The sequence below is a fragment of the Amycolatopsis sp. NPDC001319 genome (assembly GCF_042896185.1).
Classification (GTDB): Bacteria; Actinomycetota; Actinomycetes; order Mycobacteriales; family Pseudonocardiaceae; genus Amycolatopsis.
Genome location: NZ_JBIAWY010000011.1, coordinates 166,884 through 224,554 on the forward strand (window position 1 = coordinate 166,884; position 57,671 = coordinate 224,554).

The window sequence follows — 57,671 nt, forward strand, 5'->3', positions numbered from 1 at the left end:
ATCTGCGACTTGAACGAGCCCACGCCCGTGCCGTTGGCCTCCCACAGCTGGTTGCAGCCGGAGGAGGGCGTGAGGAACGCCAGGGTGTAGAACTTCGTGCCGGTCGCGTTCATGTCGGCGGCCATCTGACCGATGTCGCCGTCGCTGACCTGCAGGTACGGGGCCGAGTAGTGGGCGGGGAAAGCCGCGCCGGCCGCCGGGGCGGCCTCGCTCACGGCCGGACTGACGGTGGCCATGGCGACGCCGGCCAGCACGGGCAGAGCCGCGGCAACAAGCGTTCTGAGTTTCGAAATGCGCATTCCGTGAACTCCAGGGGGACGGGGAGGGAGAATTGCGCGCACGATTACCCGCGTCCGGCCGAATTCTGCGAAAACGGCAGGACCGAGCACGGGCGGGCAATTCCGGAGAAACGGTGGGGGACCGAATTGCCAACCACTTCGTGCGTGTTGTGAAGAAAGTTATACCGGTCGTCCCAGCCCTTGGCAACGGGTTGCGAAGCGATCACAGCAGGTCATGGCCGCATCCTGTCCGACAGGTTCAGACCAGACCGGGCCAGTGGTGCGCCCGGTGTCCACAAGGGTGAACACCGGGCGTCCTGTTTGTCGCATTGGTCTCTTTGGTTGTTCCGGTGAATGAGGCTTTGCGCTTTCCGGGTGAAACGCATTCCCGCCGGGTCAATTCAGTGCAGCGCGCCGCGCGCGATCACTTCCGAGTACCACTGCGCGCTGCGCTTCGGCGTCCGCCGCTGCGTCGCGTAATCCACGTGCACCAGCCCGAAGCGCTTGGCGTACCCCTCGGCCCACTCGAAGTTGTCCAGCAGGGACCAGTAGAAGTAGCCGCGCAGGTCCACGCCCTGGGCCAGCGCGTCGTGCGCCGCGCGCAGGTGCGCGTCGAGGAACGCGACGCGATCGGTGTCGGCGATCTCGCCGTTGTGCAGCTCGTCGGGGTAGGAGGCGCCGTTCTCCGTCACGTACAGCGGCACCGGCCGGTAGTCGCGGTGCACCTGCAGCAGCGACGCGGTGAGCCCGGCCGGTTGCACCTCCCAGCCCGAGTCCGTGAGCGGCGCCGCCGGGTCGGGGACGAAGTGCACGTCGGCCGCACCGAGCCATTCCGAGCCGGCCGGTGAGCTGCCGGGCCGAGGAGCGCCGGCGATGCGGTAGCCGCGGTAGTAGTTCACGCCGAGCCAGTCGACCGGCGCGGCGATCACGGCCTCGTCGCCCTCGCGCACCACGTCGGCGAACCCGAACGGCGCGAGGTCCGCCACCACGTCGGCCGGATAGCCCCCGCGCAGCACGGGGTCGAGGAACAGCCGGTTCTGCTGCCCGTCGATCCGCCGCGCCGCTTCAGCGTCTTCGGGTGCGGCCGAGTCCGCCGTGACCGGGTACAGGTTGAGCGTGATCCCGGCCGGCACGCGCGGGGCATCGCGGCGCAGCACGTCCATCGCGAGCCCGTGGCCGAGCAGCAGGTGGTGGGTCGCGGCGGCCGCGGCAGTGGCCGAAACCCGGCCCGGCGCGTGAATGCCCTTCGCGTACCCGAGCATCGCCGCGCACCACGGTTCGTTGAGCGTGGACCAGCTCGCCACCCGGTCGCCGAGCACGCTCACGATCGTCTCCGCGTACTCGGCGAAGCGGTACGCCGTGTCGCGGGAGGTCCAGCCGCCGAGGTCTTCCAGCCGTTGCGGCAGATCCCAGTGGTACAGCGTCGCCCACGGCTCGATCCCCGCCGCCAGCAGCGAGTCGACCAGCCGGTCGTAGAAGGCGATCCCCCGCACGTTCGGCACGCCGCCGGGCCGGATCCGGGGCCACGCCAGGGAGAACCGGTACGCGCCGAGGCCCAGCGAGCGCATCAGCTCCACGTCCTCGCCGGCGCGCCGGTAGTGGTCGGCCGCCGGCTCGCCCGTGTCGCCGCCGCGGATCGCGCCGGGCCGGGTGGCGAAGGTGTCCCACACGGACGGCTCGCGCCCGTCCACAGTGGTCGAACCTTCGATCTGGAACGCCGCCGTGGCGGCGCCCCAGACGAACCCGGGCGGGAACGTGAGCCCGGTTCCGGTGGCCTGTGAATCGACGGACATGGTCACCCTTTCACGGCACCTTGCATGATCCCGGCCACGATCTGGCGGCCGAGCAGGAGGAAGACGATGAGGATCGGGATCGTCGCGAGCGTGGTGCCGGCGAGCACGAGCGAGTAGTCGACGTAGTAGCCGCTCTGCAGCTTCTCCAGTGCCACCTGCACGGTCGGGTTGCCCACGTCGAGCACCACGAGCGGCCACAGGAAGTCGTTCCAGGACATCATGAACGTGAACATCGCGAGGATCGCCGCCGCCGGGCGCACGGCCGGCAGGCACACGTTCCAGAAGATCCGGATCATGCTGCAGCCGTCCACGCGCGCGGCCTCGATCAGCTCGTACGGCACGGCGTCCACTGTGTACTGACGCATCCAGAAGACGCCGAACGCGGTCACCAGGTTCGGCACGATCACCGCCTGCAGCCCGCCGGCCCAGCCGAGCTTCGACATCGCGATGAACAGCGGGATGATGCCCAGCTGCGTCGGCACCGCGAGCGTCACCACGATGAACACGAACAGCGCGTTGCGGCCGCGGAAGCGCAGCTTGGCGAAGGCGAACCCGGCCAGCGACGAGAACAGCACCGTGGTGAGCGTGACCGTGCCCGACACGATCACGCTGTTGGCCAGTGCCTTCCAGAACGGCACGGTGTCGAACACCCGCGCCGCGTTGGCGAAGAAGTTCCCGCCCGGCAGCAGCGGCGGCACGCGTTCGGTGAGCATGCCGTTGCCGCGGCTGGCGACGAGGAACGACCAGTAGAACGGGAACAGCGAGCCGAGCACGAACACGGCCAGCACCCAGTAGGTGGCCTTGCGCGGTTTGCCCAGCCGGCTCACCCGGGTGGTCAGCGTGGTCATCCCTTCCGCCCTGCCTTTCTCGGAGTGCGGGCGATCCGGCCGGTGAGCAGGTAGTTCAGCCCGGCGATGACGACGATGATGAGGAACAGCACCCACGCGATCGCCGACGCGTAACCGAGGTCGAAGTTCTCGAACGCCGTCTGGTACAGGTACAGCGTCACGGTCTGGAACTGGTGGGTCGAGCCGCCGTTGTTCGAGCCGGGCATGGCGTCGAACAGCTTGGGCTCGGTGAAGATCTGCAGCCCGCCGATCGTCGAGGTGATGGTGACGAAGATCAGCGTCGGCTTCAGCAGCGGCAGCGTCACGTGCCGGAACCGCCGCACGGTGCCCGCGCCGTCGATCAGCGCCGCCTCGTGCAGCTCCTTGGGGATGGCCTGCATCGCGGCCAGCACGATCAGCGCGTTGTAGCCGGTCCAGCGCCAGTTGACCATGATGGCGATGGCCACGTGGCTCGCGAACCGGTTGGCCTGCCAGTCCACAGGGGACAGACCGATCGTCTGCAGGAGACCGTTGACGAGGCCGTACTTGGGGCCGAACAGGTTCGCGAAGATGATCCCGAGCGCCACCAGGCTCGCCGCGTACGGCAGCAGGATCCCGACGCGCCAGCCGGTCGCGCCGCGCACCCGTGTCGAGAGCAACGCGGCCAGGAGCACGGCGATGATCAGCTGCGGCACGCTGGAGAGCAGGAAGATGCTCACCGTGTTCTCCAACGAGTGCCAGAACTGGGCGTCGGCGAAGAGCTCCTTGAAGTTGTCGAGGCCGATGAAATCGGGGTTGTCGTCGCCGGCGTCCCAGTGGAACAGCGACACGTACGCGGTGTAGAGCAGGGGGAACAGCCCCACGATGCCGAAGACGATGAAGAACGGCGCCACGTAAAGGTAAGGCGACGCCTTCACGTCCCAGCGGGACAGCCGGTCGCGCAGCCCCGGCCGGGGTGCGGGACGCCGCACCCCGGCCTGCGAGCCCTCGCGCGTGACGGTGGTCGTCACCGCGCGAGCTTCTTCGCGCCGTCCACGAGCTGCTGCCAGCCGTCGGCCGGCGACTTGCCCTGTTCCACGGCCTGTAGCGCGGGCGCCGTCACGTTCTCCTGGATCTGGCCGTCGTTCGGGCCCTTGTACTGCGCCTGCTTGACCTTCTTGGCCTGCGCCACGAACAGCTCGCCGATCTTCGCGCCGCCGAAGTAGGCGTCGGTCTGGTTCAGCAGCTCGGGGCTCTCCAGTGCCTTGACCTGGCTCGGGAAGGTGCCCTTCGCCTGGAACGCCTTGAGCTGCTGCTCCGGGGCCGTCAGCCACGCGGCCAGCGCCGCGGCCTCACGCGGGTGCTTGCTCTGCGTCGGCACGGTCAGGTACGAACCGCCCCAGTTGCCGCCGCCACCGGGGAACGCGTCGGTGACCGCCCACTTGCCCGCGTTCTCCGGCCCGGCCTGCTCCTTGACCACGCCGAGCATCCACGCGGGACAGACCTTCGTCGCGAACGCGCTCTGCCGGAAACCCGAGTTCCACTCGTTGCTGAACGCGGTGAGCTTGGCCGACTCGCCCTTGCCGACGGCGTCGGTCACCTTCGCCCACGCGTCCTTGATGCCCTGGTTGGACTCGACGGTGAGCTTGTCGCTCTTGTCGAGGTAGCCGACGGGCAGCTGGTTGACCATGGCGTTGAAGTTCTGCGCGGCCGAGTCGAACCACGCCTTGCCGGTCTTCTGCGCGTACTGCGCGCCGGCCGCGAAGTAGCTGTCCCAGCTGGCGAACATGGCCTTCACCGACGCGTCGTCCGTCGGCAGCCCGGCCTGCTGGAGCAGGTCCTTGCGGTAGCACATCGCGTCGGGCCCGATGTCCGTGCCGTAGCCGATGAGCTTGCCGTTCTTGTCCTTGCCGGCTTCGTACTTCCACGACAGCCAGCGGTCCGGGCTCGCGTCGGCCGGGCCGATCTGGGTGAGGTCGTAGAACTTCGACGACTTGCTGAGAATGTCGGAGAGGTGGCCCTCCTCGACGGCCTGCACGTCGGCGAGACCGGAGCCCGCCGCGAGCTTGGTCATCATGTCCTGCGCGTACGGGCCGCCCTGGCCCGTCTTGCGGTGAGTGATCTTGATGTTCGGGTGCAGCCGCTCGTACTCCGGGATCAGCGCTTCGTAGCCGAACTCCGTGAACGTGGCCAGCGTGAGCTCGATGTGCTCGTTGGGCCCGGCCGCCGCCGGGATGTCGCCGCTGCTGTCGCCACCGCCGCCACCGCACGCCGCCACGGCGAGCGCCGTCATCGTGATGCCCAGCGCCGTCGCCAGGCCCTTCCGGAACGTTGTCACCGTCGTCAACCCCTTGAAGGTTCAGTTTCTGGGAGCGCTCCCAGACGGTTGACGAGTCTGGGTCGGCTGGAGTTCCATGTCAAGGGTGGTTATCGGAGCGTGCCCTTCCGGGAGCGCTCCCTGAATCGTGCAGCTAAGCTGTCCGACGATCACGAGTGGAGGGGTGGTGCAGTGGCGCCTCGGTCCGAGGACGAGCGCCCGACGCTGGAAGACGTCGCGGCGTTCGCCGGTGTGTCGCGCTCCACCGCTTCGCGGGCGTTGAACGACGACACCTACGTCAGCGCGCGGTCACGAGAGAAGGTCTTGGCCGCGGCCCGCGATCTCGGTTACTCGCCGAACCAGGCCGCGCGGTCGCTGGTCACGCGGCGAACGGGTGCGATCGCCGTGGTGCTGTCGGAGCCCGAGGCGCGGCTGCTCGACGACCCGTACCGCACGGCCGTGATGCGCGCGGGCTACCGCGAGCTGGCCGACGTCGGCTGCCAGATGGTCCTGATCTTCAGCGACACGCGCGAAGACCTCACGCGCACGGTGCGTTTCCTCGAAGGCGGGCACGTCGACGGGGTGCTCGTGTTCGCGCCGCACCGCGCCGATCCGCTGCCCCGGGCGTTGCGGCTGCTGCGCGTGCCCGTCGTTTTCGGTGGCCAGGCCGCCGACCTGCGCCGCGGTGTGCACGTGGTCGACTTCGACAACGAAGGCGGCGCGCGGCTCGCCGTGCAGCACCTCGTGTCGGCCGGGCGCCGCCGCATCGCGACCATCGCCGGGCCGCAGGACCAGGGCGCGCCCATCGACCGGCTCGCGGGCTGGCGCAAAACCCTCGTCGACGCCGGCCTCGACCCGGCCGACCTCGCGGAGGAAGCCGACTTCACCCTCGCCGGCGGCGCCCGCGCGATGGCCGCCCTGCTCGACCGCGTCCCCGACCTCGACGCCGTGTTCGTGGCCAGCGACATGATGGCCGTCGGTGCCCTGCGCACCCTTTCGTCGGCCGGACGAGCCATCCCGGACGACGTCGCCGTGGTCAGCTTCGACGACAACGCCACGCTGGCGCCCGAGATGACGCCGCCGCTGACGTCCGTGCACCAGGATCCGCGCGAACAGGTGCACGCGATGGTGCAGACGCTGATGAATCTGCTCGACGGGCAGGAACCCAAGCCGCGTCGGCAGATCCTGCCGGTGTCGCTCACCGTCCGCGAGTCGAGCTGAGGTCCGTCAGGGGAACAGTCGGCGGAGCCGAGCCAGGCGCCAGAGTCGGTTCGGGGGCGGCCGACGCCGGAGTCTCCGCGACCCCGGCCACGACGACCGCCGCCAGGACCAGCGGCCACCCCGAGCGGCCACCTCCGGCGGCGACCGGCCAGGCTCTTTCCGGTGCTCACGCCGGGTAATGCGCGTTGACGGTCGGGGGATTCCACCGACTTTCGGTGACCTGGGTCACGTCCGCGGCCGTGGCAGCACCAGGACGATCGGGACCCCTCCCGGCGGTCCCGGCCTAACTTCTGCGCCATGGGTGCGAACGAGAGCCGCGGGCGGGCCGCGGCCGGGCGGTTGCGGGCGATCGCGACGCCGCAGTTGTACCGGCGCAACCCGTTCCGGGTCACGGGACTCAACGCGACGGTGTCCCGGCGGGCCGTGCGCGAGCAGCGGCTGCGGGTGCTCGGCGTGCTCGAAGTCGGCGGCGCGCGCCCGCCCGGGGTGCCCGCCGACGCGACGCCGGAGGAGATCCGCGCGGCGTTCGACGCGCTCGGCAACATCGAGCACCGGTTCGTCGACGAGCTGTTCTGGACCTGGGGCACGCCCGAGGACTGCGGGTGCCCGCCGCAGCTGCACCACAAGCACGACCTCGCCGTCGCGGCCCACTCGGCCGCGCTCGAGGCCGAGACCGAGCACACCGAGGACCACCCGGCGCCGCTGTGGGACGAGGCCGCGCGCAGCTGGGCCGTCACGCTCAGCAGCGAGGCGTTCTGGAGTCACCTCACCCACCGCGTGGAGAGCCTGGGCGATCCGCGGCTCGACGAGTCCACTGTGGACGGTGTACGCAGCGCCCTTCCCGGCGCGCTCGTCGCCCCGCTCGTGGTCCTCACGGCCGAGTCGAGCGAGCCGCACCGGCTCGTGCGGTACCTGCCGCTCTTCGGCGGCGACAAGCACACCGTGGCCGACGCCCGCAGCGAAGCCGCCGAACCCACGTACGCGCGGCTGGAGAGCCTGCTGAAGGAGCTGCGCAAGCTCCTCGACGAGGGCAAGGCGCGCACTGCGGCCGAACGCGCGCTCGCGGAGCTCCCCGCGTCCCTCGACCGGCTCGAAGACCTGGTGCCGCGCAAGGACTTCCGCCGTACGGCGAGTGTCACCGAACTCGCGGCGGTCTCGCTGAACAACATCGGCGTCGCGCTCGCCGATTCCGTCGGAGCACCCCACGGGCTGGTGAAGGACGTCTTCGCCCTGGCGACGCGATACACCACGGACCAGGACACGCTCGCCACCGTCAAGCGCAACCAGCAGGGCGCGCTCGGCGCCGGCCGGGGCAACGCCCCCGTCGACATCGGGCAGCTCTGGAACACCGTGACCGGCCACATCAAGCGCGGCCGGTACAGCGACGCGACCCGCGTGCTGACCACGATCATCGAGATCGCGCCCCGCTCCGAAGATCGGGAACAGGCGCGCCGGATGATCGTCCAAATGCGACAGCTGGAGGACGGCGGACCACCACGGCGCCACGTCTCCGCGCCTCGGGTGTTCCTGGCGCTGCTGCACGTGGCCTTCGGTGTCACCCTGCTCGCCACGCTGCTGACCTCGCCGTTGCTGCCGGTGTTCCTCATCGGCGTGCCCGGCCTGGTCGGGGCGCTCGGCCTGGCTACCGACGCATCCGTCGCCCGCGGGCGGCTGCCCGCCCTGCTCGTGACCGATGCCGTGGCCGGGCTCGTGCTGTGGCTGGTGGATTCGACCGGCACGCCGATCCCCGCGTGGATCACCGTGGTGACCGCGGTGCTGCTGCTCGTGGTGGGGACCGTACGCATGCGCACGGAGAGGACAAGGGCGTGACGAACACCGAAGACCGGCGCCAGCGCCGGCACCACCGGGAGTTCCGCATCGAAGAACCGTTGTGGGGAGCGGAAGAACGAGCGCGGCTGCGGGAGCTCGCCGCCCAGGTCTCGGCCCTGCTCGCGGTCGCGGAAGGGCCCACGAAGAGCTCACCCGGAGAACCGGCGGGGCCCCGGCTGTCCGAATCGGACCTGGCTGTTGCGGCGACGGCGTTGTGGCGGGCCCGCAAGAAGCTCACCGGCGCGCAGGACCGGGTGGCGAAACAGGCCGGGCGGTACCTGTCGGCGAGCCAGGACGCGCTCGACGCGGCAGGGGTGCTGATCCAAGACCACGACGGGGACCCGTTCGACTCCGGGCTCGCGCTGGAACCGCTGGTGTTCCAGGACGAACCGGGCCTCACGTCGGAGCGCGTGGTGGAGACGGTGCGGCCTTCGGTCTACCTGGCGGGGCGGCGGATCCAGATGGGGCAGGTCATCGTGGGGTGCCCGGTCGCCCCCGGCACGACGGCGGAGGAAGCTGATGCGGGACACCATTGATTTCGGCATCGACCTCGGCACGACGAACAGCGCGCTCGCCGTGCTGGACGGCGGCCAGGTCTCGGTGGTCAAGAACAACGTGCAGGGCGACTACACGCCCTCGGCCGTGTGGATGCCCAAGCCCGGCCTGATCCAGGTCGGTGCGGCGGCGAAGAGCCGCCGGGAACGCGACTCGGACAACGTCCAGGTCGAGTTCAAGCAGGCGATGGGCTTCGCCGACGCCCGGCGCACCTTCGCGCGCGCCGGGGTGTCGATGACGCCGGTCGAGCTGTCGGCCGAGGTGCTCAAGTCGCTGCGCGGCGACGCCGCCCGCCGCTTCGGCGAACCGCCGGCGGCCGCGGTGATCACCGTGCCCGCGGCCTTCGCGCTCAACCAGACCGAAGCGACGAGTGAGGCGGCGAAGCTCGCCGGCTTCACGGCGCCGTGCCCGCTGGTGCAGGAGCCGACGGCGGCCGCGTTCGCCTACGGCTTCCAGAACGAGACCCGTGGTGCCCACTGGATGGTGTTCGACTTCGGCGGCGGCACGTTCGACTCGGCCGTGGTCAGCACGGTCGACGGCGAGCTGTCGGTGCTCCACCACGCGGGCGACCTCGGGCTCGGCGGCAAGAACATCGACGCCGCCATCGTGAGCAGCCTGCTCGCTCCGGCTGCCGCGAAGGCCTTCGGGCTGACCGGCTTCACCGTCGAGAACCCGCGCTGGATCAACAACTTCGCGATCCTCCGCGCGGCCGCGGAGTCGGCCAAGATCGCGTTGTCGTCGACCGACGAGGCGCAGATCATGACGGAGCTGGACCGCGGCGACGGGGTGTTCGACACGTTCGAGCACACCCTGCGGCGGGAGGACGTCGACCGGCTCGCGTCGCCGTTCTACCTGCGCGCGGTGCACCTGTGCCGCGAAGCGCTGGCGCAGGCGAACCTGCGGCCGTCGGACATCGACCGGCTGTTGCTCGTGGGTGGCCCGACGTTGGCGCCCGGCCTGCGCGAGCTGCTCGCCGATCCGGCCGACGGCCTCGGCATCGAGCTCGACCACAGCCAGGACCCGAGCACGGTCGTGGCTCGCGGGGCCGCGATCTACGCCGGCACGGTGGCGTTGCCGCGCGCCAAGGTCGTGCCGAAGCGCGGTGAGTTCTCCGCGACCTTGTCGTACCCGAAGACCACGAGCCTGCTGTCCGTCCCGGTCTCCGGCCGGTTCGAGACGCCGGGTGGCGCCGACTGGAGCAGCTTCCGCGTGGTCCTGAGCGATTCGCACCGGCAGCCGCAGTACCGCAGCGCGGAGGTCGCGCTGTCCCCGGACGGCACGTTCACCCTCGACGTGCTGCTCAAGGAGCTGGTCTCCAACCGGTTCGAGGTCGAGCTGATCGACTCCACGGGCGCGCGGGTGCCGGTGAACCCGCCGGGGTTCACGGTCACCCACTGGACGAACGAGATGCAGGGCCAGACCGTGGTCAACAGCGTCGGCCTGACCGAGGCCGACGGCACGTTCACCCCGATGCTGATGAAGAACCGCCCGCTGCCGGCGCAGATCACGCAGCGGTTCTACACCACCGCCGGCGTGCACCGCGCCGACACGGCCTCGGTCATCCGCATCCCCATCGCCGAAGGGGAGTTCCGTCGCGGAGAGCGCAACAAGCAGGTCGGGCTGATCGAGATCAAGGCCCAGGACGTCCGCCGCGACCTGCCGCGCGGCAGTGAGATCGAGATGACCTTCAAGATGGACGAGTCGCGCCTGGTCGAGGTCACCGCCTTCGTTCCGTTGCTCGACGCGGAGTTCGAGGCCGCTGTCGAACTGGGCAAAACCACGGTCCCCGAGGCGCCGGCACTGCGCCGTCAGCTCAACGAGCTCGAAGCCCGCCACGAGCAGTTGCGCTCCGAGGCCGAGAACGCACGGTCGGACCGCGCCCGCGGCCTGCTGATGCGGCTCGACGAGCGGGGCACGGTCGCGGCGGTCCGCGAGGAGGTCACGTCGAGCGCGACCGACGAGGGCGCGGCGGTCGCGGCCGAGCAGCGGATGCGGGAAGTCCAGGCGGAGCTCGACGACATCGAGGAAGAACTGCGCATCCCCGACGTGATGGCCCGGCTGCGCGACCAGATCGAGCACTGCCGGGAGCTCGTCGACCGCGTCGGCTCCGACGAGGACCGCACCGAGCTGGCGGAAATCGAACGCCGCTACGAGACCGCGCGCGACAGCCGCGACGCCGCGGCCGCCGAACGGGTCTCCGACCGCGCCACGGACCTCCAGGTGCTGCTGCTGCGCCGCGACGGCTCGCTCGACGAGGAGATCTTCCGCGCCCTGTGCGCGGCACAGGACCGGATGACCGATCCGGCCCGTGCCCGAGAGCTCATCCGCGAAGGCGAGCACGCCCTCGCCACGCGCAACTGGCCCGCCCTGACGGACGTGAACCGCCGGCTGCGAGCGCTGCTGCCGCCCGACCCCCGGGGTGAGCCCGGGCCCGGCATCCTGCGTCAGGAGCGTTCGTGATGACCGTGTTCAGCGGGCTTTCCGAGGAGCTGACGCTCGCGGAGGCGGCCGACCTGGCCCGCCTCGGCGACTACGCGGCCGCCGCGGAGCTGTTGCAGCGCGAAGCCACCGACGACGTGACGCGGCTGGACCTGCTGGCCCGCGTCCACGCGCAGGCCGGTGATCTGGAGCAGGCCGACGCGGCGTGGGCCCGGGTGCTGGAGCTGGTGCCGGAGTCGGCGTCCGCGCTGGCCGGACGGCGGCTGATCGCGAAGATCCGTTCGGGGCGGCTGCGCAAGCGCCCGATCGGCCGGCGGCTCGCGGCCGCCGGTGCGGCGGTGGTGGTCGTGGCCGGGGTGGCGGTGATCGTGGCGACGCTGCCGTGGTCCGCTCCGGAGCCGGCGCCGACGGCCGCACCCGTCGCGACGACCAGCCCCGCTGTGCAGGCCGAGCTGGACCGGTTGCACGCGTCGCAATCGCAGGCGGCCGAGGCGGAGCAGAGCCGGCAGCAGAAGCTCACCGCGCTGGCGGCGCACCTCGGCGGCGACGGCGTGCAGGTCACCACCGGCTCGGCCGTCACCATCACCTTCGACGAAGGGCTCTTCGGCCCCAACGCGATCAGCCCCAGCGCCGACGGCCGGCGTGCGCTGGAACGCTGGGGCGCCGTCCTCAAGGGACAGGACGTGCGAGTCACGGTGATCGGCCACGGTGTCGCCGTGCCGGGTGGCCCGGCGACCGGCGGCTCGTCGACCGCGCTGGCCCGCGCGGCTTCGGCGGCGCGCGTGCTGGCGACGGCGAGCGGCCTGCCGCTCACGACGTTCGCGATCACCAGCGCCGACCAGGCCACGCCCGTGCACGGGGGCACGGACGCGGCCGCGAACCGCACGGTGACGCTGGAGGTGGCGCCGCGCTAGGTCTCAGGCGCCGATCGCGTCGAGCTCGGCCACAACGTCGGCCGGCAGCTCGAGCGCGGCGGCCGCGACGTTCTCCCGCAGATGCCCCATCGACGACGTGCCCGGGATCACGGCGATCGCGGGCGAGCGCTGCAGCAGCCACGCCAGCGCGACCTGCATCGGCTTCGCGCCGAGCCGCGCGGCGCACGCGTCGAGCGCCGAGGACTGCAGCGGGCTGAACCCGCCCAGCGGGAAGTACGGGACGAACGCGATGCCGAGCGCGGCGCACTTGTCCACGAGGTCGTCGTTCTCGCGGTGCGCGAGGTTGTAGGCGTTCTGCACGCACACCACCGGCGCGATCTCGCGCGCGACGTCGAGCTGCGCGCCCGTCACGTGGCTCACTCCGAGGTGCCGGATCAGACCCTGTTCCCGCAGCTCGGCCAGCACTGAAAACGGTTCCACGATCGACACGTCCACGGGGTAGCCGCCCGTTTCGTCGCCCAGGCGCAGGTTCACCACGTCGAGCGCCTCGACGGCCAGGTTGCGCAGGTTGTCGTGGACGGCGGAGATCAGCTCGTCGCGCGTGAGCGCGGGCGGCCAGCCGCGGTCGGCGCTGCGGCGCGCGCCCACCTTGGTCACCAGCACCAGCTCGTCCGGGTAGGGCGCGAGGTTGGTCCGGATCAGCTCGTTGACGGTGTGCGGGCCGTAGTAGTCCGAGGTGTCGATGTGCGTGATGCCCAGCGCGAGCGTCTCGCGCAGCACCGCCGACGCCTCGGCGAGGTCCTGCGGCGGCCCCCAGACCCCGGGACCGGCCAGGCGCATCGCGCCGAAGCCCATCCGGTTCACGGTCAGCTCGCCGAGCTGCAGGGTGCCGGCCGCCGTGGCGTCCGTCGTCATGTGGTGCTCCTCCCGGGACGGTGATCCGGCCGTCAGCCTAGTCCGGAGTGGACTGCGATCAGGTGCACGCGTGCTTCGACTTCAGCACCCGCTTCACCGACGCGGCCACGCGGTCCGCGGGCAGCTCGCCGCTCGACACCGCCTTCACGAGCCGGTCGAGCACCGCGCCGACGTCGCCGTTGCCCGAGGAGAACAACGCCTCGTCGGCGCCCGCCTGCAACGCCTTCAGCACGGCGTCGGGCAGCGGGTACTGGTCGGTGATCGCCTTCATGCCGCCGAGGTCGTCGGTGATGATCGGGCCGGTGAAGTGGTAGTCGCCGCGCAGCAGCTGATATGCGGCGGGGGAGATGGACGCGGGCACACCGTTCGTGAGCCCCGGCACGTCGAGGTGCCCGACCATCACTTCGACGGCGCCGTAGCCGGCGATGTTCTCGTACGGCTTGAGGTCCACCTTGCGCAGCTGGTCGAGCGGCGGCGTGGTGACCGTGCCCTTGTGCGAGTCGCCGGATCCGTGGCCGTGGCCGGGGAAGTGCTTGAGCACCGGTGTCACGCCGCCCTGGCGCAGGCCTTCGGCGAACGCCATCGCGTACTGCCGGACCTTGGCGGGATCCGAGCTGTACGAACGGTCTCCGATCACCGCGTCGTCCGGTTCGTCGCTCACGTCGGCGTCGGGCGCGTAGTCGACGGTGATCCCGCGCGCGTGCAGCTGCTTGCCCCGCTGCACGCCCAGCGCGCGGACTTCGGCGGGCGTCTTCGTGGCGGCCAGCTCGCGCGCGCTCGGCATCGAGCCGTCGAGGTCGTCGATGCGCTGCACGCGCCCGCCCTCTTCGTCGACCGAAACGGACACGGGGATCTTCGCGGCCTGCTGCACGGCGTCGAGCGCGTGGTTCTGCAACAGCGTGGTTTTATTGCCTCCCACGAAGAACCCGCCGATCTGCTGCTGCTGGACAAGTTTTGTCACCGCCGCGGGATTCGCGGCGTCGACCCCCGGGACCACCAGCTGAGCCACCCGCGCGCGCACGTCGAGTGAAGAGATCAGCGAGTCGCATGAAGACGGTGAAGCCGGCCGTGAAGACGGCGGCTGTGCCGGCTCCGACGACACCGTCGGGGCGGCGCTCGTGCTCGGCTGAGCACCCGGTTCGGCCAGCGCGGTACCGGAAACCGTGTGGGTGGAAGCACATCCGGCGAGGGTGCCGGCGACCAGCACGGCGCCGCCGATCGCCGCAGGTAGCCGCTTCCGTACGGGCATCTTCATGAATTCCTTACATGTTCGGTCCCGGTGTACTCGCGACGCTGGTGGAACCCCTGGTGGGAGCCCAACTTCACGTCGTGAAGAATGACTTCATCGCGGCTAGAGAATTCGTGAAGCCGCTGTCTCCAGACTGGCAGACACGGGATGAGTGTTTCTTCAGGGAGGTAGCAGCGATGGATCAGGTCAGGGTGGCGGCGTGGGCTTCGGATCCCATCGCGCTCGCGGGGCTCATCGACCACCTGCGGGCGCGGCCCGAGGTGCAGGTGCTGCCCGGCCCGCGGCGCGGGGAAGCGGCGGTGCTCGTGTTCGCCGCCGGCCGCGTGACGCCGGAGCTCAAGGCCGCCCTGCGCGCGGCCGCCTCGGAGACGCCGGCCGCGATCGTCCTCGTCGCCGGGTACGTCGACGCCGAAGAGCTGCCGGAACTGGCCGCGTGCCACGTCGTGGCCGTGCTGCCGCGCGAGGCCATCGCGGGCGACCGGCTCGTGCGCAGCATCACCGCCGCCGCGTCGGGCAAGGAGACCTCGCTGCGCGACCTGCTGGGCCAGGCCGAGAGCCTGCAGCACACCGCCGGGGGTGCCGCGCTGTCGCCGCGCGAGGTCGACGTGCTGCGGCTGATGGCCGAGGGCTGGGACACCGCGGAGATCGCCGGGAAGCTCTGCTACTCGGAACGGACCGTGAAGAACGTCATCTACGGGATGACCAATAGGCTGAAGCTGCGCAACCGACCGCATGCCGTCGCCTACGCCCTGCGCGCAGGTGTTATCTGAGGGAAGCTCACCCCGTGCGAAAGCTGACCCGGCGCCCGGCCGTCGCCGTCCTGACGACCGTGCTCCTCCTGCTGGTGACCGCTTGCAGTGGCGGCTCGGCCGCCGAAGGCGGGAAGATCAAGCTGACCGTGGCCACCTTCGGTGAATTCGGTTACGCCCCGCTCTTCGCCCAGTACGAGAAGGATCATCCGAACATCGAGATCCAGAGCCGGGTCACCGACTTCGACACGCACTTCAAGACGCTCGCCACGCAGCTCGCGGCGGGCCACGGCGCGGCCGACGTCGTCGCCATCGAGGAGCAGCAGATCCCCAAGTACCTCGGGGTGAAGGACAAGTTCGTGAACCTCGCGGACTACGGCGCCGACCAGCTGCAGAACCAGTGGGCGCCGTGGAAGTGGGCCCAGGGCACGAAGGACGGCGACGTGCTCGGCCTCGGCACCGACATGGGCAGCCTCGCCATGTGCTACCGCCGCGACCTCTTCCAGCAGGCCGGCCTGCCGACCGACCGCAAGGCCGTCGCGGCGCTCATGCCGACCTGGGAGGCGTACGCCCAGCTGTCGCAGCGCTTCACCGACAAGCTGCCGAAGGTGAAGTTCGCCGACTCGGCTGGAACCGTTTTCACGGCGATGCTGAACCAGTCGCCGGAGAACTACTTCTCATCCCGCGACGATTCCTACATCGCGGACAAGAACCCCGCCGTGCGCAACGCCTTCATGCTCGCCGGCACCCTCGCGCAGAAGGGCCAGACGGCCGGCGCGACCACGTACACGCAGGCCTGGAATGTCGCGATCAAGCAGGGCACCTTCGCCACGATCGCGTGCCCGGCCTGGATGCTCACGCAGATCAAGGAAGCCGGCGGCGACGGCAATACCGGTAAGTGGGACGTGACGACCGTCCCCGGCGCCAGCGGCAACCAGGGCGGCTCGTTCCTCTCGATCCCGAAGCAGAGCGAGCACCCGAAGGAAGCCTACGACCTCGCGAAGTGGCTCACGGCGCCCGAGCAGGAGAAGAAGCTCTTCCTCTCCGACGGCATCCTGCCGAGCGAGCCCAGCGTCTACAAGGACCCGCAGGTCGTGAACCACACCGACCCGTACTTCTCCGGCGCGCCGATCGGCCAGATCTACGCCGCGTCCGCCGACACCCTTCGTCCCAACTACCGCGGCCTGCACGACGCCGACGTCCGGCCGGAGTTCGGCCGGGCGCTCGGGCGGATCGAGGACGGGTCCGAAAAGGTCGACGCGGCCTGGGCGGACGCCGTGAAGCTCGGCCGCGAGGCCATCAAGTAAGGCCCCGCATGCGCGGCTCCCTGTCGGCGCGTTGGGACCGCAAGGTCTCGCCGTTCCTCTTCATCGCCCCGTTCTTCGCCGTGTTCGTGGTGTTCGGCGCGTTCCCGCTCGTCTACACCGCCTGGGTCTCCCTGCACGACTGGGACCTGCTCGCCGGTGACCGGGGCGGGTTCGGGCTCGCGAACTACGCCGAGCTGTTCACCGACGGCCGGTTCTACAACGCGCTGTTCAACACCACGAGCATCTTCCTGCTCGCCGCGATCCCCGAATTCTTCCTGGCGCTCGGGATCGCGGCGCTGCTGAACCGGCCGCTGCGCGGGGCGACGTGGTGGCGCACCGGCGTGCTGCTGCCCAACGTGGTGTCGGTCGTGGCCGTGGGGCTGGTGTTCGCGCAGCTCTACAGCCGCGACTACGGCGTGGTCAACGAGGTGCTCGGCTGGTTCGGGATCGACCCGATCTCGTTCCAGGCCCGCAAGTGGTCCTCGCACCTGGCCATCGCGACGATGGTGATGTGGCGCTGGACCGGCTACAACTCGCTGATCTACCTGGCCGCGATGCAGGCCGTGCCGCAGGACCTGTACGAGGCGGCGGCGCTCGACGGGGCTTCGCGCTGGCGGTCGTTCTGGTCGGTGACGGTGCCGGGTATCAGGCCGACCATCGCGTTCACGGCCGTGGCGGGGACGGTCAACGGGCTGCAGCTGTTCGCCGAGCCGCAGCTGTTCGACGCGACGGGCTCCAGCGGCACGGGCGGCAACGACCGGCAGTTCCAGACGCTCACGATGTACCTGTACGAAAAGGGGTTCGGCAAGTTCGACGCGGGTTACGCGTCGGCGCTGTCGTGGGTGATGTTCGTGTTCTGCGTGCTGTTCGCGTTCTTCAACTACCGGCTGGTCCGCCGGTTCGTGAGCGCGCCGTGATGCCGCGGCGGCGCGCGGGCGCGTGGGTGTACGTGGTGCTGGTCGGCGTGGTCGGCGCCTCGCTGTTCCCGCTGTACTGGTCGTTCGTGATCTCCACCCGGGACAACTCGGCGATCGGGGAGACCTCGCCGCTGCTGCTGCCGGGCGGGCACCTGTTCGAGAACATCCGGCGCGTGTTCGACACGGTCGACTTCTGGCTCGCGATCGGCAACTCGCTGATCGTTTCCGTGACGGTGATGGTGTCCAATGTGGTCCTCGCGAGCTTGGCCGGGTTCGCGTTCGCGCGACTGAGGTTTCCGGGCCGCAACAGTCTTTTCCTGTTCGTGGTCGGCTCGGCGATGGTGCCGGCGCAGCTCGGCGTGATCCCGCTGTACCTCGTGGTCGGCGACTTCGGCTGGTACGGGAAGCTGGAGGCGGTGATCGTGCCGGCGCTGGTGAGCGCGTTCAGCGTGTTCTGGATGCGTCAGGCGTGCGAGGGCGCGGTGGCCAGCGAGCTCGTGGACGCGGCCACTGTGGACGGAGCCTCGGTGGTGCGCACGTTCTGGCACGTGGCGGTGCCCGCGATCCGGCCGCAGGCCGCGGTGCTGGCGATGCTCACGTTCATGGCCACGTGGAACGACTACTTCTGGCCGCTGGTGGTGCTCGACCCCAACGAGACGCCGACCGTGCAGGTGGTGCTCTCGCAGCTGGCCAGCGGGTACTACACCGACTACGCGCTGATGCTCACCGGCGCGACCCTCGGCGTGCTGCCGGTGATCGCGCTGTTCCTGGTTCTGGGGCGCTACATCGTGCGGGGGATCCTGAAAGGTGCTGTCCATGGCTGAGCTCGAGTTCCCGTCCGGCTTCTGGTGGGGCGCGGCGACCGCGTCGTACCAGATCGAAGGCGGGGTGACCGAGGGCGGCCGCGGACCGTCCATCTGGGACACCTACAGCGCGACGCCGGGCAAGGTCCTCAACGGCGACACGGGTGCCGTCGCGTGCGACCACTACCACCGCTACGGCACGGACGCCGCGCTGCTGTCCGAGCTGGGCCTGCCGGTGTACCGGTTCTCGGTGGCGTGGCCGCGCGTGATGCCCGACGGCCGCACCCGCAACGCGGAGGGCCTCGCGTTCTACGACCGGCTCGTCGACGAGCTGCTCAGCCGCGACATCCTGCCGGTGCTCACGCTGTACCACTGGGACCTCCCGCAGGCCATCGAGGACGCCGGCGGCTGGCCCGCGCGGGACACGGCCTACCGGTTCGCCGACTACGCCGCCGTGGTCCACGACTACCTCGGCGACCGCGTGCCCCAGTGGACGACCATCAACGAGCCGTTCTGCGCCGCGTTCCTCGGCTACGGCAGCGGCGTCCACGCGCCGGGCATCCAGGATTACGACACCGCGCTGGTCGCCGCGCACCACCTGCTGCTGGGCCACGGCCTGGCGATGCGGGCGCTGACGGAACAGGCCCGCCCCGGCCAGGACTTCTCGCTGGCGCTGAACTTCGCGCCCGCACTGGCCGACGGGGACACGGATGCCCACCGCGAAGCCGTACGCAAGTTCGACGGCATCCACAACCGCTTCTTCCTCGACCCGGTGCTCGGCCGCGGCTACCCGGCCGACGTGATGGCCGACGTCGAACACCACGGCGGCCGGTTCGCCGCGTCCATTCAGGACGGTGACACCGACCTCATCGCCGCGGCCATCGACTGGCTCGGCGTGAACTACTACGCCCCCGCCCGCGTCGCGCCGCTGGCCGACCCGCTCGCGACCAGCAACTGCCCGCTGCCCGGTTTACGCGGAATGGACGTCCTGCCCGCCCGCGGCCCGCTGACGTCGTTCGGCTGGGAGCAGACGCCGTCGTCGCTCACGGATCTGCTGGTGTGGCTGAACTCCCACACCGGCGGCCTGCCCCTGGTCGTCGCCGAGAACGGTGCCTCCTTCGAGGACACCGTCGTCGACGGCCGCGTCCACGACCCCGCCCGCGTCGCCTACCTCGACACCCACATCCGCGCCGTCCACGGCGCCCTCGCGCGCGGCGCCGACGTCCGCGGCTACCTGGCGTGGTCCCTCCTGGACAACTTCGAGTGGGGCATGGGCTACACCCAGCGCTTCGGCGTCGTCCACGTCGACTTCGACACGCAGGTCCGCACCATCAAGGACTCGGGCCGCTTCCTGGGCGAGGTGGCGAAACTCAACCGCCTGCCTGACCCTGCCTGACCCGCCCCAATGTGGCGTTGGGTGCGCTGGACGCAACCAACGCCGCATGGGGGTGCGTGGAACTCAGCCGATCCGCCGCGCCACCGCATTCGCGACACCAGACCGCGACGGCGACTCCAGCTTCCCCAGCAACCGGGCCACATGCGCCTGCACCGTCCGCCGCGGCAGCGCCAGCTCCGTGGCGATGTCGGGATTCGACCGCCCCTCCGCCACCAGCGTCGCGATCCGAACCTCCAGGGGCGACAGCGAATCCCACCCATGCCCCGGCCGGGCGGCGGCCACGAACCGCCCGCCACGCCGGACCCCGAGTTCCCGCAGGCGCTTCTCCGCCCGCTGCAAGTCCCACCGGGCCGACAGCGACGTGTACAGCTCAGCCGCCTCGTCCAGCGCCGCGTGAGCCGCGGGCAGGTCCTCGGTGCGCGCGAGCAGCACCGCCGCGTCCTCCAACGCGGCGGCGAGCTCCGGGCGGCGGCCGACCGAGCGGAAGTGCTCGACCGTCCGCAGGACCGGCGCCGGGTCGCCGTCGATGAGGCCGCGGCACCAGTCCATGGCCGCGTGGGCGCGGGCCGGTTCGCGTTCCTTGGCGGCCTCTTCCTCGCACACCGCCAGCCCCCGCAACGCGAGCGCCTGGTCTCCGGCCTCCAAGGCCAGCCCGACGAACATCGGCAGCCACTGGTGCCGCAGCATCATCTGGGCGTAAGTCGGGTTGAGGATCGGTTCGAGGACGGCCAGCGCCTCCTTGATCTCCCCGCGCTGCCACGCCACCACCGAGTTGGCCACCAGCAGGAAGTCGAAACTCTCCCGCTCGGCACCGGTCGCCGGCGCGTACTCCTCGGCCGCGTCCAGATGCGCCGCCGCCTGCCCGCGCTCGCCGCGGCGGGCGGCGATCAGCGAAGCCACGCCGTGCAGCAGCAACGCCGCCGCGCCGGGTTCGCGCAGGCCGTAGAAGGTGATCGCCGGCCCGTCTTCCGTCACGGTGTCGAGCTCGACCAGCGCCTCGTCCCAGCGGCCCTCCCAATACCGGTGCACCGCGACCGACACCTGCAAGCCGATCGGCATCGAATGCCGCTGCGCGATCTCGCCCGCCGCCTGCAGTGTGCGGTCCGCCTCGCCGAGCCGGTCGAGGTTCTGCAGCGTGAACACGCGGTTGTCCAGCAGGTCCAGGTGCAGGTCGGCCAGCTCGTGCTCGTCGCCGACGGCCTCGATGGCCTCGTCGATGTGCGCCAGCGCGCTCTCGTGGTGGCGGCGCACGGAATCCACCAGCCACAACGTCTGCAACGCGTGCGCCGACAGGTACGGGTCCCCGTCGGCCTCCGCGCGGGCCTGGTGCGCGCTGGCCTCCGCGACGTCGAGGTCGTCCAGCCCGCCGCGGCGGAAGTTGGCCAGCAAGTGCCGGCGACGCACGTGCCAGATCTCGGGCAGCGCCGGATCGTCCTCGGCCTCTTCGAGCGTCTGCACGGCGAGCGCGACGGCCCCGCGCCGGAACCGCAGCGTGGCCAGCAGGTGCCGCATCTCCGCGACGTTCTCCGGATCCTGCGAAAGCTCAAGCGCTTGCACAGCAAGGGTTTCCGGGTTTCGCTCCAGCCGGAAGAGCACCTTCGTCAACGCGGTGATCAGCGCCTCACGCCTCGGGTCGGCCGCCGAGCACGCCGTGAGCGCCCGCTCCAGCAGCTCCACGGCGATCAGCGGCGCCCGGTTGGTCACGGCCGACTGGTTCTCCGTCAGCCAGTCCAGCACCCACGGGTCCACAGTGGACGGGGCTGCCACGAGCTGCTCCGCGACACGCTTGACCGGCGCGCCGATCCGCGCCAGCGCCTCCGCCGCCTGCCGGTGCAGCGCCGCCCGCGTACCCGACAGCAGCCGGTTGTACAACGCCTGGCGCAGCAACGGATGCCGGAACGCGAGCTGCGTGCCCGTGTCGATGAGGACGTTGGCCGCCACCGCTTCTTCCAGCGGCGCCAACAGGTCCGACGGGCGGATGCCCAGCACCGCGGCGATGTCGCCGACCGCGAACTCCATGCCCAGCAACGCACCCCAGCGCAGCACGTCCTGCGTCTCGGCCGGCAGGAAGTCGAGCCGCCGGTCGACGGCCGCCACGAGCGAGCGCGGCGTCTCGAACTCGGCGGGGTCGTCGACGTCGGCGTACCCACTGTCCACTTCGACCGCACCCGCGCGCACGAGCACGTCGACCATTTCCTTGACGTACAACGGGTTTCCCGCGGCACGAGCGGCCAGCTCACGCAGACCGGGGCCGGGATCCGCGCCCAGCAGCCCTTCGATCAGCCGCACGACGTCGTCGGACACCAGCGGTTCGAGATCCAGCACGACGCCGTCTCGCGACTCGACGCCGCGGCGCAGCTGAGCGAGCTCCGCGCGGTCGGGCGCGGGCCGGGTCGCGGCCACGAGCAGCAACGGCAGCTGCCGCGTCGCCGCGCACAGCCGGTGCCACACGAGCACGCTCGACTCGTCGGCCCACTGCAGGTCGTCGATCACCAGCACCAGCGGGGCGTCGGCGCACAGCTCGTCGACCAGGGACAACAGCCGGTCGACGGCTCCGAGCACCGGGTCGCTCGAACCCCACGCGCGTTGCGCCGGCCCCTCGCCCATCAGCTCCTTCGCCACGCGGGCGCGACGCGGATCCGGCGAGGCGGCGTCGATCGCGAGGCACTCCAGCATCACCTGCAGCGGGAACCGGGTGCTCAGCTCGTCGGCCGCCACCCACGCGAGCTGCAGCCCACCGCCGGTCGCGTAGCTGAACACGCGCGTGAGCAGCTCCGACTTCCCGATGCCCGGCTCGCCCTCGATCCACACGGCCCGGCCCCGCCCGTCGCGGACCTCGGCCAGCAGCTCGCTCAGCTGCGCCGACTCGGCTTCGCGGCCGAACAACGGGCTGTCGTCCCCGTCGTCCAGCGCCCGGCTGACGCGCGGCGGCAGCACGGAAATCGGCTCGGGACCGGCCGGCGGCTCCGGCGTCTTCACCTTGGGCAGGTCGAGCGCCGGGTCCTGCTCCAGCACGCGCTGGTGCAGCTCCCGCAGCCGCGGCCCCGGCTCCACGCCCAGCTCCGCGCGCAGGGTGGCGCGGGCGTCGCGGAACACGTCGAGCGCGTCGGAGTGCCGGCCGCTGCGGTACAGCGCGAGCATCAGCGACTCGCGCACCGCCTCCCTCAGCGGGTGCTCGCCGACGAGCACGGTCAGCTCCGCGATCAGGTCCTGGTGGCCGCCGAGCTCCAGCACGGCGGCGGCGCGGCGCTCCAGCGTGTCGAGCCGCAGCTCGGCCAGGTGCTCGCGGTGGCGCTCGGCGAACTCGCCGGGCACGCCGGACAGCGCTTCGCCGTGCCAGAGGGCGAGCGCGGCGTCGTACTCCGCGGCGGCCTTGTCGTGGTCACCGGCGGTGGCGTGCTGCTGGGCCTGCTCGCGGTGGCGTTCGAACACGGCCGCGTCGAGGCCCCCGGGCTCCAGTGCGAGCGAATAGCCTCCGGCGTCGGACACGAGCACGCCCGAGGCCGCCCACTTCGTGCGCTCGGGGTCGAGCGCGCGCCGCAGCCCCGAGATGTAGGTGTGCACGCTGCCCTCGACGCTGGCGGGCGGCGAGTCGCCCCACACCCCCGCGATGAGCTCCGCGCGTGGCACGGACCGGCCTGCGTTGACCGCGAGCATCGCGAAGATGGCACGCTGGCGCGCTGGCCCGAGCTTGATCTCGGCCGGACCTCGCCAGGCCCGCAACGGGCCGAGCACGTCCACCCGCAACCCGCTGTGCGCATCCCCTGGCATGCCGTTCCATTCGACGTACCGGTCTGACTCGCCGAGCTTACCGGGAGCCGGTGATCACCCGGCATCGTACGAGTGGCCGGCATCCACCGATGCCCCCGCCACCACCCTCAACGGAGGCGCTGCGCGCCCATGTTCGACTCAAAAGCCCATCGGCCAGTCCCGCTCAGCGGGGCGCGCCGGGGAAAAGCGGGGTCATTCCCCCGCCGCGCGGCTGCGCACGGGGTTCGCGCGGCGGATGCCGTGCGGGTGCATCCGGGTCTCGGCCCGGCGCACGTCCCACGCCGCGCCGAGCGTGGTGTAGCTGGTGAGCGCCGTGCGGAACGCCGAGCGGGCCTCGTCGAGCCGGCCGTGTTCCGCCAGCAGGATCGCGGCGTCCTCGGTGGCGCGCGCGTGTTTCAGCACCCGGCCGGCGGCCTCGTAGTGCGCGGCCGCGCCGAGGATCGCGTCGGGATCACCCGCGACCAGGCCGCGGCAGTGGGCCGCGGCGGCCATGTGCGCGGGTGGGACATCGGTGCCCTCGGTGTCACCGATCAGCCGCAGCGCCTGGTACGCGTAGTGCGTCTCGCCCAGCTGCATCGCCAGGCGCACCAGGTCGGGCAGCCACTGCTGGCGCGCCGAAGGCGGATAACCCTGGTCCAGCAACGGGGTCAGCGCGGCGAGCGCCGCCTCCGGGTTGCCTTCCTGTTCGGACAGCTGCGCCTCGGCGGCCAGCAGGTAGTCGCCGCCGTTGGGCTCGAGGCCCTGCGGCCAGTGCTGGTGCGCAGCGGCGTCGAGGTGTGCGCTCGCTTCCTCCGGCTCGTCGCGGTGGCTCGCGATCAACGCGCCGACGCCGTGCACGAGCAGCGCGGAACCGGGGCTGCGCAACACGTACGACGCCGTCTCCGCACCGCCCTTGATCACCGTGTCGAGCTCGGCCAGCGCCTCGGGCCAGCGGCCGCGCCAGTAGTAGTGCACAGCGCCCGCCAGGTGCATCTCGCCGGGCACGGCGCGGGTCGCGGCCAGCCGGCGCGCGGTGCTGAGCGGTTCGGCGGCGTCGTCGAGGCCGTCGAGCACACCCAGCTCCGACAGGTCCGGTTCGGACGTTTCGTCCACGGCCAGGCGTTCGAGCGTCGCGCGCAGCGTCTCGTGCCGGCCGCGCCACATCTCGGGCACGTGCGGGTCGGCCAGCGTGCGACGGACCTCTTCGGACGCTTCGGCGAACTCGCCGCGCCGGTAGTAGATGTAGGCGAGGATCCAGCGCATCTCCGCGGCCTGCCTGCTGTCCTCGGTCCGCGCGACGACCGAGCGGGCCTCGGCTTCGGGCTCGCGGCCGAGCCAGAACAGCAGCCGCGCCAGCGTGGCCGTGAGCGGTTCGCGGGCGTCGGCGGGCAGCGAGGCCTGCGTGACCACGTGCTTGAGCAGGTCCACGGCCATGCGCGGCGCCTCCGTCGCGACCGTGCCGATGTGCTCGGTCAGCCAGCCCGTCACCCACGGGTCGACCTGCACCGGCGCCGCGGCCAGCTGCTCGGCCACGCGCTCGGGCGACGCACCGGCGCCCTGGAACGCCTCGGCGAGCTGGCGGTGCAGCGCGACGCGCATGGCGGCCGGCGTCTTTTCGTACAGCACGCGGCGCAGCAGCGGGTGGCGGAAGGTGAGCAGCTCGTCGGACTCGGTGAGCACGCCGGCCGCGAGCGCCTCCTCGACGGCGCCGACGAGCGCGGTCGCCTGCCGCTCGGTGGCGATCGCGATGTCCGACAGCGAGAACTCCTTGCCCAGCAAGGCCGCCCAGCGCAGGACGTCGCGCGTGCCGCTGGAGAGGAAGCTCAGGTACAGCGTGACGCGCGAACCCAGCGGTGCGGGGATCGTGCGGCAGCTGTTGCCGTCGACGATCGCCTGCGCGCCGTCGAGCAGGATCATCGCGTTGGAGAGCAGCGTCTCCACGATTTCCCTGGCGTAGCGCGGATTTCCCGACGCGAACGCGATCAGCGTGCGCAGCACCTGGCCCGGCGGGGCGCCGGCGAGATCACCGGCGAGGTCGCGGATCGCGCTTTCGGGCAGCGGACCGAGCGTGAGCAGCTCCGTGCCGTCCGCCGCCAGCTCCGCGCGCAGGCCGTCCAGCTCGGCGGGACGGGGGACCGGGCGGCACGCGCCGATCAGCAGCAGTGGCAGCCGCCGCGTCTCGCGGCTGAGGTAGCGCCACACGCGCAGTGTCGTGTCGTCGGCCCACTGCAGGTCGTCGACCACGAGCGCGAGCGGTTCCTCCGCGCACAGCTCGCGCACGAGCCCGAGAATGCCCTCCACCGGGTCGGCGCCGGGGTTCTCGGCGAGCGCGACGGCCAGCTCCGCGCGGCGCAGGTCCGACGCGCGCGGGTGCACCCCGAGCGCGTCGAGCAGCGGCCGCAGGGCGAAGCGCTGGTCGAGCGCGTCGGCGGAGGCGAACAGCGGTTTGACGCCCGCGTCCTGGGCCAGCGACAGGGTTTCGGCGAGCAACGCGGTCTTGCCGATGCCGGGTTCGCCCTCGACCCACACCGAACGGCCGAGGCCGCCGGCGAGTCCGGCGACGGCCTCGCGCAGCAGCAACGTCTCGCTCGCGCGGTCGAAGAAGATCTCCGCGCGCGGCGGCAGCACCGGCAACGGGAACCGCGGCACCCGGGCGGGCGCCGGCGCCGGCCGTGGCGCGGCGGCCGGGGTCTCCACCGCGGAACCACCGCCCAGCAGCCGCTCGTACAGCTCGCGCAGCGCCGGGCCCGGCTCGGTTCCGAAGCCCTCGATCAGCTTGTCCTGCAAGTCCGTGTACACGGCCAGCGCTTCGGTGCGGCGGTCGCCGAGCGCGAGCGCTCGCATGAGCAGCCCGTGCAGCGGCTCGCGGAACGGGTGTTCGCGCGCCGATTCGAGCAGTTCCTCGACGAGCTCCAGGTGCCCGCCGTTGTCGAGCACGACTTCGGCGCGACGCTCGACCGTCGCGAGGCGCAGCTCCTCGAGCCGCGTGCGCTGAGACGCCGCGAACGGGCCGGGCAGGTTCTGCAGCGGCTCGCCGTGCCACAGCGCGAGCGCTTCGTCGAGCTTCGCCAGCGCCGGACCGCGTTCGCCCGCCGAGAGGTGGCACTGGGCCTGGTCGCGCAGGGCCTCGAAGTGGTGCACGTCGACGGTCTCGGGCTCCACGCACAGCGAGTACCCCGACCCGATGGACGCGAGCAGCTGCGGCCCGGTGCCTTTCGCACGGCCGGGCTCGAGCGCGCGGCGCAGGCCGGAGATGTAGGTGTAGATGCTGCCCTGAGCGCTGGCCGGGGGCGCGTCGCCCCACACGGCGTCGATCAGCTCTTCGCGGGAAACGGTGCGGTTGGGCGACATCGCCAGCACCGCGAGAACCGTGCGGCGGTGGGCGGAGCCCAGATCCAGTTCGGCGCTGTCGAGTTCCGTATCACCGCGCCAGGCGCGGACCGGGCCGAGCAGCCGGATCTTCGGCGCGGTGATACCGCCTGCCGCGCCGTCCGCTGCCGACATCGGTCTCCCTTCACGCGTTGACGGATCGTCACACGCCGGATGCCACTCGTGATCTTACGCCCGAACGGGTGGTGGAGCGGGCCGGGGCCGGGTCTCGCCGGCCGCCCTGACCGCCAGTCTCGGGGCGCGGTGTTGCGGCCACTCGGCGTGACGGCGAACACCGGGGAAACTCCGCCGCCGAGACCCCGGTGGAACGGCAGGCAAGGATATCCGAAAATCGGGCATACCACCTGGTCCCCGGTTTCGCCACCCCCCGTCGGTGGGTCACGCTCGGTGGTAAGCCCGCGCGGCATGGGTGCGGGTACTGGGGACGTGTGGTGAGGAGAGCGTCGTGAATTCGATTCCTCCGACGGTGGTGCCGGACGGTATGCGAGGTGCGGCGGGTGAGTTCGCCCGCGCCATAGACTCGGCCAACGCCCATTTGAGGCGGGTCAACAGCGAGATGGCGGCGCTGCAGGCGTCGTGGCGGGGCGACGCTTCGGTGCGCTTCGGCCAGGCGATGAACGACTGGGAGCAGCAGTACGACCTCATCCTGGGCCGGCTCGCCGACCTGCTCGCGGTCACCGGCGGCGCGGCCGGCGCGCGCCCGGCCGCCGACGAGCGGGCGACGCCGTGGACGGGCGGCCTGAGCGGGATATGAGTCCAGGGCGCTTCGACTTCACCGACGCCGACGAGATCCTCGACCGGATGGGCAGGACGACCGGCGGGATCAGGGCCGTGCTGACGGAGCTGGAGTCCACTGTGGAACGGGACATGGCGGCCTGGACGCCGGAGGCGCAGGCGCGCTACTGGGCGGCCAAGCAGGCCTGGACCGAGGCAGTCGGGCGGATGCCCGACTGCGTCGAACGGGCGCGGGAGGCGTTCCGGGAGATCGCCGGGAACTCCGGCGCGGCGGGGCCGGGTGCCTGCGGGGTGTGCTCCGAGGCGTGAAGGCCGGCGTGAAGCCCGGGCCGACGGGTGGCTCAACCCTGCCGTCAAGGCCCTCGTGAAGCGGCCCGTAGAGGACGCTGACCTGCGGTTATCCGGAGGTTCTTCACGATCGCGGCGGGCGTGAAGAATCTTGGTAAGAAAACGTGAAGTCGTCCGCGCGAGACTTGTCACCGTCAACCTGGAGTGGTGGTAGGAGATCTCGTGAAGCTCGTCAAAGTCGCTGTTCTCGCCTCGGACCCGATCACCAAGGCCGGCGCCGCGAGTCTGCTGGGCACCCGCGCCGAGCTGCAGGTCCTCCCCGAGGACTCGGCCGCGCAGGCCGACGTGGTCCTCGTGATGGAGGAGCACGTGACCGACCGCGTGCTGTCGCGGGTCAAGGAATTGGGCCGCGAGTCCGAGCAGCTGGCCGGACCGCACCTCGTCATCGTCGCCGACCACTTCCGGGAGAGCGACCTGATGACCGCCATCGAGTGCGGCGTCGTCGCGATCCTGCCGCGCCGCGAGACCGGTGGCGCCGAACTCGTGTCCGCCGTGCTCACCGCCGGCGACGGCACCGCCAGCCTGCCGCCGCGCCTGCAGGGCGCGCTGCTCGGCCAGGTCCAGCGCATGCGCCGCGACGTGCTGGAGCCCAACGGCCTCACCCTGTCCGGCCTCGCCGCCCGCGAGTGCGACGTGCTGCGGCTCGTCGCCGAGGGCTACGGCACGGAGGAGATCGCGACGAAGCTCTGCTACTCGGAGCGGACCGTGAAGAACGTCCTCTACGGCCTGATGACCCGCTGCGGCCTCAACAACCGCGCTCACGCCGTGGCCTACGCCCTGCGTGCCGGCGCCATCTGAGCCACTTTCGCCGGGCGGCAGTGCCGCCGCCCTTTGCTCCGGGCCTTCTCCCGTTTCGTGGGAGAAGGCCCTTTTCGCGCTTTGTGGTTCAGACGTCCAGAATGCGCAGGCAGAGGCGGCGCAGGGTGGCGCGCAGGTCGTCGTCGGACAGGTGGTCCAGTCCTCGCAGCGCCGGGCCGAGCTCGGTGGCCGTCCAGTAGGCGGCGGTCTGGTCGGGTGTCGGGTGGTCGCCGAAGAGCAGGCGCAGGCCGCGCCGGGCCTGGTCGTCGAGGGCCTGGCCGATGCTCTCGTGCCGCCGCGTGCCCGGGTCGGTGCGGCTGAGTGGCGAGACGGCGCGGTGGGCCACGACCTGCGCCACGAAACCGTCGACGAGCAGCTCGCGCCGCTGCTGTCCGGTTTGGACCTTCGCGGCTGCTTCGAGGAGTTCGTCGAACGCCGCGATGCTGCTCTGCAGGAGAGCCGCGAGGATGTCGGCCTTGGTGTGGAAGTAGTAGTAGACGTTGGCTTTCGTGACGCCCATCGTGTCGGCGATCAGCTGCAGCGACGTGGCGTCGAACCCGTGCTCGGCGAACAGTTCTCGCGCCGTGGCGAGCACCGTGCGCCTGGTCTTCTCGGCCTGCTCAGCCCGGGTGGGTGACACCCGGCGATGCTAACCCACGGTGTTCCTCGCCGGGATGGGCTACAGTGGTTTCATTAGCCAAGCGGCTAATGAAATATCGAGGAGAGACCCATGCGCGTACTGGTGACCGGCGGGACCGGCTACGTCGCCGGCTGGTGCCTCGTCGAGCTGCTGCGGCGCGGCTACGACGTGCGGACGACGGTGCGTTCGGCCGCCTAGGAAGCCGCCGTGCGCCGCGCGGTCGGCGGCGAGACCGACCCCGGTGACCGGCTGGAGGTCGTGGTCGCCGACCTGACGTCCGACGCCGGCTGGGCCGAGGCGGTGGCCGGCTGCACCTACGTGCTGCACGTCGCGTCGCCCCTGGGCGGCGACGGTTCGCGCGACCCCGACGCGTTCATCGGCCCCGCGCGCGACGGTGCGTTGCGCGTGCTGAAGGCCGCGACCGAGGCCGGGGTCTCGCGGGTTGTGATGACGTCCTCGCTGGCCGCCGCGGCGCCGCAGATCGGCACCCGCAGCACCGAGGTGTTCGACGAGACCCTGTGGACCGACCCCGACGACCGCCGCCTCAACCCGTATCGCCGCTCCAAGGCCGTGGCCGAGCGGGCGGCGTGGGACTTCATCGCGTCTTCGGGTGGCGGCACTTCGCTGGCGACGGTGCTGCCGGGCGCGATCCTCGGCCCGGTGCTGGCCGGCCAGGCGCTCGGCTCGGTGCAGCTGATCGGCGCCCTGCTCGACGGCCGCCTCCCCGGCGTCCCGCGGCTCGGGTACAGCATCACCGATGTCCGTGACCTCGCTGATCTCCACCTCCGGGCCATGCTCGCGCCCGAGGCGGCGGGCGAGCGGTTCGTGGCCGTCGGCGAGTTCCTGTGGCTGCGCGACGCGGCGCGCGAGATCCGCGCGAAGCTCGGCCCCGACGCCGCCAAGGTGCCCACGCGTGGTCTGCCCGACTTCGTGCTGCGCGGTTTCGCCCTCGTCAACGCGGGTGTACGCGAGGTGGCGCCGGACCTCGGCCGGAAGAACGTGTACACCTCGGCCAAAGCGCAGCAGGTGCTCGGCTGGCAGCCCCGGCCCGCGGCCGCGACCGTCGTCGACTGCGCGCGGAGCCTTGTCGCTGTCCACTGAGGACGGTTAGGGTGCGGATCATGGTGCAGACTGCGGTGGAGATCGCGCGCGCGGTACGCGCCGGCGAGCTGGATCCCGTTCAGGTGACCAAGGAGGCCCTCGCCCGCATCGCGGCGGCCGACGGCGTGGTCGGCGCGTTCCGGCGCGTGCGTGCGGCGGAGGCGTTGGCGGAGGCGGCCGAGGTCGCGGCCCGCCCGGACCTGCGTGACCTGCCGTTGGCGGGCGTTCCCGTGGCGGTCAAGGACGTCACCGAGGTCGCGGGCGAATACGCGGGCTGGGGCTCGGTCGCCGGCCCGCAGACGCCGTTTCCTTCCGACGGGGTGATCGCCGCGCGGCTGCGCGCGGCGGGCGCCGTGATCGTCGGCCTCACCCGCGTGCCGGAGCTCTGCCTGTACCCGATGAGCGACGACCCCACCGGCATCTCCCGCAACCCGTGGGAACCCGCCTACACGGCGGGCGGCTCCTCGGGCGGCAGCGCGGCCGCCGTCGCCGCCGGCCTCGTCCCCATCGCGCACGGCACTGACGGCCTCGGCTCGGTGCGGTTGCCTGCGGCCATGTGCGGCCTCGTCGGCCTCAAGCCCGGCCGCGGTGTCGTGCAGGAGCCCGCCGAGGGCTGGTACGGCATGTCCACGCACGGCCCGCTCGCCACGACCACCGCCGACGCGGCCCTGCTGATGTCCGTGCTGGGCGAGCGCCCTTCGCTGGCCGAGGTTCCGGTGCCGGGCCCGCAGCGCATCGCCTTCTCCACACAGGTCCCCGTCACGCGCGCCCCGCTCCCGCGCCCGCTCGGCCAGGCCGTCGCCCAGGCCTCGACGCTGCTGGCCGCTGCGGGTCATACCTTGACGGAAGCCACCCCCGCCTACGGCTTCGACACCATGCTCGCCCTCGTCGCCCGCTGGTTCGCCGGTCCCGCCGCCCAAGCCGACGCCGAGTTCACCTTCCGCCACCTCCAGCCCCGCACCCGCACCCACGTCCGCCTGGGCCACCTCACACGCGCCTTCGTCCGCGACCGCTCCCGCACCACGTGGATCTCCCGCGCCGAGGACTTCTTCACGTCCCACGACGTCCTCATCACCCCGACGCTCGCCACCCTGCCCCCGAAAGCCCAGCGCTGGCACCGCCGCTCCTGGGGCGCGAACGCCCTGCCGGCCGTCCGCGTCGCCGACTTCACGGGCTTCTGGAACCTCGCGGGCTTCCCCGCCCTCTCCGTCCCCGTCGGCCACCACCCGACGCTCGACCTCACCACCTCGGTCCAGCTCGTCGCCCCGCCCGGCGGCGAATCCCTGCTGCTGGGCCTGGCCGCACAACTGGAGGCCGCCAACCCCTGGCCCCGCAGCCGCTGACTCCGCCGACGACGAAGGCCGCTCCCCGATGGTGGGGAGCGGCCTTCGTCGTGAAGTGCGGGTCAGGAGCTGGACTTGCCGGCTGTCTGGGAGACCGGCTGAGGTGTGGAGCTCTTGCCGTTCGCGTTGCCGTTTGCGGGCTGGGGTTTCACCGTCGGGGCCGGGGTGGTCGGGGAGTCGACCGAGACGACCTCGGGCTTCGGCTTCGGGGCCGGAACCGGCTTGGGCGCGGGTGCCGGAGTGGCGGCGGGCTTGGCGGGAGCAGCCGGGGTCGGTGAAGGAGCGGCGGCAGGCTTGGCCGGAGCAGCCGCAGCCGGCTTGGCAGCAGCCGGTCCAGAAGCCGCAGCGGGCTTGGCAGCAGCCGGGCCAGAAGCAGCCGACGCAGAAGAACCAGCCGGATCATCTCCGCCCACCAGCTTCGACGCCGACGGGATCACCGACTCCGCCGGGAGCGCCGCCAGCAGGCTCTCGCTGTTCTTCAGCACCTCGTCCGCCATCGCGAGGTTCTTGCGCGCCTGTTCGCGGATTTCGGCGAGGCGCTCGACCTTGCGGGTCGCCGCGGTGGTGCGCTGGGCGGCCTGCGTGGTGGCTTCGTCGAGGCGCCGCTTGGCTTCCGTGGTGGCCTCGTCGACGCGGCGCTTGGCCTCGGCCGTCGCCTCGGCGATGCGGCGCTCGGCCTGGTTCTTGCTCGCCGTGCGCTGGTCGGCGATGAGCTTCTCGTGCGCGCTGCGCTCGGCGGTGATCTTCGAGTCGAAGTCGCGCTCGATCTTGCGGCGCTTGCGCTCGGCTTCGTTGTCGAGGAGTTCCCGGCGCTGCGCCGCCTCGACCGTGAGCCGCTGGACCTCGGCGCGCGTCTCCTTCAGCGCGGCCTCGTGCTCGGAGTGCAGCGCTTCGGCCTGCTTGTCGAGCTCCGACACCAGGCGCGTGTAGCGCTCGCGCAGCTTCGTCGACGCCTCGGTGGACGAAGCCCAGTGCTTCTCCGCCGCCACCTGCGCGCGCTTGGTGATCTCGTCCGCGCGCGCCTGCGCGAGCTGCACGGTGCGCTGCATGCGCTCGTCCAGGTCCTCGAGCCGCTCGGGCGGCTTCATCAGCTCCTCGACGCGGCCCTGCAGCTTGGTCACCTCGCCGCGCGCGGCCTCGAGCTCGCGCGACAGCGTGGCGACCTGCGCCGCCGCCGCGTCGCGGTCACTGAGCAGCCGGCGCAGCTGCGCCTCGATGTGGTCGAGGTACTGGCGCACCTCGTTGCGGTCGAAGCCGTGCCAGGCTTGGGTGTACTCGCGCCGCAGGGGCAGGAGGCCGTTGTCTCGCTCGGGAACCATGGGCCCGACCGTACCCGCGCACATTGTGTCGTCGGCGTCAGGACTGGTGATTCACCGCCACGTGTCGGGCGCTACCTGGTGATCGTCCCCTGAACGGCCTCACCCTCGAAACGCACCGTGACTACCAGTGGAACCCGCGCGACAGCCGCGCGAGCGCCATCGCCGCCCGTGACAGGTGTTTCTCGCCACGGCCGATCTTGAGCCGGCCCGAACCGCCGGCCGCCGTCGAGTCGGGGAAGATGCGGAAACCCTGGTACGCGATCGCGTCCGTGAGGCCCGGTGCCAGCGTGTACGTGAGCCCGATGGCCTGCCCCGCCGGCGTCCCGATGTGCTTCGGCCGCTCGATCAGCGCCTTCATGACCATGTCGGCCGCCTGCTCCGGCGACTTCGTGGGGAACGCGTCGTAGATCTTCGTCGGCCGGATCATCGGCGTGCGCACCAGCGGCATGTGGATCGTGGTGAACGTGATCCCGTCACCGTGGGTCTCCGTCGCCGCGATCCGTGAAAAGTAGTCGAGCGCGGCCTTCGACGCGGCGTACGCGGAGAAGCGCGGCGCGATGCCCTGCACACCGATCGACGACACGTTCACGATGTGCCCGAACTTCCGCTCCGACATGTGCGGCAGCACCGCGAGGATCAGCCGCACCGCACCGAAGTAGTTGATCGCCATCGCGCGCTCGTAGTCGTGCATGCGGTCGTACGACAGCTTGATCGACCGGCGGATCGAGCGGCCCGCGTTGTTCACCAGCATGTCGATCCGGCCGTGCTCGGCCAGCATCGCGTCCACGGCCTTGTGCACCGACTCCTCGTCGGTCAGGTCCGCCGGGTACACCGACGCCGTGCCGCCGGCCGCGATGATCTCGTCGCGCACCTCCTCCAGCTCGTGCTGCCGGCGAGCCACCAGCAGCGGCACGCCGCCCGCGGCCGCGACCTTCAGCGCCGTCGCGCGCCCGATGCCCGAAGACGCGCCGGTGATGATCACGCGCCGCCCGTCCAGCTCGCCGCGCGGACCGTGCTTGCGGGCGCGGAACGGGTCGAGGTGCTCGCGCCAGTAGCGCCACAGCGTGGCCGCGTAGTCCTCGAGCCGCGGCACCTCGACGCCCGTGCCCGCCAGCGCCTTGCGCGTCTCGGTCGAGGCGAACACCGACGGGAACGCCATCGTCTCCAGCAGCACCGGCGGGATCCCGAGCCGCTCCATCACCGCGTCGCGCGCGATCGTGAAGCCCGGGATGTGCTCGCTGAGCTTGACCAGCCCGATGAGCCCCTTCGAGACGCCGTCGCCCAGCTGCACCGAGATCGTCGGCGCGCCCGCGGACCGCGCGAACGCGTTGTACACCGACACCACCGGCTGCGGCTCGGGGTTCACGAGGTGGAAGGCCCGCCCGTCGAGGCCCGCCGTGGTCACCAGCTCCAGCAGTGCCTTGGCCACGTAGTCGACCGGCACCACGTTGGTGTCGCCGAGGTCCGGCCCGACGATCGGCACGTCGGGCAGCCCGGCGAGCCGGCTGATGGCGGGGAAGAGGTAGTACGGGCCGTCGATCTTGTCCATCTCGCCGGTCTTGGAGTCACCGACCACCACGGCCGGCCGGTACACGCGCCACGGCACCTCGTGCTGCTCGCGCACCAGCTTCTCGGCCTCGAACTTCGTGCGGTGGTACGGCGTGATCAGCCGCTGCCCCACGTCGAACATGTCCTCGGTGAACAGGCCCTCGTGATCACCGGCCACCGCCACCGACGACACGTGGTGCAGCACGCCGGCGCGCAGGTCCGCGGCGAGGTCGACGACGTGCTGCGTACCGTCCACATTGGCCTTGATGCTGGTCTCGTCGTCGGCGGTGATGTCGTAGAGGGCGGCCAGGTGCACGACGTGGTCCACGCCGCGCAGATTGCCGCGGTCCTCCTCGGACACACCCAGCATCGGCTCGCCGAGGTCGCCGGTCACGAGCGTCACGCGGTCCGCGTGCGGCCACCCGTCCGCCAGTTTCGCCAGCTTCTCCCTCGACGACGCGCGCACCACGAGGGCGACGCGTTCCGCATCCGGCCGCATGAGCAGCAGCCGGGTGAACTGGCGGCCGATCAACCCGGTCGCACCCGTCACCAAGAACGTCGCCATCTCCATCACCCTCCGCCGTACAACGCTGGACCCTTGCCGCATTCTGCTGCATCCAAGCCGCGCTGACCACAGCGCGCCCCAGTGATGTTACTCGCTAGTAACTTCCTGCGAAACCCGGGTCCCCCAGGTCGGAGGCACCTTTTCCCGGCGCCGGCGTCCCGATGAGTGGCACGAGGTGCCCGTTCGTGACACCCGCCGAGCAGCGCGAACGGTCCCCTCGTGCCACGCGAACTGCACGCCATTGCCTGCCACGCAGGAGAAAAAGGCAGAAAAAACGGTGCCCGGCGAAATCCCGCCGGGGCACCGTTGTCGAAGAACGCGGTTGAAAAGCTCGTCGAAAAGGATCAGACCGGATCCGCGATGACGACCCGGTTCTCCTCGTACCCGTCGGCCCCGCCGACCCACCGGCCGCCACACGTCACGAGCACCACCCGGTGCGGCCCGGCCTGTCCGAAGAGGTCGTCGGCCCGGGCCGGGAGATCGTCCTTGTGCACGGTGACCAGCTGCGAGATCCGGTACTTCGACGTCTTCCCCGCACTGTCCACAATGGTCACCTCGCCGCCGATGCGCTCGGTCCACAGCTCGGCGAACGGGCCCGTCGCGCCCTTCCAGTTCACGTGTCCCGCGAAGACGCTCGCGCCGCTCACCGCGTCGAGCGCGGCGCCCCACCAGGCCGCCTGCCCGATGTCCGACGGCACCGGCAGCGTGTTGCCCGGCCCGAGGCCCTGGCGCACCATCGCGGCCGTCCCGCCGCCGGGCAGCCGCAGCGTGCCCGGCTTCTGCGGCGCGAGCGGAGGCTGCTTGTGCTCCACCGGCGCGGCGGGCGGCGGCGCGGCCGGCACGGTGGACGACGGCGTCGGCGGAGGCGCCGAAGAAGAAGGCGCCTCCGGAGGCGCGGCCGGCCGCAAACCCGCGAGGGCGGCGGCGGCCGGCTGCGCGCTGCCCGCCACCACCGCCATCGGGGGTGCGCTGATCACGACGGTGGCGAGCTCCACCACGAGAACGCTCGCCGCGCCGAGGACGAAACCGGTGATCAACCGGCTCTTGCGTGCCATACCCGTTCCGCTCTCACTACCTCCGGGACGCGCGCCGCGCGGCGAACCCGACCAGACCCGAACCGACGAGCGCGAGCACCGCGAGGCCGATCAGCCCCGGCGTGGAGAAGCTCGTCTCGATCGCACCCTTCGCCATCGCGACCGGCTGGTCGCCCGCGGGGATCGCGTGGGGGACCTCGTTCGGTGTGTTGGCGATGGTGAGCGCCAGTGTGTCGCCCGGCTTCAGCGAGCCGCACACCGAGGGCGGGTTCTTCGGGTCGAACGCGTTCTCGTAGCCCGGCGGCGCGTTGACCTCGACGACGCAGATGTCCTGCGGCGCCAGCAGGTTGTCCACGGTCACCGCGCCGGTGTCGCCGGCGGTCGTGACGACCACGGGCTGCCCGTCGGGACCGTCGAGCGGCTTGCCGTCCTGCCCGGTGGCGGCGGTCTTCTTGTCCTTGCCGGTGATCCGCAGCGTCGCACCGCCGATGCCCTTGCCGGTCTTCGCGTCGGTCTTGGTCACCTGGACCTTGCCCGGCTTCGCGACGGCCACGGCACCTTCCGCGGTCAGCGTCTTCTCGCCACCGGTGGACACCACGTTCTGGATGCCGGTGTTCACCGGGTTCTGCACGTAGGGCCGGTCGGCCGGCGCCGACAGCGACGTCGCGAGCTTCGGCTGGTCACCGGTCGGCGTGAGCTTCACCGAGATCGTGCCGTCGGCGCCGGTCTTGAGCGTGGTCTCGGTCTGCGCGCCCTGCACGGTGGCGCTGCCACTGGCCGCGTCGGACGTCTGGGTGGTGTCGTCCGTGGCGTCGCCGGTCGTCAGCGTCGCGTCGGTGGCGTCGAGCTTCACCGCGACGTCCGGCACGCCGGTGCCCTTGGCGTTCTTCACGGTGACCGTCCAGGTCGCCGCGGTGCCGAGGTGCTGGTCGTCCTTCGGCGGCGTGACCGAGGCGGTCCACGGGCCGCGGTTGGCCTCGGCGTCGGCGGTCAGCTTGGCGACGTCGTCGTACGCCGTGGGGGCCTTGTCCTTCAGCCCCTGCAGGTGCATGGCGATGTCGTAGCCGATCTTGTCCGCGGGCAGCGCCTCGTTGAGGTCGTCGTGCCCGGGCCGCGGCGCGGAGGTCCACGAGTGCAGCAGGTGCGCGAGCGCGGCGGCGACGTTCGCGTCCTTCGTGTCGCCGTAACGCAGCAGCAGGTACGAGATGTTGGCCGCCTTGTCGGCGGGGATCTCGTCGCCCCACTTGGTGAGCAGCTTGTCGCCGGGCTTGTACTTCTCGTTCGAGTCCGGCGCCTTCAGCTGGAAGCTGACGCAGAAGACCTGCTTGCCGGCGACGAGGTAGGACCCGAGCCAGTTGCCGCTGTGGTCCTTGTTGTCGAACCGCTGGGCCGGGACCTCGACCCCGATGCCCTGCTGGGTCGCGGCGTCGGCGGCGGTCGGGGCGATTGCGGTGAGGGAGAGTGCGCCGAGCACGGCCGTGGCGACCAGACCGGCGGCCGCGCGCAGGCGAGCGCGCGGGCGTGAAGACCACCCCATGGTGTGTTGACTCCTTCAACATGCTCTGCCGTGACGCCTTTGCGTCGACGCAGGTCACACGATCGAACAACTCCCCGACACGCCTTCGGTCACATTCCGAACACGCGAAGTGAAGGTTCGCGGCTGATCACCCGGATTGTCTAGGGGCCATCGGGTGACCTGCGGTGAACGGTCGTGATCTCAGTCGCATACGGTGTAGCCCGGCGCGGGTCCGGTCCCCTGATCGGGCAAAAGGGTAAAGTCTCCTTTACTCGACGGTCTCGACGGGAACCAGCAGGCCCGAGCGGTCGTTGAACCCCATGCAAGGTGCCAGCAGATCCAGGAGGATCAGGTGCGTTCCAGTAGCAACCCGGCGTTCCGCAACCTGTCCCGCGGTTCGGCCGCTTCAGGGCAGTACGGGCCGAACGTGGGCTTCGACCAGCGGCCCTACGGCACTCCGCAAGGCCAGGGAGGTGTGCCCGGCTACGGTCCCGGGCAGATGGCCGCCGGTTCCGCCGACCGTCCGATGACGGTCGACGACGTCGTCGTCAAGACCGGTCTTTCGCTGGGTGTCGCCCTGCTGTTCGGCGTCCTCACGGCGATCTGGGCCCAGACCCAGCTCATCACCGACTCGCTCGGCCGCGTCGAGGGCATGAGCGGGGCGCTGCTCGGCGCGCTGTTCGGCGGCTTGATCGTGGGCCTGGTCCTCTCGCTCGTGATCATCTTCGGGCAGAAGGCGAGCGGTCCGCTCACGCTGGCCTACTCGGCCGCCGAGGGCATTTTCCTCGGTGCGCTCAGCGGGCTGTTCGAGCTGCTCTACCCGGGGATCGCGCTGCAGGCGCTGATCGGCACGGCGGGTGTGTTCATCGCGATGCTGGTGGTCTACAAGACCGGCGCCGTGAAGGTCACGCCGAAGCTGACCAAGTGGATCGTCGGCGCCGTGGGTGGCGTCGTGGTCCTGATGCTGGTCAACCTCCTCACCTCGCTGTTCTTCGGCTTCAACCCGCTGCGCGACGGCGGGCCGATCGCGATCATCTTCAGCCTGGTGGTCATCGGCATCGCGGCGTTCAGCTTCCTGCTCGACTTCGACCAGGCCGACCGCATGATCCGTTCGGGGATGCCGGCCAAGTGGGCGTGGTTCGCGGCCTTCGGCCTCATGACCACGCTGGTGTGGCTGTATCTCGAGATCCTGCGGCTGTTGTCCTACCTACGCGACTAGTGCTCGCGTAGGAATCCCGAGAAGGCGCTCCGTGTACTACGGGGCGCCTTTTCTGTGTACGCGTTCTGTACGCGGGGAAATCGCTCTTCGCGCGACGGAGCGCGTACGCAGAGTGCTTGTGCGGGACCAATTCCTGGCCGCATCAGCGCAGGTGGAGGACTTTCCGTGGCCGGCCGGAGAACGCGAAAAGTCGTCTACGTGGTGCTTCGGGCGAAATCGATGGCTTTTTGTCGGTGGCGTCCTCTAGCCTCGACGAAGTCACGCAAGGGGGACCCGAACTGGGGCTTGCGTGACCTTTCGCTTCCGAACGATGGGGATGGTCCACCGCATGTCCGCACAACCGAGCCCGGCCGCGCCGGGCGCCGCCGGGCTCGATGACAAACTCGACCGTGGAGTGCTCAAGATCGCTTCCGTGGTGGTGCTCGGCGCCATCATGGCGATCCTCGACACCACGGTCGTCAACGTCGCGCTGCAGAAGCTCACGATCCAGTTCTCCACGTCGTTCGACACGATCCAGTGGGTCGCCACGGGCTACATGCTCGCGCTGGCCACGGTCATCCCGGTCACGGGCTGGGCGTCGGACCGCTTCGGCACCAAACGGCTGTACCTGCTGGCCATCGGCACGTTCCTGGTCGGGTCGATGCTGGCGGGGCTGGCGTGGAACGTCGAGTCGCTGATCATCTTCCGCGTCGTGCAGGGCCTCGGCGGCGGCATGCTGATGCCCGCGGGCATGACGATCCTGACGCGCACGGCGGGGCCGCAGCGCATCGGGCGCGTGATGTCCGTGCTGGGTGTGCCGATGCTGCTGGGCCCGATCTGCGGTCCCATCCTCGGCGGCTGGCTCGTCGACGCCGTGAGCTGGCGCTGGATCTTCTACATCAACGTGCCGATCGGCATCGTCGCGTTCGTGCTCGCGCTGCGCCTGCTGCCGAAGGACAAGGCGACGAAGTCGGGCCGCTTCGACTTCGCGGGCCTGCTGATGGTGTCGCCGGGCCTCGCGGCGCTGATCTTCGGCGTCTCACGCATCCCGTCCACGGGCACGGTCACCGCGATCGAGGTGTGGCTGCCGGCGGTCGCGGGCGTCGTCCTGCTGGTGAGTTTCGTGCTGCGCGCGCTGCGGGTGGCCGACCCGTTGATGGACCTGGGCCTGTTCCGCAACCGGACGTTCTCGGTCTCGATGATCACGCTCTCGGTGTTCTGCATGGGTTTCTTCGGCGCGATGCTGCTGCTGCCCACGTACTTCACCCTGGTGCGCGGCGAATCCGCGCTGCACGCGGGCCTGCTGCTCGCCCCGCAGGGCTTCGGCGCGATGATCATGATGCCGATCGCGGGCCGCTTGTTCGACAAGTTCGCCGCCCGCCGCATCGTGCTGCCGGGCCTGGCGCTGATCGTGGTGGGCATGGTGCCGTTCACGCAGGTCACGTCGACCACGCCGTACGCGCTGCTGCTGTCGGCTGCGTTCGTCATGGGCCTCGGCATGGGCTGCACGATGATGCCGATCACGTCCGCCGCCCTGCAGACGCTGCGCTCCGAGGACATGGCCAAGGCCTCGACCACCACGAGCATCCTGCAGCAGACGTCGGGCGCCATCGGCTCCGCGATCATGTCCATCGTGCTGGCCGCCCTGCTCGGCTCGCGCTTCGGCGTCCCCACCAACCAGGGCCAGCTGGCGGCCACCGCGGCCACCCTGAACCCCGCCACGCACACCGCCGCCTCCGCCCTCGCCGCCGGCGCCTTCGCGACGCCTTTCCTCATCGCCACGGTGATCCTGGCGGTCTGCCTGGTGCCCGCCGCCTTCCTGCCGAACAAGCGCTTCATCCCGTCGCCCCCTGCCACCGGCTCCGACGACGCGGCCACTCCGGTGCCGGCGGCGCCGTTGCACTGACTTGGTTTGCTCCACGGGGGAGGGCCGCTTCGCGCTTGCCGCGGGCGGCCCTTTCCTGTGCTGGCTGGGGTTTCCTCGTGCGATCCCGCCCCGCCACCCGAGCGGCAGCCGCGGTGTGATTTGTCAGGGTGACCGGTTTCCTTGGTGTCACGGGATCACCGGGCGAGCGATTGGCTACTTCGCGCCGAACCGGCCGGATAGCTGCCGCTTACTTGCTCTGCGGCTCCATGGGAATCGCGCGAGACGCACCGCCTCCGACGAGTCTGGTGTTCGCCGCGGTGTCCCCGCGCCGGTCGTCAGGCATCACGCCTCAGGGACAGCAAAAGGGCCGCCCGCGCACAACGTCGCGAGCGGCCCTTCGTCCGTGTTCTAACTCAGGAAAGGCGCTCCAGCACCATCGCCATTCCCTGCCCGCCACCGACGCACATCGTCTCCAGCCCGAACTGCTTGTCGTGGTGCTGCAGCGAGTTGATCAGCGTCGAGGTGATTCGCGCGCCCGTCATGCCGAAGGGGTGGCCGACCGCGATGGCGCCGCCGTTGACGTTCAGGCGGTCCAGGTCGATGCCGAGGTCGCGGTAGGACGGGATGACCTGCGCGGCGAACGCCTCGTTGATCTCGACGAGGTCGATGTCCGAAATGGACATCCCCGCGCGGGCGAGTGCCTGCTTCGAGGCCTCGACCGGGCCGTAGCCCATGATCTCCGGCGACAGGCCCGTGACGCCCGTCGACACGATGCGGGCCAGCGGAGTGAGGCCGAGCTCGCGCGCCTTGGTGTCGGACATGACGATCACGGCGGCGGCGCCGTCGTTGAGCGGGCAGCAGTTGCCGGCGGTGACGCGGCCGTCGGGGCGGAACACGGGCTTCAGACCGGACACGCCTTCGATGGTCACGCCGGCGCGGGGGCCGTCGTCCTTGGACACGACGGTGCCGTCGGGGAGGGTGACCGGCGTGATGTCCTTGGCCCAGAAGCCGTCGGCGATCGCCTTCTCCGCGAGGTTCTGCGAGCGCACGCCGAACTCGTCCATCTCTTCGCGCGTGATTCCCTTGAGGCGCGCCAGGTTCTCGGCGGTCTGGCCCATGGCGATGTAGACGTCGGGGACGTTCCCCTCCGTGCGCGGGTCGGTCCAGCTGTCCGTGCCCGACTCCGCGGTCGCCTTCGTGCGCGTTTCGGCGTCGGCGAAGAGCGGGTTGTGCGTGTCGGGCCAGGAGTCGGAGCTGCCCTTCGCGAAGCGCGACACCGTCTCGACGCCCGCGGAGATGAACACGTCACCCTCGCCGGCCTTGATCGCGTGCATCGCCATGCGGGTGGTCTGGAGGCTGGACGAGCAGTACCGGGTGATCGTGCAGCCGGGCAGGTGGTCGTACCCGAGCTCGACGGCCACCGCGCGGCCCATGTTGAACCCGGACTCGCCGCCGGGCAGGCCGCAGCCGAGCATGAGGTCGTCGATGTCGGCGGGGTCCAGCTGCGGCACCTTGTCGAGCGCCGCCCGGATCATCTGCACGGCGAGGTCGTCGGGGCGCATGCTGACCAGCGAGCCCTTGGCGGCACGGCCGATCGGGGAGCGGGCGGTGGAGACGATGACGGCTTCGGGCATGGCGTGACACTTCCTCGGGTCGGTGACAACGGCGGGCGCTAAGCGGTTGCTCACCATAGTGCCGCGTGTCCCGCGTCTCGCAAAGCCGAAGGCGACGTGGACCACTATCGGGCGTCCGCCTGAGTGGACAGCGCCGCAGGTCCAGCGTTTAGGCTGGGCGTCGCCGCCGAGATCCGGCGCGGAAGGGCAGGAGCGCAGTCGTGGAGTACGCCGAGCACATCGTCGACCTCGTGGGGAACACCCCGCTGGTCAAGCTGAACTCCCTCACCAAGGGGCTCAAGCCGCTGGTGCTCGCGAAGGTCGAGTACGTGAACCCGGGCGGCAGCGTGAAGGACCGCATCGCGCTGCGGATGATCGAGGCCGCCGAGGCGTCGGGTGCCCTCAGGCCGGGCGGCACGATCGTGGAGCCGACGTCGGGCAACACGGGCGTGGGCCTGGCCATGGTCGCGCAGCGCAAGGGCTACAAGTGCGTGTTCGTCTGCCCGGACAAGGTGAGTGAGGACAAGCGCAACGTCCTGCGCGCGTACGGCGCCCGCGTCGTCGTGTGCCCGACGGCCGTGGCGCCCGAGCACCCCGACTCCTACTACAACGTCTCCGACCGCCTCGTCCGCGAGATCGACGGCGCGTGGAAGCCCAACCAGTACGCCAACCCCGCGAACCCGGAGAGCCACTACCTCTCCACCGGCCCCGAGATCTGGCGCCAGACCGAGGGCAAGGTGACGCACTTCGTCGCCGGCGTCGGCACGGGCGGCACGATCTCCGGCACCGGCCGCTTCCTCAAGGAGGCCAGCGACGGCCGCGTGGAGGTCGTCGGCGCCGACCCCGAGGGCTCCGTCTACTCCGGCGGCACCGGTCGGCCGTACCTGGTCGAGGGCGTCGGCGAGGACTTCTGGCCCGAGACCTACGACCGCGGCATCGCCGACCGGATCATCCCGATCTCCGACGCGCACTCGTTCGAAACCACCCGCCGCCTCGCGGTGGAGGAGGGCCTGCTGGTCGGCGGTTCGTGCGGCATGGCCGTGGCCGCCGCGCTGAAGCTCGCCGAGGGCCTGACCGAGGACGACGTCGTGGTGGTCCTCCTGCCCGACGGCGGCCGCGGCTACCTCACCAAGGTTTTCAACGACGACTGGATGTCGTCCTACGGCTTCCTCCCGCCCGACTCCTCCGGCGCGACGGTGGGCGACGTGCTCACCAAGAAGAGTGGCTCCCTGCCCAGCCTGGTGCACACGCACCCGAACGAGAGCGTGGCCGAGGCCGTCGCGATCCTGTCGGAGTTCGGCGTGAGCCAGATGCCCGTGGTCAGCGCGGAGCCGCCGGTCATGGCCGCCGAGGTCGTCGGCGCCGTCAACGAGCGCGACCTGCTCGACGCGCTGTTCACCGGCAAGGCCCAGCTCGCGGACAAGCTGGAGACGCACATGTCCCCGCCGCTGCCGACGATCGGCGCCGGCGAACAGGTCAGCTCCGCGATGAAGGCGCTCGAGGGCGCGGACGGCGCGCTGGTCTTGATCGACGGCAAGCCCGCGGGCGTCGTCACCAGGCACGATCTGCTCGGCTTCCTGGCTGGGCGTTAAGGACGACAAATCGGCAAAGCGGGCCGGGGCGTTCCGAGCGCCCTGCCCCGCTATCCGATAGCGTGGGCGCGATAGAACTTTTTCGCGTCCTCGTCAAGGGGGTTCAAGACCCACATGAGTGCTCCGCAGCCACCGAACCAGCCCGGGGACGGCGGCGAGCAGCCGCCGCAGGGCCCACCGAGTGGTCCCACACCTCAGCAGGACAGTCCTTTCGGCGCGTCGGAGCCGACCCAGGTGGTCCAGCCGGGCCAGCCGTACCCGTCGGCCCCGTCTTCGGGCGAAGGCGGACTGTTCGGCGAAGCCCCCGAGCCCACGCAGGTCGTGCGGCCCGGTGACGCGAACGCCGGCGGCGAAAGCCACTTCGGCGCCGAGTCGACGCAGCTCGTCCCGCCCGGCTCGCAGCCGCCGGCCATCCCGTACTCCCCGCCGCCGAGCGCGGCCGACAACCCCGCTGCCATGGGTGGCGGGTTCGGCCAGCCGGGCTTCGGGGGACAGCCCGGTGCGCCGGGTGCCCCGGGCGCTCCTGGTGGCTTCGGCCAGCCGGGTCAGCCGGGCCAGCCGCAGGGCTTCGGTGCCCCGGGCGGGTTCGACCAGGGTCAGGGTGCGTTCGGCGCGCCGCCGCAGGGCGGGTTCGGCCAGCCGGGTCAGCCGGGTCAGCCGGGCGGTTTCGGAGCGCCGCCGGCCTTCGGCGCCGCGCCCGCCGCGTCCGGTGGCGGCAACAGCATGTACGGCTTCATCGCCGGTGGCGTCGTGGCGCTGCTGGGTGTGCTGTCGCTGATCTGGTCGTTCCTCTACATGGGCGACGCGAGCGACTACTCGTCCAGCCTCGACCAGGCCCGCCAGTCGGCGGGTGACGCGAAGGTCGACGAGCTGCTCAGCCAGTCCGGCCTCGCCTCGCCGGGCGCCATCTGGTTCTACGTGATCATGGTCCTGGTCGGCGCGGTCGTCTCCATCGCGGGCGGCGCCGGGCTCATCCTGGCCGGCCGTCTCGGCGGCGGGATCAAGAAGATCGTGCCGATCGTGGTCGCCGTGGGCGGCGTGCTGCTCGGCGTCTTCGGCATCCTGCTCATCGCCGGCTCCACGCCGAACCAGGAGCTCCTCGACCAGGCCGGCAGCAACGGCGCCGACAGCATCGGCATGCCGACGCTCATCTTCGGCATCCTGATCTTCATCGTCGGGCTCCTCGGCCTGATCCCGCCCACCGCCCAGTTCGTCGGCCTCGGCGGCGGCACCCCGGGCGGCTTCGGCGGCCCCGCGGGTGGCGCGGGCGGCTTCGGCCAGCCGGGCCCCTTCGGCCAGCCGCAGCAGGGCTTCGGCCAGCCGGGCTTCGGCGGCCAGCCGGGTCAGCCCGGCCAGCCGGGTCAGCCCGGCCAGCCGGGTCAGCCGGGTCAGCCTGGCTTCGGCCAGCCGGGCGAACAACCCCCGTTCGGCCAGCCCGGCTTCGGCCAGCAACCCGGCACCCCCAACCCGGCCAGCGGCGGCTTCCCCCAGCCCGGCGGCTACGGCCAACCCCAGCCCGGCTACGGCCAGCCCGGCGACCAGCCCGGCAGCGGCGGCTTCCCCCAGCCGGGCCAGCCCCAGCCCGGCCAGCCCCAGCCCGGCTACGGCCAGCAGCCCCCTCCGGGCTACGGCCCGCCCCCCGGCTACGGCCAGCCCGGCCAACAGCCGCCCCCGGGCTACGGCCCCCCGCCCGGGCAGCAGCCCCCGGGCTACGGCCAGTCACCGCAGCAACAGCAGTGGTGACCAGCTGAGCTTCACGTGAACGGCCCCTTCGGTGGATGTCACCGAAGGGGCCTTTCGCTGTCCAGGGACTTGCACCGACAGGACCGTCATCCCACCTTCACCCGCCGTGCTGCCCGGCAACAACCGCGGGCCGCCCGTCCGCGGGCCGACTCGTCATTGCTCTTGCGCTGCCTGCTTGCGGTGGCGCTCGTGCTGGGGGGCGTCGCTTCGCTCTCGCGGTCGTCCGCCGCGCCGCCGCCCGGCAATGACTGCAAGCAGCCCTGTCGCACGTCGACTCGCGCTTGCCCTCGCGCTGCCCTGCCCGCAGCGGAGCTTGCGCTGATGCCGACGCCCTTCCGCTCGGGCCGCCGCCCGCCGCGCCGTGGCACGGCGATGACTTGCGGGCAGGTCTTTCTCAGGTCGGCTTGCGCTTGCTCTCGCGCTGCCCTGCCCGCAGCGGCGGTTGCGCTGATGCCGACGCCCTTCCGCTCGGGCCGCCGCCCGCCGCGCCGTGGCACGGCGATGACTTGCGGGCAGCCTTTTCTCAGGTCGGCTTGCGCTTGCTCTCGCGCTGCCCTGCCCGCAGCGGCGGTTGCGCTGATGCCGACGCCCTTCCGCTCGCGCCGCCGCATGCCAACGAAGGCTGCGGCCGTCCTTTCGCAGGTCGACTCGCCGTTGCCCCTGCCCTCCCCGTGGCGGCGCTCGCACTCAGGGCGACGTTGCTCCGCTCTCGCAGTCGCCTGCCGGCAACGGCTGCGGCCGTCCTTTGGTAGGTCGGCCTGCGCTTGTCCTTGCGCTGCCGTGTCCGTGGTGGCGCTTGTGCTGAGGCTGGCGTCGCTTCGCTCTCGCGGTCGTCGGCCGCGCCGCTGACGGGCAATGATTGCCTGTCCTTTCGCAGGTCGACTTGCGCTTGCTCTCCCGCTGCCCTGCCCGCATCAACGCGTGCGTTGGGGCTGGCATCGCTCCGCTCTCGTGGTCGCTCGACGCGCCGCCTGGCTATGACTGCGGACCGCCCGATCGCAGGTGGTCTCGCCATTGCCCTTACGCGGCCTGCCGTCGGCGGTGCTCGTGCTGAGGGCGACGTTGCTCCACTCTCGCGGTCGTTCGCTGCGCCGCCTGTCGGCAACGGCTGCCGCCATCCTTTTGTAGGTCGACTCGCGCTTGTCCTTGCGCCGCCGTGTCCGTTGGTGGCGCTTGTGCTGAAGCTGACGTCGCTCCGCACTCGCGGTCGTTCGCCGGGCGCCCGGCATAGCTGCGGCCGCCGTCTGCAAGTTGCAGCGCGCCAGTGCCCACTGGCGCCGCGCGGTGGTGGATTGCTGGGCTCTGCAAACCTTCACTGCGCCGGCAGCCGACCGTCCCCTGAGGTTGGTTCGGTGTCCCGGCCGGTGTTGTGTTTGCGAAGTCAGTCGTGGCCGTTCGGGACCGTCGATGGCTGAACCTGTGCGGTGCGCTGTGTGGGGAAGTTCCGGTCGTGGCGAGTCGCTGAGTTCCGTCGCCGCGGGCGTTTGCCTCGTCGGCCGGACTCTCGGAGCGCTGTTCGGTTTCGCGATGTGCCGCGAACTTGTTGTCGGCAGTGGCGTTGAGGATCAGGCAGACAAGGCCGCTCGTCGAATACCGTTCGGTATTGCAAGCCCCCACGACCGAAGCCCGTCTCCGCGGACTTTTCCCCACTGTCGGCACTTATCCCGTTGCGCTCCGATAGCGCGGAGCCCCCGACGCCCCACCGCGTCACCCACACAGCGGATCTTTGCGAAAAATTGAGAAATGCCGTTTTTCAGTAACACCCCTACCCTCCTGATCTTGGGCCATTACCCGACCTGGGCGAAACGGGCACTGGTTCTTCATCGCTTCACCATTTCTCGTCCATGATCGCGATTTCCGGGCTAGGGTGAGCCGTTCGTTTTCGCCTTCGGCCCGAGGGGGAGCAGAGTTGAGCGGCCCGTACGGATCTCCAGCGCAGCAGCGGTCAGGTCCCGCGCACGGGGAACCGCCGGCGCGGCGCGGGCGTCCGTCCGGGGCGACGGCGTTGGTCGCGGCGCTGCTGGGGCTCGTGGCGGCCGGGGCGGCGGGCTACCTGCCGGTGACGTTGTTCATCGACATCCCTTCGGGGTTCAGTCTCGGCGACCTTCCTGTGTGGACACTCGTGGACCTCGGCGGTTACCTGGGCGCGGGCCTCTTCCTGCTCGTCGGCGCGCTCGCCGCGATCTTCCGCGCCACCGCGGGCGCCGTGCTGCTGATCCTCGGCGCGGTGATCGCCATCGGCGCGATCCTGCTGGAGCCGACGCTCGGCAACGGCGGCTACGCGGCCTACTTCGAGGCCGTCTTCGCGCTGAACGCGTTCGCGGACGTCGACCGGGCCGTGCTGGTGGTGCTGGCGCCGCTGGTGCTGGTGCTGGCGGCGCTGCGTCCGACGTTCTCGTATCTCAGGTACCGGACCTACGCGCCCGGACAGTGGTGATTTTCGCCCCGCAAACGTCTCCAGCCTGGCACGATACGAGGACATCTCCCCGCAGCCGGTGGGGGCCGGATTCCCGAGGACTTCCGTGAGCTATCCCCAGAACCCCGGCCAGGGGCAGAATCCGCAGCAGCCGTACGGCCAGCAGCCCTCCGGCCCACAGGCCTTCCCCGGTCAGCAGCCCTACGGCCAGCCGTACCCGGGCCAGCAGCCGGCGCCCTACTCCGGTCCGCAGCCCATGCCGGGGCAGCCGTATTCGGGACCGCAGCCGGTGCCCGGCCAGTACCCCCAGCAGTACGGTCAGCCGAGCCAGCCGTTCCCCGCGTACCCGGGCGGACCGGGCATACTGCAGCAGAAGCCGGGCGGCGGAACCGCGATCACCGCGGCCGTGCTGGCGATCCTGGGTGGCATCGTCGCGCTGCTCGGGGTGATCAGCTCGATCGTCGGACTGGCGACGTTCCACGGGACGGAGATTCTCTTCATCATTTCGCTGGTCGTCGACCTCGCGCTCGCCGGCCTGCTGCTCTACGGCGCCATCGCGCTGATCATGCACAAGCCCGCGGGCCGGATGTGCGTGATCATCGGCTGCGGCGTCTCGATCGCGTTCTCTTTGATCTCGGTGATCCTCAGCGCGGCGGGCGCCACCGCTCTCGGTTCGTCGGCCGAGTTCCTGGGCGTGGGCATCGCCGGCGCGCTCGTCGGGCTCATCCCGCCGGTGGCCACGCTGGTCCTCGCGATCGTGAAGCCGACCCAGCTGTGGGTCGGGCTCGGCGCGCCGGCGCAGCCGCAGTACCCGGGCACCTACCCTCCGCAACAAAGCTGGTGACGAACGGTCCCGCCGGCGCACTGCGGGACCGCACCGGCGGGACCTGCGACGACAGGTCCAGGCAAGCGTGAATTCCATCCCACCTGGCGGGATTGTCGGTACCGGGCCGTACCCTGGAACCATGGTCGACGACTACTCCGTGCTGGGTTTCGAAACACGCGCCATCCACGCCGGGCAGCAGCCCGATCCGCGGACGGGCGCCGTCATCGTGCCCATTTACCAGACGTCGACCTACGCGCAGGACGGCGTCGGCGGCACCCGCGAGGGTGACTACGAGTACTCGCGCACGGCGAACCCCACGCGCACCGCGCTGGAGCAGGCTTTGGCCTCGCTGGAAGGCGCCCGGCACGCGCTGGCGTTCGCGTCCGGCATGGCGGCGTCCGACGCGGTGCTGCGCACGACCCTGCGCCCGGGCGACCACCTGGTGCTGGGCAACGACGCATACGGCGGCACGTTCCGCCTGATCGACAAGGTGCTGAGCCTCTGGGGCATCGAGCACACCGTCGCCAACCTCGCGAACGTCGACGAGGTCCGCGCCGCGCTGCGGCCCGAGACCAAGCTGATCTGGTGCGAGACGCCCACCAACCCGCTGCTCGGCATCGCCGACATCGCCGCGCTGGCCGGCGTGGCCCACGACGCGGGCGCGCGGCTGGTCGTCGACAACACCTTCGCCACGCCCTACCTGCAGACGCCGTTGGCCCTCGGCGCCGACATCGTGGTCCACTCCACGACCAAGTACCTCGGCGGCCACTCCGACGTCGTCGGCGGCGCCGTGCTCACCAACGAGGACGAGGTCCGCGAGCAGCTCTTCTACCTTCGCAACGCCGCCGGCGCCGTCCCCGGCCCCTTCGACGCGTGGCTCACGCTGCGCGGCCTGAAGACGCTGGCCCTGCGCATGGAGCGGCACAGCGACAACGCCGAGCTGATCGTGCAGACGCTCGCCAAGCACCCGAAGGTCTCGAAGGTCTACTACCCGGGCCTGCCCGAGCACCCCGGCCACGAGGTCGCGGCCAAGCAGATGCGCCGCTTCGGCGGCATGGTGTCCTTCCGCCACGCCGACGGCGAGCAGGCCGCGCTGGAAGTCGCGTCGCGCACCAAGCTCTTCATCCTGGCCGAGTCCCTGGGCGGCATCGAGTCCCTCATCGAACACCCGGGCCGCATGACCCACGCCTCCACGGCGGGCTCCACGCTCCAGGTCCCGGACGACCTGCTGCGCCTCTCCGTCGGCATCGAGGACGGCACCGACCTGGTTGCCGACCTCACGGCCGCGCTGGGCTGAGTCTGCGTTCTCGCGAAACCCCGTGCCACTCTGTCGTGGTGCGGGGTTTCTGCTGTGGCTTGCTCGGTGGCCACATCCCCGGCGTCTTCGGCAGGGCTCCGGCAAAGTCTTGTGGCGTGGTTGCAGGGCCCGCGGCATCGGGCCTCATGCCCGCCATCCTTGATCGGTTGAACCCGCGCATCACCCCGGGCGCGAGTCCGGAATGGGCCATGCACCTGCGTGACTCCTGTGTCAGGTACCAGACCCGTGTGACCGACACGGTGTTCGCCGTTCCGTGGCCTTGATTCTGATCCTGGCCGCAGTCGCGGAGCACGCTCGTTCGCCGCGATCGGCGAAGGGGCCGCGGATGCCCGCACCACGTGCTGGCGTTGCTGGCCGCGATCGGCATCAGGGCGGGTAGGTCGCCCGGACGAGGCGACCGTGCGCCGGGTGACTGGCCGGCTCGCATCTCGGCGATTTCCTCGGCTATCCCGCGATCGAGTTCCCGCACGCGACTCATGCGCTTCTCATCGCACGCCGCACCACCCACCACACCAGCGGCGAACACACCACCCACACCGCGATCGGGATCACCACCATCACTGGCCAATGGGCCCACCCCAGCCGCCTCAGCCCTTACGCCCGCGGCTACTGGCACACCCAAAGCACACTCTGCTGGATCCGCGACGTCACCTACACCGAAGCCCACTCGCTCGCCCGCGCCAAACCCAGCGTCAGAGCCGCCCCGCGCCACCTCGCCACCAGCGCACTCCGCCACACCGACTGAACCAACACCCTCACCGGGATACGCCACATGACCCGAGGCACAAGCCGTCACTCACCCCACCCGGCAATCGGCCCTCACCACCACAACAGCGTTGCCACACCCCCGCCCTCCTCGGGGGGACTGCCCTGCTCCAGTTTACCGAGGTCACGGGCACAAAATTGGCGATCAGGAAATTTGTGGACAACTCGCGGCCGGCGGGATCTGCTGTGGATAACTCAGGTGTACCTCGGACGGCGCGTGCCTCTGGGCGGCCGGCGTGACGGTGCCGCGGACGCGGACCTCAGCACGCAAGAACCCGCGCCGATCAGCGGCCGCGGGGTTCCAAAGGGAGGTCCAGACCCGTCAGGGCCGGTAGCTGCTCGGCTGCGGACCGGCCGTGTGCATCGAGTGGTGGACGGCCTCCTGCTGCTCGGCGGGCGCGGCCGGGAGCTCGGAGCCGTCGATGCAGCCGCCGACGAGCTCGACGTGGTTGTCGTGGCGGATGTACTGGGGGTGGCCGCCGCAGCCGGCCGCGTCGACGGTGAAGTAGGCGGCGCCGGTGAGGGCGAGGGCGGAGGCGACGCCCAGCACGAGGGGCAGGACACCGGCCGAACGGGTCGCGCGCGTCCCACGAGCGGTCGTGGCGTTTTTCGCGCGGGCCATGGTCGCACTCCCTGATCACGTGTGGTTGCCGTTATCAGAGTACCGGTCCCGCGGCGGTGGCACCTCGGCCATCCGTCGGTGGCATCATCGCGACCTATGGAACTGGTCAGCATCGAGCGGATCGAGGAGGCGCGCAAGCTCCTCGAGGGCATCACCAGGGTGACCCCCATGGAACACGCCCGTGACCTGCGGCGCCTACACGGCGGCCCGGTCTACCTCAAGTGCGAAAACCTGCAGCGCACCGGCTCGTTCAAGATCCGCGGCGCCTACACCCGCATCCACGGCCTCACCCGGGAGGAACGCGCCCGCGGCGTCGTCGCGGCGAGCGCCGGCAACCACGCGCAGGGTGTGGCGCTGGCGTCGTCGCTGCTGGGGATCTCGTCGACGGTCTTCATGCCGCTGCGCGCGCCCCTGCCGAAGCTCGCGGCCACCCGCAGCTACGGCGCCGACGTGCACCTCCACGGCGCCGTCCTCGAAGAGACGCTGGCGGAGGCCATCGCGTTCTCCGAGCGCACGGGGGCGGTGTTCATCCACCCGTTCGACCACGTCGACGTGATCGCCGGGCAGGGCACCGTCGGCCTGGAGATCCTGGAGCAGGTGCCCGGCGCGAAGACGGTGCTCGTGGCCACGGGCGGCGGCGGCCTGGTCGGCGGTGTCGCGGCGGCGGTGAAGGGGCTGCGGCCCGACATCCGCGTGGTCGGCGTGCAGGCCGAGGACGCCGCCGCGTACCCGCCTTCGCTGGCGGCCGGCTCGCCCGTGCGCCTGCGCGAACTGCACACGATGGCCGACGGGATCGCGGTCGGCGAGCCGGGCCCGGTCAGCTACGCGCACGTGTCTTCGCTGGTCGACGACGTCGTCACGGTCAGCGAGGAGTCGCTGTCCCGCGCGGTGCTGCTGTGTCTCGAGCGGCGCAAGCTCGTGGTCGAGCCCGCCGGCGCCGCGACGGTCGCCGCGCTCATGCAGCACCCGGGCGCCTTCGAGCCGCCCGTGGTGGCGATCCTGTCGGGCGGCAACGTCGACCCCGTGCTGCTCCAGCAGATCATCCAGCACGGCATGACGGCCGGCGGCCGCTACCTCAAGCTGCACCTGCGCGTGCCCGACCGGCCCGGCTCGCTCGTCTCCGTGCTGACGTGCGTGAAGAACCTCGGCGCCAACGTCCTCGACGTCGAGCACTCCCGCATCTCCGGCAGCCTCGCCCTCGGCGAGGTCGACGTCGCGCTCGCCCTGGAAACCCGCGGCCCCGAACACTGCAAGGAGGTCGAGGCCGCCCTCGCCGACGCCGGGTTCACCATCGTGCCGTGACCGTCCTCAGTGGACTGGCGGCTCCCCGGTGACCGCCGCCAGCGCCAGCTGCCGCGCCGGCTCCCCGACCTCGGGCACCTCGAACCGCCGCCCGCGAATGTGGCTCAGCAGCTCCGGGTCCGGCGCCACGGCGTGCTCCCGCAGGTAGTACGCGACGGCGCCGGGCCACACCCAGCTGCCATCCGTCCGGAACGTCAACGGCACCACGTCCACGCGCCCCGGATCGAACGCGTCGACGTCGAAACTCCGCGACGCCAACACCGCCGGCGCGGACTCGAGGTAGGCCAGCACCCGCTCTCGCTCCGCCTCGGCCAGCGCCTCCCGCTCGACCACGGGCCGCCCGGCGTCGTCGAGCCCGTCGTAAACCCGCGGCGTCCGCATCCCGGCCACCGTCGTCGCCGGCGGATCGGCGACGCCGGGCTCGACCGTCGCGACGGGGCCGGCCGATTCCTCGGGAGCGGCAGCGGCTTCCGGAGTGGGGACGGCCGTGTCCGAGGGTAAGGGGGCTGAGTCCTCGGTCGCCGGTACAGGCGCGGACAAGTCCTCTTGCCGAATCGCGGGCTCTTCGCCGCCGTCCGTTGGCAGTGGCGCGGAAGCGTTGTTCTCCGGCGGAGGTGAGGGAGCCGCGTCCGCGCCAGTGGCCGCCGCGGCTGCCTGGCGTGGTGTGGCAGGTGCATCGGCGGGAAGGGGCGGCGTGGCGGGCGGTGGTGCCCCAGCCGGGCCCGTGTACGCAGTCGGTGCACGGTCGGGCGGGGACGGGGGCGGGGGTGTGTCGGGCGTCCAGGGCGCCGGGAGGGGTGGCAGGCCTGCGCGGGTGCGCAGCCAGGGTGGGATGAAGGCATCCGAGCGGGGGAAGAAGCGGAGTTCGTCCTGGAAGCCGAGTTGTGGGGGTGGGCGGCGCCACAACGGTTCGACGTCGGGGCGGAAGTCGAGGCGAGGTGGGTGCTGAGGGGTGAACACGAGTGTCGCGCTGAGCCAGGTGCCGCGGCCGCGGCGGTACATGCCGCCGCGGAGGACGGCGAGGAGGCGGACGGCCTCGGGGTGCGGGCGGGCCGGGTAGTCGCGCCCGTCCGGGGCCGTGGTGACGACGTCGGCCTCGACGTGGCGCCCCACGGCCCGGTACTCGACCCGCAGCTGCCGCCACCCCGGTGGCACGGCCGAGGCGCACGCCTGGCCGATCCGCTGGACGAGGTCCTGCTGCTGGGCCGGGCTCAGGGGTACCGGCGGTTGGCTCAAGGCGTCTCCCCGCGGTGGTGTCAGTTGCCGGCGGCGGCGAGCCGCTCGCGGAACCAGTCGGGCATGAACTCCTCGGTGCGGGGGAACCGCTCCTGCTCGATCGCGAACTGCTCCGCGGCCGGGTACGGGTCGAAGTCCGGCTCGTTGCGCCAGTTGTACTGGATCGTGAACCGGCTCGGCGGCTCGATGCCGAAGCGCGCGGAGAACCACGTTCCCTCGCCCTCGGTGTACATGCCTCCGCGCAGGCGCTGGAACATCTTCCACACGTCGACCGGCGGATCCCACGGGCGGAACGTGCCACTGGGATCCTTCACCCCGACGGCGACGTCGACGTTGCGACCGACCATGCGGTAGTCGATCATCACCTGCTGCCAGCCCGGCGGCAGGGCTTCGACCACGGCCGTGGTGATCTCACCCAGCAGCTCGTTCTGCTGGATCGGGTCCAGCTCCGGCCACTTGAACGGCATCGGTGGTGTCCTCCTGATCGTTCGGACTTTTCGGGCGGCCCCATCATGGCACGGGGCCCGTGGTCACTCCTGGGCCCGCAGGCGGTCCTGCTCGCCGCCCTCGTCGAGCAGCTTTCGCAGCCATGCCGGCACGTGCTCGTCGTCGCGCGGGTACGCCTCCAGATCACGCGTGAACGCGCTGGGGTGCAAGGGCGGCCACCAGTTCGGGTCGCCGTCGAGGTCGTAGGTGAACTCCGGCGACGACTCAGGGCGCAGCACGACCTTCGCGGAAAACCATGTGCCACGGCCGGGTTCGTACATGTCGTCGCGCAGCGCGCGGAACGCGGCCTTCACCGGCGCGGGCAGCTCCATCGAGCCGGGGGAGCCGTCGCGCATCCGGACCTGCAGCGCGAAGTCGTTGGCCACCACGGTCGCCGACACCGTCAGCACGATCTCCGCCCACCCGGACGGCGCCGCGTTCGCCAGTGCCGCCGCGATTTCAGCGGGAACGGGATCGGTCACTGTACTGCCTGTTCTTTCCGAAGTTGATGTCCGCGGGGTTGTTCGGGAACTCGCGCTCCTTGGTCACGCGCGAGATCTCCACGGTTTTTCCGTTCTCCAGCACGACGTGCCCGTTGGCGTCGGTCTTGTAAACCACTTCCTGCCAGCGCATGGTGACGCTCTCCGGCACGCCGTTGCTGTCGCCGTGCATGGCGACCTGGTAGTTCTGGAGGTCCTGGCCCTCGGTGTTCGCGAACTTGCCGAGCTCCGTCTCCTGGTTGCGCCACGAGGCCTCGTGGATCCACCCGTCGCGGTAGTTGCCGCTGTTGGACGCCGCCATCTGCGGGTGCATGTTGACGTACTCACCCGGCCCGCCCATCTCGTTGGCCGCGAGGTGCCCGCCCGCCCAGCGCACCTTCTCGTACTTGTCGCCGTATTCGGGGTGGTCGGCGAACGCCTCCTTGCCCTCGCCGCCGGACCGGTTCTGGGAGTTGGTGTCGCGGTAGGTGTCGTTGCGGCCGTCGAAGCTCGGGTCGCCCGTCATCGCGTCGGGCTTGCCGTTCTCGCCGATGTGGAAGGTCCACGACTTGTCCGCGTCGTGGAAGTTCGGCACGCGGTACTGCGCGCCCGGGATCAGCGGGTAGCGCAGGTCGGGGTTGTGGTTGGGCGATGACGTGCCGGGCGTCGCCTCGACGTGCGTGATGTGGCCGTCGGCGTCGGTGTAGAACCGCGTGGTGGCACCGTTTTCGTACGACACGCGGTACTCGGCGTGGCCCGCCAGCGGACGCTCGTCGTGCAGCGTCTGCGGCACGCCGTCCGGGTCCGGGTCGGCGTTGCTGGTCCGAGCGGGTACGTCGTCGAGATCGCGCGGCGAGTCGACGTCCGGGTGGCCGTCGCGGTGGCGCGGGCCGGCGAACTCGGAGTCGTCGGGCCGGTCCCAGTCCACGAACCGCCGGTCGAACTCCGGGGAGTCCGGGTTGTACGTGCGGGTCGCCGGCGGGAGGTCGAACTCCTCCTCCGGAACGCCCCCGTTGGCGTCGTCGTCGCCCCGCGCGTGGGCGCTGTCGGCGTCGACGTCGTGCGGGTCGTGGTGGTGCGACTCCGGCGCGAAGCCGTCCTGGCCGGCGTGGTGCGACGTGCCGTCCGGGTGGTGCACGGACCACTCGCCGTCCGGCGGGATCCGCGGCCGCATCCGGCCGTCCGGCCCGATTTCGTAGTCGGACGAGAAGACCCGGCCGTTCGCGTCGGTCCACGCCGGTTTGGTCGGCGCCATGACGTCGGTGTCGAGCTCGCGCGAGAGCCGGTTGGCGAAGTCGTTGGAGCCGGCGTCGCAGCCGATCAGGCGGATGGGGCGGCCGTCGTAGTCCGCGTTGTGACGCAAGACGTCGGCGAACTCCTCCGGCGTGTAGTGCCGGTCGCCGATGCGTGCGTGCCCGTCGGACGTCACGTGCACGTCGACGGTGTAGCGCCCGTCCGGATCCGGCTGCACGCGGTGGGGGAGGTCGCCCATGTCCGTGTCGCCGCGGTGGTACGAGCTGCCCGCCGGCGTGCTTTCCGAGTGGTGCTGGTTGACCTCGTCCGGTGTCAGGGGTTCGTCGTCGTGGTGGTGCGGCCCGCCGTCGTGGTCGGGCGTGTCGTGGTGGTCGGACGGATCGTGGTGGTCGGCGTTGTCGTGATGATCGGCGGCGTCGTGGTGATCGGTGTTGTCGTGGTGCTCTGGTGAACCGTCGGTGTCGTGGTGCGGAGCGCCGTCCTCGGGCTCGTTGTGATGGGGAGCCCGATCGTCGGGGTCACCGTGGCGCGGGGTCCGGTCGCCGGGCTTGCCGTCGGGAGTCTGATGTGGACTGTCAGCCTCCGGGCGGGTCGCGGTCGGCGAGCCACCACGCGCGGCGGGCTCCGGAGTGTCACTCGGCCGCCGCGGCCCGCCCGCCGCCGGGTCGCCCGGGCGGCGCGGCCCGTCGGGGCTCTGGGGCGAGCGCGGGTTCGGCTCACTCGGGCGGCGCGGCGAACCCGAGTCGGGCCGCCGCGAGGAGGGCTCGGGTCCCTCACCGGGCCGCCGCGACGAAGGCGCGCGATCGGGACCGGTGCGCGGACCTGAGGGTTCCGGAGTACGAGCGCCGGGGCTGCCCGGGGTACCGGTCCAGCCACCGCCGCTTCCGGGCCGGGCTGCCGGCGTGCCACCGGGGACGCCACCGGACGGCGAACCGGCCGGCGCACCACCCTGCGGCGGCAGGCCGCCCGCGACAGGTTGGTTCGGCGCGGTGGAGCCCGACGGACCGGCGCCATCGCCGGTGCGCGGCGCGGGAGCGCTGGGCGCCGGCTCGTCGACCTTCGGCGGCGCGTAGCCCGCGGCCGAGGTCGAGCTGTCGCCCGAGCTCTGGTGCGAAGACGGCGAGCTGCTCCCGGAAGAGCCACCACCGGAGTGGGCCGGGGCGCCGCCGCCGGACCCGCCGCTGCTGTGCGGCGTCGAGCCACCCGACGGTGAGCCGCCGGACGGTGAGCCGCCGGACGGCGAGTTGCCCGCGTGCGCCGAGCTGGGCGCGTCACCGGTGTGGGCGCTCGGCGCGTCGCCCGTGTGCGAGGGCGCGGAACTGCCGCCACCGGACGGCGAAGAGCTGCCCGCGTGGCTCGGCGAGCTCGACGAAGAACCGGCGTGGCTCGGCGACCCGCCACCGGACGGGCCGCTGGT

Annotated in this window: 43 protein-coding genes (2 of these 43 cut by a window edge); 23 read left to right on the plus strand and 20 right to left on the minus strand. The window is 71.2% G+C overall.

Annotated features, from left to right (window positions below; translation table 11 throughout):
* The 5 genes from ACFY1H_RS36245 to ACFY1H_RS36265 all read right to left on the minus strand — a co-directional run.
* Positions 1–299, minus strand: the beginning of a protein-coding gene (locus ACFY1H_RS36245; RefSeq protein WP_366588350.1) for a ricin-type beta-trefoil lectin domain protein. 1,051 nt of this gene lie to the left of the window's left edge; the window shows 299 of its 1,350 coding nt (coding positions 1–299); the start codon lies at positions 297–299; its stop codon lies off the left edge, out of view.
* A 380-nt stretch (positions 300–679) separates the two neighbouring features.
* Positions 680–2,071 (minus strand): GH1 family beta-glucosidase, encoded by a 1,392-nt coding sequence (locus ACFY1H_RS36250; protein ID WP_366588348.1) that lies wholly within the window; start codon positions 2,069–2,071, stop codon positions 680–682.
* A 2-nt stretch (positions 2,072–2,073) separates the two neighbouring features.
* Positions 2,074–2,919, minus strand: a complete 846-nt coding sequence (locus ACFY1H_RS36255) for a carbohydrate ABC transporter permease (RefSeq protein WP_366588346.1) — start codon at positions 2,917–2,919, stop codon at positions 2,074–2,076.
* On the minus strand, positions 2,916–3,908 hold the full coding sequence (locus ACFY1H_RS36260; RefSeq protein WP_366588343.1) for a sugar ABC transporter permease: 993 nt from the start codon (positions 3,906–3,908) through the stop codon (positions 2,916–2,918). The genes ACFY1H_RS36255 and ACFY1H_RS36260 overlap by 4 nt, the downstream gene beginning before the upstream one ends.
* Positions 3,905–5,215 carry an ABC transporter substrate-binding protein gene (locus ACFY1H_RS36265; protein ID WP_366588341.1) on the minus strand — a complete coding sequence of 437 codons (1,311 nt, stop codon included), beginning with the start codon at positions 5,213–5,215 and terminating at the stop codon, positions 3,905–3,907. Before ACFY1H_RS36265 ends, ACFY1H_RS36260 begins: the two co-directional genes overlap by 4 nt.
* A 171-nt stretch (positions 5,216–5,386) precedes the next feature.
* Between ACFY1H_RS36265 and ACFY1H_RS36270 the strand changes: the two genes are divergently transcribed.
* From ACFY1H_RS36270 to ACFY1H_RS36290, 5 genes are all read left to right on the plus strand, one after another.
* The gene (locus ACFY1H_RS36270) at positions 5,387–6,415 is read left to right on the plus strand and encodes a LacI family DNA-binding transcriptional regulator (RefSeq protein WP_366588339.1); all 1,029 of its coding nucleotides are present in this window, start codon (positions 5,387–5,389) and stop codon (positions 6,413–6,415) included.
* 297 nt (positions 6,416–6,712) lie between these two features.
* Positions 6,713–8,245, plus strand: a complete 1,533-nt coding sequence (locus tag ACFY1H_RS36275; protein ID WP_366588337.1) for a hypothetical protein — start codon at positions 6,713–6,715, stop codon at positions 8,243–8,245.
* Positions 8,242–8,781 (plus strand): hypothetical protein, encoded by a 540-nt coding sequence (locus ACFY1H_RS36280; RefSeq protein WP_366588335.1) that lies wholly within the window; start codon positions 8,242–8,244, stop codon positions 8,779–8,781. Before ACFY1H_RS36275 ends, ACFY1H_RS36280 begins: the two co-directional genes overlap by 4 nt.
* A complete protein-coding gene (locus ACFY1H_RS36285) occupies positions 8,765–11,260 on the plus strand; it encodes an Hsp70 family protein (protein WP_386954075.1) in 2,496 nt (831 codons plus the stop codon). The genes ACFY1H_RS36280 and ACFY1H_RS36285 overlap by 17 nt, the downstream gene beginning before the upstream one ends.
* The gene (locus ACFY1H_RS36290; RefSeq protein ID WP_386954078.1) at positions 11,260–12,153 is read left to right on the plus strand and encodes a hypothetical protein; all 894 of its coding nucleotides are present in this window, start codon (positions 11,260–11,262) and stop codon (positions 12,151–12,153) included. Before ACFY1H_RS36285 ends, ACFY1H_RS36290 begins: the two co-directional genes overlap by 1 nt.
* 3 nt (positions 12,154–12,156) lie before the next feature.
* Here ACFY1H_RS36290 and ACFY1H_RS36295 read toward each other — a convergent pair whose 3' ends face one another.
* Together ACFY1H_RS36295 and ACFY1H_RS36300 are read right to left on the minus strand one after the other, a co-directional pair.
* Entirely contained in the window at positions 12,157–13,029 is an 873-nt protein-coding gene (locus tag ACFY1H_RS36295; protein WP_366588327.1) for an oxidoreductase, read from the minus strand.
* Positions 13,030–13,087: 58 nt separating this feature from the next.
* Complete coding sequence (locus ACFY1H_RS36300; protein WP_386954081.1) at positions 13,088–14,278, minus strand: glycoside hydrolase family 3 N-terminal domain-containing protein; 1,191 nt, start codon at positions 14,276–14,278, stop codon at positions 13,088–13,090.
* Between the two features lie 176 nt (positions 14,279–14,454).
* Here ACFY1H_RS36300 and ACFY1H_RS36305 point away from each other — a divergent pair, with 176 nt between their 5' ends.
* Genes ACFY1H_RS36305 through ACFY1H_RS36325 form a run of 5 tightly spaced genes read left to right on the plus strand, consistent with a single transcriptional unit; the run spans position 14,455 to position 19,450 of the window.
* The gene (locus tag ACFY1H_RS36305; RefSeq protein ID WP_366588322.1) at positions 14,455–15,048 is read left to right on the plus strand and encodes a LuxR C-terminal-related transcriptional regulator; all 594 of its coding nucleotides are present in this window, start codon (positions 14,455–14,457) and stop codon (positions 15,046–15,048) included.
* Between the two features lie 14 nt (positions 15,049–15,062).
* Positions 15,063–16,334, plus strand: coding sequence for an ABC transporter substrate-binding protein (locus ACFY1H_RS36310; protein WP_386954084.1), 1,272 nt, complete (start codon positions 15,063–15,065; stop codon positions 16,332–16,334).
* Between the two features lie 8 nt (positions 16,335–16,342).
* Positions 16,343–17,251 (plus strand): sugar ABC transporter permease, encoded by a 909-nt coding sequence (locus tag ACFY1H_RS36315; RefSeq protein WP_366588318.1) that lies wholly within the window; start codon positions 16,343–16,345, stop codon positions 17,249–17,251.
* The gene (locus ACFY1H_RS36320) at positions 17,251–18,075 is read left to right on the plus strand and encodes a carbohydrate ABC transporter permease (protein WP_386954087.1); all 825 of its coding nucleotides are present in this window, start codon (positions 17,251–17,253) and stop codon (positions 18,073–18,075) included. Before ACFY1H_RS36315 ends, ACFY1H_RS36320 begins: the two co-directional genes overlap by 1 nt.
* Complete coding sequence (locus ACFY1H_RS36325) at positions 18,068–19,450, plus strand: GH1 family beta-glucosidase (protein ID WP_386954090.1); 1,383 nt, start codon at positions 18,068–18,070, stop codon at positions 19,448–19,450. Before ACFY1H_RS36320 ends, ACFY1H_RS36325 begins: the two co-directional genes overlap by 8 nt.
* Positions 19,451–19,513: 63 nt before the next feature.
* Here the strand turns inward: ACFY1H_RS36325 and ACFY1H_RS36330 are convergent, their stop codons facing one another.
* Both ACFY1H_RS36330 and ACFY1H_RS36335 read right to left on the minus strand, forming a co-directional pair.
* Positions 19,514–23,221: a BTAD domain-containing putative transcriptional regulator gene (locus tag ACFY1H_RS36330; protein WP_386954093.1), complete on the minus strand. Its 3,708-nt coding sequence runs from the start codon at positions 23,219–23,221 to the stop codon at positions 19,514–19,516.
* Between the two features lie 192 nt (positions 23,222–23,413).
* Entirely contained in the window at positions 23,414–26,704 is a 3,291-nt protein-coding gene (locus ACFY1H_RS36335) for a BTAD domain-containing putative transcriptional regulator (RefSeq protein WP_386954096.1), read from the minus strand.
* A gap of 331 nt (positions 26,705–27,035) precedes the next feature.
* Here ACFY1H_RS36335 and ACFY1H_RS36340 point away from each other — a divergent pair, with 331 nt between their 5' ends.
* The 3 genes from ACFY1H_RS36340 (at position 27,036) to ACFY1H_RS36350 (ending at position 28,471) form a co-directional block, all read left to right on the plus strand.
* The gene (locus tag ACFY1H_RS36340) at positions 27,036–27,344 is read left to right on the plus strand and encodes a WXG100 family type VII secretion target (protein ID WP_386954099.1); all 309 of its coding nucleotides are present in this window, start codon (positions 27,036–27,038) and stop codon (positions 27,342–27,344) included.
* On the plus strand, positions 27,341–27,634 hold the full coding sequence (locus ACFY1H_RS36345; RefSeq protein ID WP_366579946.1) for a hypothetical protein: 294 nt from the start codon (positions 27,341–27,343) through the stop codon (positions 27,632–27,634). Before ACFY1H_RS36340 ends, ACFY1H_RS36345 begins: the two co-directional genes overlap by 4 nt.
* A gap of 201 nt (positions 27,635–27,835) precedes the next feature.
* Complete coding sequence (locus ACFY1H_RS36350) at positions 27,836–28,471, plus strand: response regulator transcription factor (protein ID WP_364050623.1); 636 nt, start codon at positions 27,836–27,838, stop codon at positions 28,469–28,471.
* Positions 28,472–28,559: 88 nt separating this feature from the next.
* On the opposite strand, the gene ACFY1H_RS36355 is transcribed toward ACFY1H_RS36350, so the two are convergent.
* Positions 28,560–29,111 carry a TetR/AcrR family transcriptional regulator gene (locus ACFY1H_RS36355; protein WP_366579944.1) on the minus strand — a complete coding sequence of 184 codons (552 nt, stop codon included), beginning with the start codon at positions 29,109–29,111 and terminating at the stop codon, positions 28,560–28,562.
* Positions 29,112–29,318: 207 nt separating this feature from the next.
* On the opposite strand from ACFY1H_RS36355, the gene ACFY1H_RS36360 reads away from it, so the two are divergent.
* The gene (locus tag ACFY1H_RS36360) at positions 29,319–30,212 is read left to right on the plus strand and encodes an NAD-dependent epimerase/dehydratase family protein (protein WP_386954104.1); all 894 of its coding nucleotides are present in this window, start codon (positions 29,319–29,321) and stop codon (positions 30,210–30,212) included.
* Positions 30,213–30,232: 20 nt separating this feature from the next.
* Complete coding sequence (locus tag ACFY1H_RS36365; RefSeq protein ID WP_386954107.1) at positions 30,233–31,555, plus strand: amidase family protein; 1,323 nt, start codon at positions 30,233–30,235, stop codon at positions 31,553–31,555.
* Positions 31,556–31,617: 62 nt separating this feature from the next.
* On the opposite strand, the gene ACFY1H_RS36370 is transcribed toward ACFY1H_RS36365, so the two are convergent.
* The 4 genes from ACFY1H_RS36370 to ACFY1H_RS36385 form a co-directional block, all read right to left on the minus strand.
* Positions 31,618–32,874 carry a cell division protein DivIVA gene (locus tag ACFY1H_RS36370; protein WP_386954109.1) on the minus strand — a complete coding sequence of 419 codons (1,257 nt, stop codon included), beginning with the start codon at positions 32,872–32,874 and terminating at the stop codon, positions 31,618–31,620.
* Between the two features lie 121 nt (positions 32,875–32,995).
* A complete protein-coding gene (locus tag ACFY1H_RS36375; protein ID WP_386954112.1) occupies positions 32,996–34,987 on the minus strand; it encodes an SDR family oxidoreductase in 1,992 nt (663 codons plus the stop codon).
* Between the two features lie 344 nt (positions 34,988–35,331).
* On the minus strand, positions 35,332–36,042 hold the full coding sequence (locus tag ACFY1H_RS36380) for a class F sortase (protein ID WP_386954115.1): 711 nt from the start codon (positions 36,040–36,042) through the stop codon (positions 35,332–35,334).
* Between the two features lie 16 nt (positions 36,043–36,058).
* Complete coding sequence (locus tag ACFY1H_RS36385; RefSeq protein WP_366579932.1) at positions 36,059–37,558, minus strand: SpaA isopeptide-forming pilin-related protein; 1,500 nt, start codon at positions 37,556–37,558, stop codon at positions 36,059–36,061.
* Positions 37,559–37,889: 331 nt separating this feature from the next.
* On the opposite strand from ACFY1H_RS36385, the gene ACFY1H_RS36390 reads away from it, so the two are divergent.
* Together ACFY1H_RS36390 and ACFY1H_RS36395 are read left to right on the plus strand one after the other, a co-directional pair.
* On the plus strand, positions 37,890–38,756 hold the full coding sequence (locus ACFY1H_RS36390; RefSeq protein ID WP_366579930.1) for a Bax inhibitor-1/YccA family protein: 867 nt from the start codon (positions 37,890–37,892) through the stop codon (positions 38,754–38,756).
* A gap of 328 nt (positions 38,757–39,084) precedes the next feature.
* Positions 39,085–40,641, plus strand: a complete 1,557-nt coding sequence (locus tag ACFY1H_RS36395) for a DHA2 family efflux MFS transporter permease subunit (protein ID WP_386954119.1) — start codon at positions 39,085–39,087, stop codon at positions 40,639–40,641.
* A 374-nt stretch (positions 40,642–41,015) separates the two neighbouring features.
* Here the strand turns inward: ACFY1H_RS36395 and ACFY1H_RS36400 are convergent, their stop codons facing one another.
* The gene (locus ACFY1H_RS36400; RefSeq protein ID WP_386954122.1) at positions 41,016–42,236 is read right to left on the minus strand and encodes an acetyl-CoA C-acetyltransferase; all 1,221 of its coding nucleotides are present in this window, start codon (positions 42,234–42,236) and stop codon (positions 41,016–41,018) included.
* 200 nt (positions 42,237–42,436) lie between these two features.
* Here ACFY1H_RS36400 and ACFY1H_RS36405 point away from each other — a divergent pair, with 200 nt between their 5' ends.
* The 5 genes from ACFY1H_RS36405 (at position 42,437) to ACFY1H_RS36425 (ending at position 50,089) form a co-directional block, all read left to right on the plus strand.
* On the plus strand, positions 42,437–43,807 hold the full coding sequence (locus ACFY1H_RS36405; protein ID WP_386954125.1) for a cystathionine beta-synthase: 1,371 nt from the start codon (positions 42,437–42,439) through the stop codon (positions 43,805–43,807).
* 114 nt (positions 43,808–43,921) lie between these two features.
* Entirely contained in the window at positions 43,922–45,550 is a 1,629-nt protein-coding gene (locus ACFY1H_RS36410; RefSeq protein ID WP_386954127.1) for a hypothetical protein, read from the plus strand.
* A 1,909-nt stretch (positions 45,551–47,459) separates the two neighbouring features.
* Positions 47,460–47,987 carry a hypothetical protein gene (locus ACFY1H_RS36415; RefSeq protein WP_386954130.1) on the plus strand — a complete coding sequence of 176 codons (528 nt, stop codon included), beginning with the start codon at positions 47,460–47,462 and terminating at the stop codon, positions 47,985–47,987.
* Positions 47,988–48,072: 85 nt separating this feature from the next.
* On the plus strand, positions 48,073–48,810 hold the full coding sequence (locus ACFY1H_RS36420; protein ID WP_386954133.1) for a hypothetical protein: 738 nt from the start codon (positions 48,073–48,075) through the stop codon (positions 48,808–48,810).
* Positions 48,811–48,931: 121 nt separating this feature from the next.
* Entirely contained in the window at positions 48,932–50,089 is a 1,158-nt protein-coding gene (locus ACFY1H_RS36425; RefSeq protein ID WP_366579916.1) for a cystathionine gamma-synthase, read from the plus strand.
* Between the two features lie 1,108 nt (positions 50,090–51,197).
* On the opposite strand, the gene ACFY1H_RS36430 is transcribed toward ACFY1H_RS36425, so the two are convergent.
* Complete coding sequence (locus ACFY1H_RS36430; RefSeq protein ID WP_366579914.1) at positions 51,198–51,497, minus strand: hypothetical protein; 300 nt, start codon at positions 51,495–51,497, stop codon at positions 51,198–51,200.
* Positions 51,498–51,593: 96 nt separating this feature from the next.
* Between ACFY1H_RS36430 and ilvA the strand changes: the two genes are divergently transcribed.
* A complete protein-coding gene (ilvA, locus tag ACFY1H_RS36435) occupies positions 51,594–52,799 on the plus strand; it encodes a threonine ammonia-lyase (RefSeq protein WP_386954137.1) in 1,206 nt (401 codons plus the stop codon).
* Positions 52,800–52,805: 6 nt separating this feature from the next.
* On the opposite strand, the gene ACFY1H_RS36440 is transcribed toward ilvA, so the two are convergent.
* From ACFY1H_RS36440 to ACFY1H_RS36455, 4 genes are all read right to left on the minus strand, one after another.
* Positions 52,806–53,603, minus strand: coding sequence for a ferredoxin (locus ACFY1H_RS36440; protein ID WP_386954292.1), 798 nt, complete (start codon positions 53,601–53,603; stop codon positions 52,806–52,808).
* A 452-nt stretch (positions 53,604–54,055) separates the two neighbouring features.
* Positions 54,056–54,502 (minus strand): hypothetical protein, encoded by a 447-nt coding sequence (locus ACFY1H_RS36445; protein ID WP_285972541.1) that lies wholly within the window; start codon positions 54,500–54,502, stop codon positions 54,056–54,058.
* Between the two features lie 63 nt (positions 54,503–54,565).
* Entirely contained in the window at positions 54,566–55,003 is a 438-nt protein-coding gene (locus tag ACFY1H_RS36450; protein WP_386954140.1) for a hypothetical protein, read from the minus strand.
* Positions 54,981–57,671, minus strand: partial view of a hypothetical protein gene (locus ACFY1H_RS36455; RefSeq protein WP_386954143.1) — the 3' portion only. It continues 1,257 nt past the right edge of the window; 2,691 of the gene's 3,948 nt are visible here — the last part of the coding sequence; the start codon falls outside the window, past its right edge; it ends in the stop codon at positions 54,981–54,983. The genes ACFY1H_RS36450 and ACFY1H_RS36455 overlap by 23 nt, the downstream gene beginning before the upstream one ends.

Bases quoted from the DNA above. Each gene is read 5' to 3' on its own strand.
- ACFY1H_RS36250 (WP_366588348.1), bottom strand. From the start codon at position 2,071: ATGTCCGTCGATTCACAGGCCACCGGAACCGGGCTCACGTTCCCGCCC.
- ACFY1H_RS36255 (WP_366588346.1), bottom strand. From the start codon at position 2,919: ATGACCACGCTGACCACCCGGGTGAGCCGGCTGGGCAAACCGCGCAAG.
- ACFY1H_RS36275 (WP_366588337.1), top strand. From the start codon at position 6,713: ATGGGTGCGAACGAGAGCCGCGGGCGGGCCGCGGCCGGGCGGTTGCGG.
- ACFY1H_RS36285 (WP_386954075.1), top strand. From the start codon at position 8,765: ATGCGGGACACCATTGATTTCGGCATCGACCTCGGCACGACGAACAGC.
- ACFY1H_RS36290 (WP_386954078.1), top strand. From the start codon at position 11,260: ATGACCGTGTTCAGCGGGCTTTCCGAGGAGCTGACGCTCGCGGAGGCG.
- ACFY1H_RS36295 (WP_366588327.1), bottom strand. From the start codon at position 13,029: ATGACGACGGACGCCACGGCGGCCGGCACCCTGCAGCTCGGCGAGCTG.
- ACFY1H_RS36300 (WP_386954081.1), bottom strand. From the start codon at position 14,278: ATGCCCGTACGGAAGCGGCTACCTGCGGCGATCGGCGGCGCCGTGCTG.
- ACFY1H_RS36305 (WP_366588322.1), top strand. From the start codon at position 14,455: ATGGATCAGGTCAGGGTGGCGGCGTGGGCTTCGGATCCCATCGCGCTC.
- ACFY1H_RS36315 (WP_366588318.1), top strand. From the start codon at position 16,343: ATGCGCGGCTCCCTGTCGGCGCGTTGGGACCGCAAGGTCTCGCCGTTC.
- ACFY1H_RS36320 (WP_386954087.1), top strand. From the start codon at position 17,251: ATGCCGCGGCGGCGCGCGGGCGCGTGGGTGTACGTGGTGCTGGTCGGC.
- ACFY1H_RS36325 (WP_386954090.1), top strand. From the start codon at position 18,068: ATGGCTGAGCTCGAGTTCCCGTCCGGCTTCTGGTGGGGCGCGGCGACC.
- ACFY1H_RS36330 (WP_386954093.1), bottom strand. From the start codon at position 23,221: ATGCCAGGGGATGCGCACAGCGGGTTGCGGGTGGACGTGCTCGGCCCG.
- ACFY1H_RS36335 (WP_386954096.1), bottom strand. From the start codon at position 26,704: ATGTCGGCAGCGGACGGCGCGGCAGGCGGTATCACCGCGCCGAAGATC.
- ACFY1H_RS36345 (WP_366579946.1), top strand. From the start codon at position 27,341: ATGAGTCCAGGGCGCTTCGACTTCACCGACGCCGACGAGATCCTCGAC.
- ACFY1H_RS36365 (WP_386954107.1), top strand. From the start codon at position 30,233: ATGGTGCAGACTGCGGTGGAGATCGCGCGCGCGGTACGCGCCGGCGAG.
- ACFY1H_RS36370 (WP_386954109.1), bottom strand. From the start codon at position 32,874: ATGGTTCCCGAGCGAGACAACGGCCTCCTGCCCCTGCGGCGCGAGTAC.
- ACFY1H_RS36375 (WP_386954112.1), bottom strand. From the start codon at position 34,987: ATGGCGACGTTCTTGGTGACGGGTGCGACCGGGTTGATCGGCCGCCAG.
- ACFY1H_RS36380 (WP_386954115.1), bottom strand. From the start codon at position 36,042: ATGGCACGCAAGAGCCGGTTGATCACCGGTTTCGTCCTCGGCGCGGCG.
- ACFY1H_RS36385 (WP_366579932.1), bottom strand. From the start codon at position 37,558: ATGGGGTGGTCTTCACGCCCGCGCGCTCGCCTGCGCGCGGCCGCCGGT.
- ACFY1H_RS36395 (WP_386954119.1), top strand. From the start codon at position 39,085: ATGTCCGCACAACCGAGCCCGGCCGCGCCGGGCGCCGCCGGGCTCGAT.
- ACFY1H_RS36400 (WP_386954122.1), bottom strand. From the start codon at position 42,236: ATGCCCGAAGCCGTCATCGTCTCCACCGCCCGCTCCCCGATCGGCCGT.
- ACFY1H_RS36410 (WP_386954127.1), top strand. From the start codon at position 43,922: ATGAGTGCTCCGCAGCCACCGAACCAGCCCGGGGACGGCGGCGAGCAG.
- ACFY1H_RS36425 (WP_366579916.1), top strand. From the start codon at position 48,932: ATGGTCGACGACTACTCCGTGCTGGGTTTCGAAACACGCGCCATCCAC.
- ACFY1H_RS36430 (WP_366579914.1), bottom strand. From the start codon at position 51,497: ATGGCCCGCGCGAAAAACGCCACGACCGCTCGTGGGACGCGCGCGACC.
- ilvA (WP_386954137.1), top strand. From the start codon at position 51,594: ATGGAACTGGTCAGCATCGAGCGGATCGAGGAGGCGCGCAAGCTCCTC.
- ACFY1H_RS36445 (WP_285972541.1), bottom strand. From the start codon at position 54,502: ATGCCGTTCAAGTGGCCGGAGCTGGACCCGATCCAGCAGAACGAGCTG.